A 56,627-nucleotide genomic window follows, 5' to 3' on the forward strand; every position below is an offset into this window, starting at 1 on the left:
TCGTATTTTGCTACAAGATCTCCAGCATCTCCTACGTGACGCCATTCACGCACAACGGGTTCCGTCCTCCGATGAAGCGCCGCGTTTAATCCAGGAGATTGTAAAGAATGGCTCGTTACATTGGTCCAAAATGCAAACTCGCTCGTCGCGAAGGCACCGATCTCTTCCTGAAGAGCGGCGTGCGCGCTATCGAATCGAAGTGCAACATCGAAGCAGCCCCAGGCATCCACGGCCAGCGCCGCGGTCGTCAGTCCGACTACGGCACCCAGCTGCGTGAAAAGCAAAAAGTCCGTCGTATCTACGGCGTTCTCGAGCGTCAGTTCAGCGGTTACTACAAGCAAGCTGCCGGCAAGAAAGGCGCTACTGGTGAGAACCTGCTGCAACTGCTCGAATGCCGTCTGGACAACGTTGTGTACCGTATGGGCTTCGGTTCGACTCGTGCCGAATCGCGTCAGCTGGTATCGCACAAGTCGGTTAGCGTCAACGGCAAAACCGTTAACGTTCCGTCCTTCCAGGTTCGTGCTGGTGACGTCGTTGCTATTCGCGAAAAAGCGAAAAACCAACTGCGTATCGTCCAGGCTCTCGATCTGTGTGCCCAACGTGGCCGCGTAGAATGGGTAGAAGTAGACACTGAGAAGAAATCTGGCGTTTTCAAAAGCGTCCCAGCTCGCAGTGATCTGTCCGCCGACATCAACGAAAGCCTGATTGTCGAGCTCTACTCCAAGTAAGGGCTAGAAAATAGGTGCATCCATGCAGATTTCGGTAAATGAGTTTCTGACACCTCGTCACATCGACGTGCAGGTTGTCAGTCCAACCCGCGCCAAAATCACTCTCGAGCCTCTCGAGCGTGGTTTCGGCCATACCCTGGGCAACGCGCTGCGCCGCATCCTGTTGTCCTCCATGCCCGGCTGTGCAGTAGTCGAGGCCGAGATTGACGGTGTACTCCATGAGTACAGCGCAATCGAAGGTGTACAGGAAGACGTCATTGAAATCCTGTTGAACCTGAAAGGTCTGGCTATCAAGCTGCACGGTCGAGACGAAGTTACGCTGACCTTGTCGAAGAAGGGTTCGGGGGTGGTTACCGCTGCCGATATTCAGCTGGATCATGATGTCGAGATCGTTATCCCCGATCACGTCATCGCTAACCTGGCGTCTAACGGCGCCCTGAACATGAAGCTCGTTGTAGCTCGTGGTCGCGGTTATGAACCAGCAGACTCGCGTCAGAGCGATGAAGACGAAAGCCGCAGCATTGGTCGCTTGCAGCTCGACTCTTCGTTCAGCCCGGTTCGCCGTATCGCATACGTGGTGGAAAACGCCCGTGTCGAACAGCGTACCAACCTGGACAAACTGGTTATCGATCTGGAAACCAACGGTACTCTGGATCCTGAAGAGGCTATCCGTCGTGCTGCAACCATCCTGCAACAGCAGTTGGCTGCGTTCGTCGACCTCAAAGGTGACAGTGAGCCGGTCGTAGTCGAACAGGAAGACGAGATTGATCCGATCCTGCTTCGTCCGGTTGACGATTTGGAACTGACCGTACGTTCGGCCAACTGCCTTAAGGCGGAGAACATTTACTACATCGGCGATCTGATTCAGCGCACCGAAGTAGAACTGTTGAAGACTCCGAACCTGGGCAAGAAATCCTTGACCGAAATCAAGGACGTTCTGGCTTCTCGTGGTCTCTCCCTCGGCATGCGCCTCGACAACTGGCCGCCTGCAAGTCTTAAGAAGGACGACAAGGCGACTGACTGATCGTCGTAATCACCGAACGTTGTGTTTGGTAAGGAATGAACCATGCGTCATCGTAAAATTGGACTTCACCTGAGCCGTACCAGCTCTCACCGCAAGGCCATGTTCCAGAACATGGCGGTGTCGCTGTTCGAGCACGAGCTGATCAAAACTACCCTGCCAAAAGCCAAGGAACTGCGCCGCGTTGCCGAGCCGCTGATCACCCTGGCCAAGGTAGACAGCGTTGCAAACCGCCGTCTTGCTTTCGACCGTACTCGTTCGAAAGAAATGGTTGGTAAGCTGTTCAACGACCTGGGCAAGCGTTATGCAACCCGTGAGGGTGGCTACCTGCGCATCCTGAAGTGCGGTTTCCGCGCTGGCGACAACGCTCCTATGGCGTACGTCGAACTGGTTGACCGTCCTGTCGGTGGCTCTGTAGAAGCCGCTGAATAAGACGTCAAGTCGTTACAAAGAACCGGGCCCAGTGCCCGGTTTTTTTGTTGCCCGCGATTCATGGGAATACAACGCGTTATCAGTTGAAATGAGCGGTTATTGCGCTGATCGCTAGTGATAAAGAGAACTCTCCTCATTTACTCGTGTTTTCGACACCAAATGTCAGAAAATCACTGCTTTTCTTCGTTTTTCTGCCTTTGAAAAGATGACCTTGAGCAGATGTTGGTTCAAACTATCGTCTTTCAAGAAGGAGATTCACGGCGATGCAAGGCCACCCGGACGTCATCGATTACCTCAACACGCTGCTGACCGGCGAACTGGCTGCGCGCGACCAATATTTCATCCACTCGCGGATGTATGAGGATTGGGGTTTCAGCAAGCTCTACGAGCGTATCAACCACGAGATGGAAGAAGAGGCAGGTCACGCTGATGCGTTGATGCGCCGGATTCTGATGCTCGAAGGTACGCCGCGCATGCGCCCGGATGACCTGGATGTAGGCACCACAGTCCCTGAGATGCTCGCCAGTGACCTTCGCCTGGAATACAAGGTCCGTGCCGCACTGTGCAAAGGCATCGCCCTCTGTGAGCAGCACAAGGACTACATCAGCCGTGACATCCTGCGCCTGCAACTGGCAGACACTGAAGAAGATCACACCTACTGGCTTGAAAAGCAGATGGGCCTGATCAAATCCATCGGCCTGGAAAACTACCTGCAATCGCAGCTCTGATTCCGGTTCGATAAAAAAGCCCCTGGCGCGATCTTCGTGCCAGGGGCTTTTTCGTTACTGCTGCCTTCAGGCGATCAGGCGCGATCGCGTTCCAGCAGTGGCTTGAGGTAGTGCCCGGTGTAGGACTGCTTCATCTCGGCCACCTGTTCCGGCGTGCCGGTGGCGATGATCTGGCCGCCTTTAGAGCCGCCTTCAGGGCCCAGGTCCACCAGCCAGTCAGCGGTCTTGATGACATCCAGGTTGTGCTCGATGACCACCACGGTGTTGCCGTGGTCGCGCAATCGGTGCAGCACGTCCAGCAATTGCTGGATGTCCGCGAAGTGCAGGCCGGTCGTAGGCTCGTCGAGGATGTACAGCGTCTTGCCGGTGTCGCGCTTGGACAGCTCGCGAGACAGCTTCACACGCTGCGCTTCACCACCAGACAGCGTGGTCGCCGATTGCCCCAGCTTGATATAGGACAGGCCCACGTCCATCAGGGTCTGGAGCTTGCGCGCCAGTGCCGGTACGGCGTCGAAGAACGCTCGCGCTTCCTCGATGGTCATCTCCAGCACTTCGTGGATGCTCTTGCCCTTGTATTTGATCTCAAGGGTTTCGCGGTTGTAGCGCTTGCTCTTGCACACGTCGCACGGCACGTAGATATCCGGCAGGAAGTGCATCTCGACCTTGATCAGGCCGTCGCCCTGGCAAGCCTCGCAGCGGCCGCCCTTGACGTTGAACGAGAAGCGCCCCGGGCCGTAACCCCGGGAGCGCGACTCGGGCACGCCGGAAAACAGCTCGCGGATCGGCGTGAACAGCCCGGTGTAAGTTGCCGGGTTGGAGCGTGGCGTGCGCCCGATGGGGCTCTGGTCGATGTCCACCACTTTGTCCAGGTGTTGCAGGCCGTCGATGCTGTCGTGGGTGGCGGCCTCCAGCGTCGTGGCGCCATTGAGGGCCGTGGCGCTGAGCGGGAACAGGGTGTTATTGATCAGCGTCGACTTGCCTGAGCCCGATACGCCGGTCACGCAGGTCAGCAAGCCAATCGGAATTTCCAGATCGACATTGCGCAGGTTGTTGCCGCGGGCGCCCTTGAGCTTCAGCGACAGCTTCTTGTTGCGCGGAGTGCGCTTGGCTGGCACCTCGATCTTCACCCGCCCGGACAGGTACTTGCCGGTCAGCGAGTCAGGGTGAGACATCACATCCTGCGGCGTGCCTTCTGCGACGATCGATCCGCCGTGAACGCCGGCACCCGGGCCGATATCGACCACGTAGTCCGCCAGGCGGATGGCGTCTTCATCGTGCTCGACCACGATCACCGTGTTGCCGATGTCCCGCAGGTGGCGCAGGGTGTCGAGCAGCCGGTCGTTATCCCGTTGATGCAGGCCGATGGACGGCTCGTCGAGGATGTACATGACGCCCACCAGCCCCGCGCCGATCTGGCTGGCCAGACGGATACGCTGGGCTTCACCGCCAGAAAGGGTATCTGCGCTGCGATCCAGAGTCAGGTAATCCAGGCCGACGTTGACCAGAAATTGCAGGCGCTCGCGGATTTCCTTGAGGATCTTGTCAGCGATTTCGCCACGACGGCCGGTCAGTTTCAGTCCGCCGAAGTAATCGGTGGCGTCGCCGATAGGCAGGTTGGTCACGGCAGGCAAGGTTTTTTCCCCGACCCAGACATGACGCGCCTCGCGACGCAGGCGAGTGCCGCGGCAATCCGGGCAAGGCTGGGTGCTGAGGAACTTGGCCAGTTCTTCGCGCACGGTCGCCGATTCGGTTTCCCGGTAGCGGCGCTCCAGGTTTGGCACGATCCCTTCGAATGGGTGTGCGCGTTTGACGATATCGCCCCGGTCATTCAGATAGCGGAAGTCGACGTTCTGCGTGCCGCTGCCGTTGAGCAGGATCTTCTGCTGGTCGGCCGGCAGCTCCTTGAACGGCACTTCCAGGCTGAAACCGTAGTGTTTGGCCAGTGAGCCCAGCATCTGGAAGTAATAGACGTTTCGCCTGTCCCAGCCACGTATAGCCCCTTCGGCCAGCGTCAGGTCGCCGTTGACCAGCCGCTTGGTGTCGAAGAACTGCTTCACACCCAGGCCGTCGCAGGTCGGGCAGGCGCCGGCCGGGTTGTTGAAGGAGAACAGCTTGGGTTCCAGTTCGCTGATGGCGTGGCCGCAGATCGGGCAGGCGAAGCGGGCCGAGAAGATGACCTCTTCACCAGGCTCGTCGTCCATCGGCGCAACCAGTGCGATGCCGTCCGCCAGTTTCAGTGCGGTCTCGAAGGATTCTGCCAGGCGTTGCTGCAGGTCGGCGCGAACCTTGAAACGGTCCACGACCACGTCGATGGAATGCTTCTTCTGTTTATCCAGCTTGGGCAGCTCGTCGAGCTCGCACAGCTTGCCGTTCACCCGCGCACGGACGAAGCCCTGGGCGCGCAGCTCATCGAACACCGCCAGGTGCTCGCCCTTGCGCTCGCGCACCACCGGCGCCAGCAGCATCAGCTTGCTGCCTTCAGGCTGGGCCAGCACCAGGTCGACCATCTGGCTGACGGTTTGCGCCTCCAGCGGGATGTCGTGGTCCGGGCAGCGGGGCGTGCCTACCCGCGCATACAACAGGCGCAGGTAGTCGTAGATTTCAGTGATGGTGCCCACGGTGGAACGCGGGTTGTGCGACGTGGACTTCTGTTCGATCGAAATGGCCGGAGAGAGGCCTTCGATGGTGTCCACGTCCGGCTTTTCCATCATCGACAGGAACTGGCGGGCGTACGCAGAGAGCGATTCGACGTAGCGGCGCTGACCTTCGGCGTAAAGCGTATCGAACGCCAGCGACGACTTCCCGGAGCCCGAGAGCCCGGTGATGACGATCAGCTTGTCGCGGGGCAAGGTCAGGTCGATGTTTTTCAGGTTGTGGGTTCGAGCCCCACGAATCAGGATCTTGTCCAAGGCGGCCTCGCACGGCGGGCGTAAAACACTGGAGTATACGGCCAAATACTGGATGGATGCACACTATTGCGCTGGCTTGCGCCGTACGTAAGAAAAAGAATTTTCCTGCGATGCGCGGCAAAGCGTCGTATGTGCTGTACATCGATGGGACTGGTAGAATCGCCGCCGGTTCACATGAGGTTCTTCCATGCACGATTCTCACAGCGAGCGCATGAGTGGCAGCGAAACCCGCGCGGCGGGCGGTCTGGCGCTGGTGTTCGCGTTCCGTATGCTTGGCATGTTCATGGTGCTGCCAGTCCTGGCCACCTATGGCATGGACCTGGCAGGCGCAAGCCCGGCACTCATTGGTCTGGCGATTGGCGCTTATGGCCTGACCCAGGCCGTGCTGCAAATCCCGTTCGGCATCATCTCCGACCGCATCGGCCGTCGCCCGGTGATTTACCTGGGCTTGATCGTCTTTGCACTGGGCAGCGTGCTGGCCGCGCAGTCGACCTCCATCTGGGGCGTCATCGCCGGCCGCATCCTGCAAGGCGCGGGCGCGATTTCCGCAGCCGTGATGGCATTGCTCTCGGACCTGACACGCGAACAGCACCGCACCAAGGCCATGGCCATGATCGGCATGACCATCGGCGTGTCGTTCGCCATCGCCATGGTCGTCGGCCCGATCCTGACCAGCGCTTTCGGTCTCAAGGGGCTGTTCCTGGCGACTGGCGCGATGGCCCTGCTCGGCATCCTGATCGTTGCGTTCGCCGTTCCCAAATCGACAGTCACGTTGCAGCACCGCGAATCCGGGCTTGCCCGACAGGCGCTGGGTGCGACGCTTCGTCATCCGGACCTGCTGCGCCTGGATTTGGGTATCTTTGCGTTGCACGCGATGCTCATGTCCAGTTTCGTCGCGTTGCCGCTGGCACTGGTGGAAAAAGCCGGCCTGCCCAAGGAGCAGCACTGGTGGGTCTACCTCACTGCACTGCTGATTTCCTTCTTCGCGATGATCCCGTTCATCATCTACGGGGAAAAGAAGCGTCAGATGAAGCGTATTCTGCTCGGCGCCGTGATGGTGCTGATGCTCACTGAGCTATTCTTCTGGGAGTTCGGCAACACGCTTCGGGCACTTGTCATCGGCACGGTGGTCTTTTTCACGGCGTTCAACCTGCTGGAAGCATCGCTGCCTTCGCTCATCAGCAAGGTGTCTCCGGCAGGCGGCAAGGGCACGGCCATGGGGATCTATTCCACCAGCCAGTTCCTCGGTTCGGCGGCGGGCGGCATCCTTGGCGGGTGGCTGTTCCAGCATGGCGGGCTCGGTGTTGTGTTCCTCGGCGGCGCCGGTCTGGCCGCCATCTGGCTGGCGTTTGCTGTTACCATGCGTGAACCTCCGTACGTGACCAGCCTTCGCTTGCCATTGTCGCCAGAAGCCCAGCGCGATACAGGCCTTGCCGATCGCGTGTTGGCCGTACGTGGAGTAACAGATGCAGTAGTGGTGGCCGACGAGGCCGCCATCTATATCAAATTTGACAAAGAACTGTTGGATCGGGCGTCTTTCGACGACGTGGTCAATCCAGCGTCGGAAACGGTTGAAGCCTAGGAGAACGTTATGGCCCGTGGGGTTAACAAAGTCATATTGGTCGGCACATGCGGCCAGGATCCCGAAGTTCGCTACTTGCCTAACGGTAACGCCGTGACCAACCTGAGTCTGGCGACCAGCGAACAGTGGACCGACAAGCAAACTGGCCAGAAAGTCGAGAAGACCGAATGGCACCGTGTTTCGATGTTCGGCAAGGTCGCAGAGATCGCCGGCGAGTACCTGCGTAAAGGCTCGCAAGTCTACATCGAAGGCAAGCTGCAGACCCGCGAGTGGGAAAAAGACGGCATCAAGCGCTACACCACTGAAATCGTCGTCGACATGCAAGGCACCATGCAGTTGCTGGGCGGCCGTCCACAGGGCGACGCTCAACAAGGTCAAGGCGGTGGCGGTTACCAGAACTCCGCACCTCGTCCTCAGCAATCGCGTCCGCAGCCAGCTCCTCAGCCACAGCGCGAGTCGCGCCCGGCTCCGCAACAGGCGCCGCAGCCGGCTCCTGATTTCGACAGCTTCGATGACGATATCCCGTTCTGATCCCACCGGATCAACCGCGGTAACGCCATGAAAAAAAGCCCCCGGCAAGCTCAGCTTCCGGGGGCTTTTCATTTCGGCAAGGTACATCGATCAGCCAAACCGCACGCCATCTACCAAGCGTTTCGCCAGCCAGGGCTGTTTGAGTTTTTCCAGCCACCATCCAAGTGCGCGGCCTTCTTCATCGCCGCGCCAGCCCACGTAGAGGATGTTTGGCTCTCGCGGGTCGGCCATCTGTTTTTCCAGCAACTGGCCGCTTTCCAGCAATGAGCTGACCCGATGACGCGGCAGCCAGCCGACGCCAAGGCCCTGAAGCTGGGCTCGGATCTTCGATTGCATGGTGGGAACGGCCAGGGTCTGTTGGCCGCCGGAAACGCCGTAGGTGCGGCCCTCGCTGGTGCGCGAGGAGTCGGCGACGACGATTGCGCGATGTTTCAGGATCGTGGCCCGATCAATACTGCCGGTAACCTTCGCCAAGGGGTGTCTGGGTGAGACGGCGAACACCCAGTCCAATTGGCCCAGTTGCATCCAGCGCAGCGACGCGATCTTGGGCGGCTCGTTGGTGGCACCAATGACCAGGTCGGCCTGGCCATTTTGCAGCACTTCCCACACGCCCTTGAGTACTTCGTGGGTGAAGCGTAACGGCACGCCGGACTCGAGCGCGTCGAACTCCTGGATCACTGGCAGCAGGGTTTCGAACTCCAGCAGCTCGTCGGTGACGATGCGCAGACGGCTTTCCCAACCGTTGGCCACTTGCTGCACGCGCTGGGTGAGCCGCCCCAGTTCGTGCATCAGGCGCGCGGCTTCCTCGACCAGCAGCTCACCGGCAGGCGTCAGTTGCAGGCGATAACGACGGCGGTCGAAGAGCAGGGCGTCAAAGCGTTCTTCCAGTTGCCGGGCGGCATAAGACACGCTGGAGGGTGCCTTGCCCAAGCGAGCGGCAGCCCGGGAAAGGCTGCCGGTTTCGCGGATAGCGTCGAGCAGGGCGAAGTCGTCAGTGGACAACATGTTCCAATCCTTCGAACGAAAGAGCCTTGCGAGAATAGATCAGGCGCAACGTTTTGGCGCTTAGTTCTTGCTGTCGAGGAAGGCCTGGATCTTCGGCACCACGAACTCAGGCTGCTCTTCCATGATCCAGTGACCGGCTTTGGGCACGACCAGGCCCTCTACATGATTGAAGGCTGATGCTGCGTAGGTCTGCATGCTGGCGCCGAAGGACTTCTCACCGCCGATGGCCAGCACTGGCATGTTCAGCTTGCCGACTTTGGCGAAGCGCGCCTGATTGTCGATGGCGTCCTGGGAGAACGCGGCGAATTGATTGAACGCCGAGTGAATGGCGCCGGGGCGAGCGTAAAGCGCGGCGTAGTGGTCGCGGGTCTGTTCGTCGATCTTCGATGGATCGTAGGACATCTCGTTGTAGAAGCGATCCAGATAGATGCGTTCGCGACCGGCCACCAGGCGCTCGACATCCGGCCCGCGGAAGTTGAAGTGCCAGACGCCCTGATTCAGCAGAAACGCCTGCCATTGGCCCAAGCCTGGCAGTGGCGCGTCCATCAGCACCAGGCGGCTGACGCGCTCCGGGTACTGCGAGGTGAAGGCGTAGGCGACCATGTTGCCGATGTCGTGTGCGACCACTTCGGTCGGGCCGACCTTGAGTGAATCCAGCACGCCGACGATGTCTTTGGCCTGATTCTGTTTGTCGTAGCCGTCGTCAGGGTGGGCGGAAAAGCCCATCCCACGCAGGTCCGGCACGATCACCCGATGGTTTTTCGCAAGTTCCACCGCCAGAGGCTGCCACATGTCGCCGGTGTCGGCGAAGCCATGCAGCAACACCACCGCCGGGCCTTTACCGCCGACCCGGACATGCAGGGTCGTGCCGTTGGTGGCGATTTCCTTTTCCGTAAAGCTGGCAGGGAAGGGTTTGACATCGGCCATGGCGGAAACGGAGGACAGGGCCGAAACAATTGAAGCAAGGGCGAGCGATAAGCTGATCTTGAACATGATGACCTCTGGAGGAAGATGATGTTGTGCTCCGGCCGGTCGAGGGACCGGCCAGAACCTGCGCGTTACTGCGCTTCGTTTTGCGGGAACAGCGCGCGACGGGTTTCTTCGTCGAACTCGGCCTTGAGCACCAGTTTCTCTTTCAGGCCCAGGGCACGTTGCGCGGCAGGGCGTGCGCTGATTTCATCGACCAGGCGTTTGACGTTCGGGTAGCCGCTCAGGCCCGCTTCGCCGAGGATGTAACCGGCGTAGTTGGCCCAGCCCCACAGCGCCATGTCGGCGATGCTGTATTGGTCACCGGCCAGGTAGCGCGAAGTGGCGAGCTTGTTGTCGAGCACTTTGTAGTGACGTTCGACTTCCTTGAAGTAGCGATTGCGGGCGTACGGCAGGGCTTCCGGGGCGTGGTGCAGGAAGTGCACGGCTTGGCCCGAGAAGGGTGACAGACCGGTGGCGATGAACAGCAGCCAGGACAGCAGCTCGGCATTGCCTGCAGCGGTGGTCGGCAGGAAGCGTTGGTGTTTCTGCGCCAGGTACAACTGGATGGCGTGGGAATCGAACACGGTCGCGTCGCCATCGACCAGGGCTGGCACCTTGGCGTTCGGGTTGATCTTGAGGAAGGCGGGCAGGTGCTGTTCGCCCTTGAAGGTGTCCACGCCGATCAGCTCGTAAGGCACTTGCAACTCTTCGAGCAGCAGGGCGACTTTCATCGGGTTCGGCGAAGGGTGGAAATAGAATTTCATGGTGTGGCCTCAGATGATTGGCAAGTGGGTCAGTCGCGAAGGTGCGGCTGAATCTGAGGGCCATGTTGCGCGGATGTCGTTCGAATGACTTACGGGTTATTGCGTGAAAACGTTCGTAAAAGTAGAACGTGTAGCAGCCCGGCCGGGCGGCGCTCCGCTTGCCGGCGGGGGCGATTGATCTGACGCCCCCGCCGGCAAGCCGTGCTGCTACGGGATGGGGTGGTTACAGCCCAAGGTCCGACAGCCCCGGATGATCATCCGGGCGGCGGCCCAGCGGCCAGTGGAACTTGCGCTCCGACTCCTTGATCGGCATGTCGTTGATGCAGGCAAAGCGGCGGTGCATCAGGCCGTCTTCGTTGAACTCCCAGTTCTCGTTGCCGTAGGAGCGGAACCAGTTGCCCGAATCGTCGTGCCATTCGTAGGCGTAACGCACGGCGATGCGGTTGTCGGTGAAAGCCCACAGTTCCTTGATCAGCCGGTAATCCAGCTCCTTCTTCCATTTACGGGTGAGGAAATCCTTGGCTTCCTGGCGATTTGTGGCGAATTCGGCGCGGTTACGCCACTGGGTGTCCAGGGTGTAGGCCAGCGAGACTTTCTCGGGATCGCGGCTGTTCCAGCCATCTTCGGCCAGGCGAATCTTTTCGATGGCTGACTCACGGGTAAAAGGGGGAAGTGGCGGACGAGTTTGGGCAGTGGACATGGCAGAGCCTCCAGACGGTCAGTGGATACGGCGTTTAGTGGAGCGTTCTTGAAGCGCAGGCCTTCAGCGTGCGCGAGGCAAGGCCTGTTTCAGCAACAGCTGCGCAACGTCCCTTGCGCTGTCGGCGGCCCGGTAGTCCCCCATGACACGAGCCATGGTGATGGCGCCTTCCATCAGGATCAGCAACTGGGTGGCCAGTGCTGACGGATGTTCGATGTTCAGTTGCTCGCACAACTCCTGTGTGTAATCGAGCAGCTTCTGTTTGTGCAGCCTGGCGATCAGCCGGATCGGGTCGTTCGGATCGCCCACTTCGCCTGCGGTGTTGATAAAGGCACAGCCGTGAAACCCTTCGGATTCGAACCAGCCCTTGAGCACCGTGAACATGTTGAGGATGCGCCCATGGGGCGTTTGCGCTTTGTCGGACTCGGTCCTGAACCACTGCATCCAGCGCACGTCGCGGGCGTTGAGCGCAGCGGCGGCGACTTCGTCCTTGGTGGCGAAGTAACGGTAGATGCTTTTTCTGGCCACGCCCGAGGTCTTCACCAGAAGGTCCATGCCGGTGGCGTGGATGCCGTTCTCGTAGATCAGCCGCTCGGCGGTGGCGAGGATTTTTTCCCGTGTGTCTGTCGTCGGTGTGTTCATGTTTTTAAGGTAGAACGATCGTTCTCCCTGGTCAAGGTGGTTTAAGAAAAATTCCTGCCGACGCGATCAATGGCTGGCGACGCAGATGAAGGTTTTGCCCTCGAAGCGAACTTGCTGGATGAAATTCGATCAGTTCTTTGGGGCGCTGATTTCCCTCAGCCCAAGCCCGCGTTCCTCAACACACAAGGAGTGACCTGCGTTTTGTCGAACTTCAAATCCGTCCTTGTCCTGTGCCTGATGCTTTGCGTCAGCAGTTTTCACGTATCGGCCGCCGACCCTGCACCTGCGGCCAGCACCGCCCAATCCACCGCGCCGGCAGACCCTGCGCCTGCGGCGGAGCCCGCCAAACCGGAGTTGCTGGTCAAGGGCGGATTGCTGGGTGCCATCAGTTCCAGCATCGACAGCGTCCAGGACAAGCTCGACCTGGATGGCAACCTGATCGACTCCTGGCGCCTGCGTGCCGACCGCGCAGCCGATGAAATCGATACGCTGGTCAGCAAGCCGCTGACCCGGTCTCCCTGGAGCATCCTGGGGGACTTCCTCATTCTGTCGGTGGTGTGGATCGGCACCTTCCTGTTGATAAACCGCATCGCCATGTTTGTCGTCGGGCGCCTGTCGCGGCATCGGTTGCTGATAAAACGGGAGCGCACGGTGGGAGTGCTGGGCTACGTGCTGCCGTTTACGCTGCCGGCGCTGGTGTGCCTGCCGCTGACGCTGTACGTCAGTCATTTCATGTCACCTTCGATTGGCCGGGCGCTGGCGCTGTGCTTCGCTTATGCGACCAGCAGCGGTATTTTCTCCACGTCGGTGCTGATGTCGGTGATCGTGCTGTTCAACTCCGGGCACAAACGCCCGGCGGTGAAGATCATTCGGGGTTATGCGCCACACCCACTGTTCATCATCGGATTTCTCGCCGCCCTGAGCGACGCCCTCACCAGCCCGCAGATTTCCCGGCAGTTCGGCGGCAACGTGACCACCAGCATCGCGGCGTTCACCGGGCTCATGGCGTCGGTGATGTTCTGCATTGTCGTCATTCGCATGCGCAGACCGGTGGCGCACCTGATCCGCAATCGGCCTCTGAGCGCGCGCCTGGCCCGACCGGCGCTGCAGCAGACCTTGAAGATTTTCTCGAGCCTGTGGCATTTGCCGATCCTGCTGATGATTCTGGTGTCGGCGGTCAACCTGATCGGTGCCGGCGAAGACAGCCAGGAGGCCCTGCGCTGCGCATTGCTGACCACCGTGCTGCTGATCGGGACGGTGTTTCTCAGCACCCTGTTCCAGCACATGTTCAAACCGGCAGAGGCGCGCACCGAACGGGTCTACAAAGAACGTCTGCTGAGCCTGTTGCACGCGGTACTGCGCATCGCGCTGGCAATCGGGTTCATCGAGATCCTGGGGCGGATCTGGGGCTTCTCGCTGTTCGAGTTCGCCCAACGCAACGCGCTGGGCAAGGTCATCAGCGACTCGTTGAGCAGCATCGGGCTGATCTTTCTCGTCACCTGGCTGCTCTGGGTGGTGATGGACACCGCGATCCAGGAAGCGCTGAAGCCGCCGACCAACAGCCGCTCTTCGCGCCAGCCCAGCACCCGGGTCAAGACCATCCTGCCGCTGTTGCGCAACGCGATCAAAATCATCCTGGTGGTCATCTGCACCATCACCACCATGGCTAACCTGGGGATCAACGTCGCGCCGCTGCTGGCCGGTGCCGGGGTGGTCGGCCTGGCCATCGGTTTCGGTTCGCAACAATTGGTGCAGGACGTGATTACCGGCCTGTTCATCATTATCGAGGACACCATCTCCATCGGCGACTGGGTGGTGCTGGATTCCGGCCATGCGGGCACCGTGGAGAGCCTGACCATTCGCACCCTTCGCCTGCGCGACGGCAAAGGTTTCGTGCATTCGGTGCCGTTCGGGCAGATCAAGGCCGTGACCAACCAGTCCCGCCAGTTCGCCTATGCGTTCTTCTCGTTCCAGTTCACCTACGATTCGGATGTGGATTCGGCGACCTCGCTGATTCGCGAGGCGGGGCAGGCGGTGTCCGATGACTTCCTGCTGGCCAGCAAGCTGCAAGGGCCGCTCGAGGTGTTCGGGCTTGATCGCATGGACATGAACGGCATTGTGATCACCGCGCAATTCCGCACCTCGTCGGGCGGGCAGTATGCGGTGAGCCGCGCATTCAACGACAAACTCAAACGCCTTGTGGATAAGTCCACGGACGTGCGTTTCGCGCAAACTTATCCACAACTGGTGATGAGCCCGCACAACGGCCAGTTCTCGCAGATGGAGGAGGGCGATGAGCAGCAGGCGTTACCGGGCAAGACGTCGGTGGTGAACAAGGACGGTTCCGAAACCCCGGTGTAAGTGAGCCCTTGTAGGAGCGCGCTTGCCCGCGACGGCGGTGTGTCAGGCACAAATTCAGCGTCTGGCACACCGCGGTCGCGGGCAAGCGCGCTCCTACGGGGCGAATGGGATTATCTGAACAAACGGTCCCGTACCTGGAGCATGACCTGCTGCTCCAGTTCGCCCCAATACTGCGGCTTGCCGGCGATGATGGCGGCGATGGGGATGCCGTCGCGGTACACCAGACGATTGCCCACCACGGCGGGCACCTTGGCGCCGGGCAACAAAGTGCCTGCCAGATTCAGTGGATCGACGCCGCTGACGCCGATCAGGCTGCCGTCCAGTGGCCGCTTGCGGACTTCGCGCAGCAGTGGAATCGCTTCGGGCAAGGCAAATTGTTCGCCCGCAAGCCCGGCGATGAAACGCCCGCCGCGAATGTCGCCCCGGGCTTCCAACCGGTGGAAGGTACGCAGCAGCTCGCGCCAGGTGGGCAGCCAGTCTGCTTCACGCTCCAGCAAGCGCCAGAACACCACGCCGTACCGCCGCAGCAAGGTCATGGCGATGTGCTCGAGGGTATCGCTGTCCAGGCGTTGAGTGGATGCCGACGCTGGCGCCCGGCGCAACAGGGCCCAGCGCCCGGCGTCATCCATGCCGCCGATGAACGCCCCACGATTGCGCCGGCTGGTGTGCGCCGCGCGCTTGCTGGCGGGGGTAATGAGTGCGCGCAGCCCGGCGAAACTGTCGGCGTTGACCAGGCCGGCGCCAACCAGCTCCTGCAAGGCGTTTTCCAGTTCGGTGCGCAGCAGGTGCGCTTCGCTGGTCAGCTCATCGAAGAACATCGCGCCCTGGGTCGAAAGCACCTCATGCACCCGCTGGGCGCGCAACGACAGTTCGGTGGGCGCGGGCTGTTCAGTCAGGCCGCTCCACAAGCGCACCTGTGGACGGGGCAGCAACACAATCGGCGTACTGCGCAATGCAGCGCTGGCAACCTTGTTGCGGCTGGTCAGACGCATCCACACCACTTTGCCGGACCGACACAGGTCATCCAGCCAGCTCGGGGAATAATCCTTCAAGCGTGCAGGAAGAATGTCGCTGTCCCAGGCGCCGGCGGCTGCGGAAAATCCTTCCAGTTGATCCACCACTTCCGGCAAGGCGGCCTTGCCCTGGCTGAGGGTCGAAGCGGACAGGTGCTGCCAGTCGAACAGAAAACGGGTGAAGTCCTGCAGCGATACCGGCTCGATCTCCCGGCGCAGGCGTTTGACCGTGTAGCGATGGATGCGCGACAGCAGATGCCGCTCGCACCACTGTTCTTCGCTGGCGCCAGGACTGAAGCGGCCGCGCAGCACGTAGCCCTGGTTTTCCAGTTGGGCCAGTGCCTGGGCGACATCGCCCCGGGCCATGGCCAGCGGCCCGGCGATGGCGGTAATGGGCAGCGGGCCAAAGCCGCTCAGGCGTGCGCGCAGCAGCTCCACCCGGGCATCGTCTTCATTCCAGACCTCATCAAAACCGGCCAGCGCGGCCAGTGGCGGGTGCATTTCGGCGGTCGGGTACAGCGCCTGCAAACAGGTCAGTCGCTCAAGTGGAACCCACAGGGCGCTTTCCGGCGTGATTTGCAGACGCGTCGCACGCCCGGAGCGGGCGAGGCTTTCCAGCCACGTCATCCAGCCCTGGTTTTTCCGAGCCTCGACGCCACTGATGCAGCCCAGGCTCATCAGCGCTTCATGGATTTCGTCGGCATTGTGCGGTTGCGGCCAGGCTTCCTGACCCACTGCGGTGATGGCATCCGCGTCGAGGGCGCCCAGATCGTCGCTGGATTCCGGGTCGCTCCAGCGCCGGTTGAGCACCGCCTGGGTGCGCCGCTCTTCCAGCGGCGCGTCGTCGAGAAAGCTGTAGGGTTTGGCGCTGAGTATTTCCGCAGCCAGTGGCGAAGGGGCCGGCAGGTCGCGGCTGATCAGGCGCACATCGCCGGTTTCCATTCGCCGCAGCAACGCCAGCCAGCCCTCGGCGTCCATCGCTTCGTGCAGGCAATCGTCAAGGGTTTGCTCGACCAATGGGTGATCAGGCACTTCACGTTCCCCGACGAGGTTTTCAAGACAGGCGATCTGGTCGGGAAACACCGTGGCGATCAGGTCTTCACTCTTCATGCGCTGAAGTTGCGGCGCGACTTTGCGGCCTCCTGCATAACGCGGCAGGGCCAGCGCCACACCGGCGTTCCAGCGCCAGCGCACGCCGAACAAAGGCGCATCCAGTACCGCTTGAATCAGCAGGTGCTCGGCCGTGTTGGCGTTCAGATAGCGCCAGACTTCATCCAGGGCAAAACTGTGGCTGGTGGACAGCGACAGCACAATGGCGTCCTCGCTGGCGGCGGCCTGCAATTCGAAATTGAAGGTGCGGCAGAAACGCTTGCGCAGCGCCAGCCCCCAAGCCCGGTTGATGCGGCTGCCGAAGGGCGTGTGAATCACCAGCTGGGTGCCACCGGATTCGTCGAAAAAACGCTCCATCACCAACGTGTCCTGGGACGGCAAGGCGCCAAGGGCCGAATGGGCGCGGGCCAGGTACTCGACCAGTTGCCCGGCGCTGTCGGTGTCCAGGCCCAGGGTGCTCATCAACCAGTCGATGCAGGGCCTGAGGTTGCCCGGATGCTCGCTCAACTGTTGGTCGATCCCGGCCTGCAAGCGGGCGACGGCAAAGGACAGTTCATCGCTGCGCCCGGGCGCCTCTCCCAGCCAGAACGGGATGTTGGGCGGCATGCCCTGGGCATCTTCAACCCGCACCCGGCCTGCCTCGATGCGCAGGATACGGTACGAAGTATTGCCCAGCTGGAAGATATCGCCGGCGATGCTTTCCACCGCGAAATCCTCGTTGACTGTGCCGATGTTCAGCGCCTGGGGTTCGAGGATCACGCTGTAGTCGGCGTTGTCCGGAATGGTCCCGCCGCTGGTGACGGCGGTGAGTTTGCTGCCCCGTCGCCCGCGCAGCGTCTGGCTCACGGCGTCACGGTGCAGATAAGCGCCGCGCACGCCCTGACGCCCGCTGTAGCCCTCGGCCAGCATGGCGAGCAGCGCCTGATAGTGGCCTTCATCGACCTCGGCGTAAGGCGAGGCCTTGCGAAACATCGCCAGCAGGGCCTGCTCTTGCCATTCCTGGCAACTGACCTCGGCGATGATCTGTTGCGCCAGCACGTCCAGTGGCGCCTGGGGAATCAACAGGGTGTCCAGTTCGCCACGGCGTACGCAGTCCAGCAACGCGGCGCATTCGATCAGATCGTCGCGGGAAATGGCGAACAGGCGGCCTTTGGGCGTGCCGCCGACGTGGTGCCCGGAGCGGCCGACCCGCTGCAGAAAGGCTGCGATGGAGCGCGGCGAACTGATCTGGCAGACCAGGTCCACATCACCGATGTCGATGCCCAACTCCAACGAGGCGGTGGCGATCAGCACCTGCAGATCGCCGCGCTTGAGCCGTTGCTCGGCATCGAGGCGCTGCTCCTTGGCGAGGCTGCCGTGATGAGCCGCTACCGCGTCTTTGCCCAGGCGTTCGCTCAAATGCCGGGCCATGCGTTCGGCCAGACGGCGGGTGTTGACGAAGATCAGCGTGGTGCGGTGTTCGCGGGCAAGGTCGGCGAGCTTGTCGTAGACCCGCTCCCAGACATCGTTGGCCATCACCGCCGTCAGCGGCACGGGCGGCACTTCGATGGCCAGGTCGCGAGGCCGGGCATGGCCGATATCGACAATGGCGCATGGCCGGCTGACCGGATCGCTGCCCACCAGAAAGCGTGACACTCGCTCGATGGGCTTTTGCGTCGCCGACAGGCCGATCCGCAGCAACGGCCTGTCACACAACGCCTGCAAACGCTCAAGACTCAATGCCAGATGGCTGCCACGCTTGCTGGCGGCGATGGCGTGGATCTCGTCGACGATCACGGTTTGCGTGCTCGACAACATGCGCCGGCCTGAATCCGAACCGAGCAGCACGTAGAGCGATTCGGGCGTGGTCACCAGAATATGCGGCGCCCGCTTGCGCATCGCCGAACGCTCCTTCTGCGGCGTGTCGCCGGTGCGCACCGCGGTGCTGATACGCAGCCCCGGCAGGCCTTGCTGTTCGAGCTGTTCGGTGATGCCCGCCAGCGGTTGCGCAAGGTTGATCTGGATGTCGTTGGACAGCGCCTTGAGGGGCGAGACGTAGACCACGAAAGTCTGCTCGGGCAGTTCGCCGCCTGCTTCAAGGCCCTGATGGACCAGGTCATCGATCACCGCCAGAAATGCAGTCAAGGTCTTGCCGGAGCCGGTGGGTGCGGCGATAAGCGTGGACTGGCGCTGCTTTATCAACGGCCACGCCTGGGCCTGAGCCGGCGTGACAGCGGCAAATCGGCTGGTGAACCATGCGCTGACCGCCGGGTGGAAGGCTGCGAGCACAGGGTCCAGGGGCTTGAGAAGGTTCATGAATGGGTTTATGCGGGCACCGGGGGACAGATGCAAGTCCCTGTGATCGGTGTCACGCCTTCTGTTGGAGCGCGCTTGCCCGCGACGGCGTTGTATCAGTCAATGTATTGATGGCTGGAGAAACGCAGTCGCGGGCAAGCGCGCTCCTACAGTCCATGAGGCGAAGGTCCGGTTGTTGGGCGAAACTGCTACAACGTGCTATGTTTGCGGCCGTTTTTCACCTATTTTTCTATTTGATTTCCAAGACCGAGCCTGCTGACTCTATGCGAATGCGCCTTATGCTGTTGGGCGGTGGGAATGCCCTCGGGCAGGCGTTGATCCGTCTGGGTGCCGAGGAGGACATTGGCTTCCTCGCGCCGCGTCCACCGCAAGACGGTTGGGATGCGGCAAGCCTGACGCAACTGCTCGATGACACCCGCCCGGATGCCTTGATCAATCTGGCTTACTACTTCGACTGGTTTCAGGCGCAGGATGTGAGCAGCGAGAGGCTGGACAACCAGGAACGCTCCGTCGAGCGTCTTGCCGAATTGTGCCAGCATCACAATATCGTTCTGCTCCAGCCATCCAGCTACCGAGTGTTCGATGGCTCGCGCGCGACCGCCTACAGCGAAAAAGACGAACCCGTGCCTTTGGGCGCCCGTGGCCAGGCGTTGTGGCGGATCGAGCAGAGCGTTCGCGCCACCTGTCCGCAACATGTGCTGCTGCGTTTCGGCTGGCTGCTCGATGACAGCGCCGATGGCGTGCTGGGGCGCTTTCTGGAGCGCGCCGAGCGGCTTGATGAAATCCTGATGGCCGACGACCGCCGGGGCAACCCGACGCCGGTGGACGACGCCGCACGCGTCATCATTTCAGTGCTCAAGCAGCTCGATTGTGCCGCGCCGCTGTGGGGCACCTATCACTACGCCGGTCACGAAGCCACGACGCCGCTGGCGCTGGGCCAGGCGGTGCTCACCGAAGCCCGCCTGTTGCGTGAGCTGAAGGTCGAGGCACCCACAGCCCAGGCCCACGCCGCCAGCCCCGACGTGACCGACGAGCCGCAAAACGCGGTGCTGGCCTGCAAGAAAATCCTTCATACCTTTGGTATCAAACCCCGCGCCTGGCGTGCCGGTTTGCCCAGCCTACTGGATCGCTACTACCGTCATGTCTGATGCACCTGTTCTCATCACCGGTGGCGCCGGGTTCATCGGCTCGCACCTGGTCGACGCCTTGCTGGCCAAGGGATACGCGGTGCGAGTGCTCGACGACCTGTCCACCGGCAAGCGCAGCAACCTGCCGCTGGACAACCCGCGAGTCGAGCTGATCGAGGGCGACGTCGCCGATGCCGCGCTGGTGGCTCGCGCGGCTGTGGGCTGCCAGGCAGTGGCGCATCTGGCCGCAGTGGCCTCGGTGCAGGCCTCGGTGGATGACCCGGTCAAGACGCACCAGAGCAATTTCATCGGCACGCTGAATGTCTGCGAGGCCATGCGCCAGGCGGGCATCAAGCGCGTGGTGTTTGCCTCCAGTGCGGCGGTGTATGGCAACAATGGCGAAGGCCAGGCCATCACCGAGGACACCCCCAAGGCGCCGCTGACGCCTTACGCATCGGACAAGCTGGCCAGTGAGTACTACTTCGACTTCTACCGTCGTCAGCACGGGCTGGAACCGGTGGTGTTTCGCTTCTTCAACATCTTCGGCCCGCGTCAGGATCCTTCCTCGCCCTACTCGGGCGTGATCAGCATCTTCGCTGAACGCGCCGAGAAGGGGCTGCCGATTTCGGTGTTTGGCGATGGCGAACAGACCCGGGATTTCTTCTACGTTGAAGACCTGGTGGACCTGGTGGTGCAGGGGTTCGAGAAGGATTCGGTGGAAGAGGGCGCGGTCAACGTCGGGCTCAACGCCACCACGTCGCTGAACCAGTTGCTGGCGGCCTTTGGCGAGGTGGTGGGCGATCTGCCTGCGGTGACCTACCTGCCGGCGCGCTCGGGGGACATCAAGCATTCCCGGGCGGATAACCAGAGGTTGCTGGAGCGGTTCACGGTTGCCACGCCTACGCCTTTGAAAGTCGGCTTGGCGCGACTGCTGGGGCGCTGAATCTGGTTTTATCCTTGTAGGAGCGCGCTTGCCCGCGACAGTGGTGTGTCAGTTCGAGTTGAATCGTCTGACACTACGCCATCGCGGGCAAGCGCGCTCCTACAATGTTTGTGTGGCGTCAAAACTTGTAACCCAACCCCACCATGTACACCCACGGATCAATGTCCACGTCCACCTTGGTCTTGCCCACGCTCAAGGCGGACGGGCCGTCCACTGTGGCCTTGGTGTCGATGTCGATGTACCAGATCGAGGCGTTGAGCATGACGCGGTCGGTGAGCATGTAGTCCATGCCGATCTGCCCGGCCAGGCCCACCGAGTCCTTGAGTTTCAGGTTGCTGAAACCCTGCTGCTTGCGCTCGCCGGTGAGGTCGTTGTTGAAGAATTTGGTGTAGTTCAGGCCGATGCCGGCGTAGGGCTGAAACTTCGACGAACTGTCCATCGGGTAGTACTGCAGCGACAGGGTCGGCGGCAGTTGCTTGACGTCCGCCAGCTTGCCGTCCAGGCCCGGGCCCAGGCCTTTGACACCGATGGTGTGGCTGAAAGGGGTCGCGGCGAGCAGCTCCAGACCCACGTGGTCGCTGAGCATGTAGGCGAAGGTCAGGCCCAGTTGTGTCGAGTTGTCAGCAGTGGCTTTGGTGCCGGCGACCTTGGTGCCGTCCAGTTTCACGTTGCCGCTGTCTTCGTTGGGAACGACACGCGCGGCACCGGCGCGCACGATGATGTCGCCGGTCTGGTGCGCCTCGGCGACAGGGGCAAGTAGAGCGAGCGCAACGAGCGGCGCGCCGAGGAGAGACTTGTTCATGGGGGCTCCGTAAAGGCATTAAAAAGGGATGCCTTATGTTACGAAGCGTCTGGAACAGGGGTTTTGACCTGGCTCAACGAAAGCGCGATTAGCCTTATCGCGAGCAAGCTCACTCCTACAACTGACCGCGCTCCCCTGTAGGAGTGAGCTTGCTCGCGATGACGGTAACCCAAACGAAGAGCATCTGGACCTACTGATCAGGCAGTTCGTACACCAGAATTTTGTCCGCTTCCATCTGATACCCGGCCTCGGCCAGTTCGCTGCTGGACGCTTTGACCTGCATCGGCCCTTCGATCCAGTACGGCTGGTACAGCTCGTCCACCTTCACCCCCAGCTCACTGGTGACGTGCACGATCTGGTTCGGTGGCGGTGGCGGGACGTGAATGCAGGCGCCGAAGTACGGCACCAGCAGAAACTCGATCACGCGGCCTTCTTCACTGACTTCCAGCGGCACGATGTACCCCGGCAGCCGCACCATCTGGCCGTCCAGCGCCTTGACAACCGGCGCGTGGGGCGCCAATTGGTGTGCGGCGGGCGCGGATTCCACTGACAGGGTGTCGGCCATTTTCGACAGGTCGTGGATCGGCGCGGTGATGAGCTTCACCGGCGGCGCGTCGGGCGGGATCATCTCCTGCCAGGTCAGCACCCGCACGTCCTGCGCCCACGCCGAGGTCGCGACCAGCATCGACACAACCGCGCACATCAGCCTCCAGCACCTGCGCATCAACATTTCCTCACAGACGAATCGACAAACCGTCGGACAACGACTGGCGATAGGCGCGCCACGCAGGCATGGTGCCCATCAACAGCGCCGCGCAGAGAATGCCGCCCAACAGCGTCCATTCATAGGTGCTCGGCAGCGACAGCGGCAAGTACAGACCATAGTTGGCCTGCACGTAACCCTGCGCCGCCGCGATGCCGATGTACAGCAGCGCCAGCCCGCTCACCGAGCCTGCCAGGGCCAGGGCGAAGGCTTCCAGAACCAGCAGGCTTGCGACATGCCAGGGCCTGGCGCCCACTGAGCGCAGAATCGCCATCTCGCGCCGGCGCTCGTTGAGGCTGGTCAGGATGGCCGTGAGCATGCCGATCAGGCCGGTCAGCACCACGAACAGTGAAATCACGAACAGGGCTTTTTCCGCCGTGCCCATCAGGCTCCACAACTCTTGCAGCGCCACCCCGGGCAGGATCGCCAGCATCGGTTCGCCGCGGAATTCGTTGATCTCACGCTGCAAGGCGAAGGTCGAAATCTTGCTGTTCAAGCCGAGCATGAAAGCGGTGATGGCCGTGGGCGTCAGGTCCATGTTGCGCGCCTGATCGGCGCTGATACGCCCGGCGCCCTGGGCGGGAACGCCGTTGTGCCAGTCGATGTGAATCGCTTCCATGCCGCCCAGGCTGATGTGCAGCGTGCGGTCCACCGGGGTGCCGGTGCGCTTGAGAATCCCGACCACGGTGAAGGGCTTGTCGTCATGCTTGACCAGGCTTACCGTCGCCACGCCGTGGGCCAGCACCAGCTTGTCGCCGAGCTTGTAGTGCAGGGCCTCGGCGACTTCGGCACCGAGTACTACTTCGAACGGATCAGTGGCGAACGGGCGCCCATCGGCCAGCTCCAGATGCTGCTGGCGGCCATATTGGTAATGCTCGAAATAGGCTTCGGTGGTGCCCATGACGCGATAGCCGCGATGGCTGTCGCCCAGGGAAATCGGGATCGCCCACTTCACCTGCTTGCTGCCCGCAAAGTGTTCGAAGCTGTCCCAACGAATGTTGTTGGTGGCGTTGCCGATGCGGAACACCGAATACAGCAGCAGGTTCACGGAGCCGGAACGGGCGCCGACGATCAGGTCCGTGCCGCTGATGGTGCTGGCGAAGCTGGCACGGGCTTCGGTGCGCACCCGTTCCACTGCCAGCAGCAGGCAGACCGACAGGGCAATGGCGAACGCGGTGAGAAAGGCGGTGAAGCGGCGGTTGGCGAGGCTGGCCAGCGCCAGGCGAAGAAGATACATCTCAAACCTCTGGGGCGACGGCGGCGCGATTGAGTTCGGCCAGCGACAGGTTGCGGTCGAACAGCGGCGCCAGGCTCTGATCGTGGCTGACGAACAACAGGCTGGCACCGGCCTCGCGGCATTCGGCGAACAAGAGCTGAATGAAGGCCTCGCGGGCATCGGCGTCGAGCGCCGAGGTGGGCTCGTCGGCGATCACCAGTTCAGGCTGGCCGATCAGCGCACGGGCTGCAGCGACACGCTGCTGTTGGCCGATGGACAGGGAATCGGCACGACGCCCCAGCAACGCCGGATCTTTCAGACCCAGGTGAGCGAGCAGGGTGGCGGCGGCCTGATCGACGCTGCCGTGGCGCTGGGTCGCCCGCTGCGCACGCAGCTTTGAGAAGTGGCAGGGCAGCTCGACGTTTTCCCGCACCGACAGAAACGGCAGCAAATTGAATTGCTGGAAAATGTAACCGGTGTGATCGACGCGAAAGCGGTCGCGAGCGCCCGCAGACAACTGCGCCAGTTCCTGGCCGAGCAGACGGATGCTGCCACGATCAGGTTTCTGCACACCGCCCAACAGGCCCAGCAAGGTGGTCTTGCCACTGCCGCTGGGGCCCTTGAGGAACAGGGTTTCGCCGGGCTCCAGGCGAAACGCCGGAATATCCAGCAACGGCTCGTGGCCTGGCCAGGCAAAACCGAGGTCGGACAGTTCGATAAGCGCCTGCGTCATGTTCAGAACTTGACCACTGGATTGCTCGGACGCACCTCGGCACCCATCTGGCGTTTTGGCGTGACCAGTTGAACCTGGATGGTCTGGGTCGCCGGGAAGCTGGTGAACAGCTGGGTGAGGTCCAGCTTGTTCAACACCGCAGGCACGCTGCAGTTGAACTGGTAGTGACCGTGGATTTCGCTGTGCTCGTGCTCATGTTCGTCGGCATCGCCGTCGTCGTCCTTGTCACCGAACAGCGGGCTTTCCAGCTTCGCCTTGACCACGGTGCAACCTGCGGCTTCCGGAATGCTGAACAGGCCATGGGGCTTGAGCAGGGTTTCCCGGGCCAGCGCCAGTTTCATCTTGTCGGCGTCGGTGGTTGCTGCGTGCTCGAAGCCGACGATGTTCATGGCCGGGGTGTCCAGTTCCAGCTCCAGCGTGCGGCCATCGAGCGCCAGGTCCAGACGCGCAACGCCATGCACATGCGCGCCGAGGCTGCCATGCTCATGATCGTGGTCATGTTCGTCAGCGGCGTGGGCGAAGGTCAGCGGCAGCAACGCGAAGGGCAGGGCGAGTAACAGACGACGCATGGAGGGCTCCGGAGAAGTGTTAGAAAATTGTTATGTAATCTTATAACAATATTTGTTGGCGTTTCTTAACTTTTTCGATAGGCACTTGTAGGAGCGCGCTTGCCCGCGACGGCGTTCTTTCATCCACATCTGTGTTGCTGACCCACCGCAATCGCGGGCAAGCGCGCTCCTACGGGTAATGGCGTCTGCCGCGGATCCTGTGGGACCATGCCACACGGCCAATCAGAGGACACACAAAATGTTGCGAATCCGTGGAACCGTTGGCGAAGTGCCGGTGGATCTGACAGTGGAAATGGACGACAGCGACTGGGCCAGACTGGGCGCGCAGTTCGGCGTCCAGGCGCAGGACAAACCTGCGGCGGATCCTGTCGCCAAGCCACCGGCCAGCCGCAACGACGCTGCGTGGGATATCGCCCAGGAGCTGCTGCGCAAGGCCGGGCACTTGAGCGGGCCGGATCTGCTGGGGCAGCTTGAGGGGTTGGCGGGCAGCACGGCGGCGGGCAAACGCCTGATGGTGCGCATGCGCCACAGCGCCAACGTCCGGGTCGAGAGCCATGGCGATGCGCCGGAGTATTACTGGGTTGAAACCTGAATCAATCCCTTGAATTTTGAAGCGACTCCCCGTAGCAGCACGGCTTGCCGGCGGGAGCGGTGTGTCAGTCAAAGCATCATGCCCTGACACACCGCTCCCGCCGGCAAGCCGTGCTGCTACGGGACCGTGGATGGCTTAATACAGCGCAGCAAACAGCTTGCGGCGGTAGGTGGTGACCAGTGGGTGGTCGTTGCCCAGCAGATCGAACACCTGCAGCAGCGTCTTGTGCGGCTGGCCTTCGTTGTAGTTGCGGTTACGGATGAACAGCTTCAACAGGCCGTCCAGCGCAGCTTCGTACTGCTGGCGCGAAAGCTGGTGAATCGCCAACTGGTACACGGCTTCATCGTCCTGCGGGTTTTGCGCAAGGCGGGTCTTGAGGTCCGCAGCGTCCGGCAGGACTTTCGCTTCACCCAGGAAGGTCAGTTGCGCCTTGGCGCCGGCCAGCGCCGCCTTGTGCTCGTCGCCCTTGACCGCATCCAGCACCGTGCGCGCTTCAGCCAGTTCGCCACGCTCGGCCAGGCAGCGCGCGTACAGAATCAGCGCGGCAGCGTTGGTGTTGTCTTCGGTGAGGATGGTCTGCAGCACCGCTTCCGCTTCCGCGAAATGGCTCTCGGCGAACATCGCCTGGGCGGTCTGCAAGGGATCGCCCGCAGCCGGTGGCGGCATCTGCACATGGGGTTCGAGCAGTTTGCGGATTTCCGATTCAGGCTGCGCACCGGCAAAGCCGTCAACCGGCTGGCCGTCCTTGAACAGCACCACGGTCGGCAGGCTGCGAATGCCGAAGCGGCCGACGATGTCCTGCTCGGCATCGCAGTCGACCTTGGCCAGCAGCAGCTCGCCCTGGTAGCTCTCGGCGATCTGTTGCAGCAGCGGCATCAGCACCTTGCACGGCGCGCACCACTCGGCCCAGAAATCCACCAGCACGGGTTTGTGAAAGGAGTTTTCGATAACCAACTGATCGAAAGTGGCGGTGGTCGCATCGAAGATGTACGGCGTTTCCTGGCTCATCGCAAGTCTCGAAAAAAAGGCTCAATGGCGGCAACTATAAAGGGCGGCAGAGCATTCCACCAAACCTGTAGGAGCGCGCTTGCCCGCGACGGCGGTGTGTCAGGCGTTGCGAGGGTGTCTGACACGCCGCCATCGCGGGCAAGCGCGCTCCTACGGGGGGTATCAGCGGGTGGCGTGGTACAGGCTGACCTTGCGAAACTCCCACGGCTCGGCCAGATCCGGCAGGGTCAGGGCGTCGAGAATGCCCAGGCGGCTATAGGCCGGGTGCTGGAAATCCTTGACCCGCGAATCTGCCACCAGCGCCTGCTGGCCACGCGTCAGAAACTGATCGAGCAGCGGCAGGTTGGCGCGGTCGTAGAGCACGTCGGCCACCAGGATCAGGTCGAAACGGTCCGCCTCGGCGAAGAAGTCCGCCGAATAACCCAGCGTCACGCCATTGAGTTCGGCGTTGGCCCTGCACGCCTCGATCGCCACCGGATCGAGATCACAGGCCACCACCTCCAGGGCTCCGGCTTTCATCGCGGCAATCCCGGCGACCCCTGAGCCCGCGCCGAAATCCAGCACGCGCTTGCCCTCGACCCAATGGCGGTGCTCGGCCAGAAACCGTGCCAAGGCAAGACCGCTGGCCCAGCAGAAGCTCCAGTAAGGCGGGTCTTCGAGGATGCGTCGGGTTTCTTCAGGGTTGAAGGCGCGGTCCATGTTGTCCGCGTCGATCAGCCATAACTTGAGATCAGTGCCCGGCAGTGTCTCGGCCACCAGCCGGGCATCGCCCAGCAGTTGGCTCAGTTGCGCCTGAAGGTGCGACGGCGGGGTCATGGCATCTTGAAGAATTGCAGTTGGCCCAGCGATTGGGTCTCAGGCCTGGCGATCAGTACCGACGGCAGATGCAGGATCAACTGGCCGGACTGGCTGGCGCGCCCGCGCAGCTCGACCCGCGCACCCACGGGGAAGGCTTCGGGGTTGAAGCGCAACTGGAACGGCAGCGACTGATTGTTGCCGGTCAGCTTGGTGCTGCTCAGCAGTTTTTGCGGGCGATTGCGATCGTCGATGACCATCAGCGCCAGTTCCACCTCGGCGCCCGCCGGCACGCCCAGCAACTGGCCGCTCAGTTCGCGCTGATACGGCAGCAGCGGGCCCGGGCCTTCAGGCAGCTTGATCGCATTGGGGGCAGGCTTGGCCGGTTCCGCAGGTTTGGGCGCCTCGGCGGTGCTACAGGCAGCGAGCAGGCCGGCCAGGCAAATTGCAGCGAGCGTACGTAGCGTCATGAACAGCTCCAGCTAAAACGATAAACGAACGGGATATGCGGGCTATGACGCAGTATCGCCGAGGGTGGCGGCTTTTGCCCCACACGGATGGGCGTCTGTATACCTCAAAGAACCGCACTTGTCTTGCCGGCGGGATGCGCTACCATGGCCCTCCCTTTTTTTGTTGCCTGCCACCATGCACTGTCCCTTCTGCGGTGCCAACGACACCAAAGTCATCGATTCCCGTCTGGTCGCCGAAGGTGATCAGGTCCGCCGTCGCCGCGAGTGCGTGGCCTGTGGCGAACGTTTCACCACCTTTGAAACCGCCGAGCTGGTGCTGCCAAGGCTGATCAAGCAGGACGGCAGCCGCCAACCCTTCGACGAAGAGAAGCTGCGTGCCGGCATGCAGCGTGCGCTGGAGAAGCGCCCGGTCAGCGTCGAGCGGCTTGAAGCGGCCCTGGCCCACATCAAGAGCAAATTACGTGCGACCGGCGAGCGCGAGGTCAAATCGTTGATCGTCGGGGAGCTGGTGATGAGCGAGCTGCAAAAGCTCGACGAAGTGGCCTACATCCGCTTTGCTTCGGTGTATCGGCGGTTCCAGGACCTCAACGAATTCCGCGAAGAAATCGACCGACTGGCCCGCGAGCCGGTTAAAGAGTGAGCATGTCCAACGCAGAGCAAAGCGTGCTCGACGCCTCCTACATGGCGCGAGCGCTGGAACTGGCGCGCAAGGGTGTGTATTCCACCCATCCAAACCCCCGGGTGGGTTGCGTGATCGTGCGTGATGGCGAAGTCGTCGGCGAAGGCTGGCACGTGCGCGCAGGCGAGCCCCACGCTGAAGTCCACGCGCTGCGTCAGGCGGGCGACAGGGCCCGTGGCGCCACCGCCTACGTCACCCTCGAACCCTGCAGCCATCATGGGCGTACGCCGCCCTGCGCCGATGCGTTGGTCAACGCGGGCGTGGCGCGGGTCGTCGCCGCCATGCAGGACCCCAACCCCGATGTCGCCGGACGCGGCCTGTTACGCCTGATGAGCGCCGGTATCGCCGTGCAGAGTGGCGTGCTCGAAGGCGAGGCGCGGGCGCTGAACAAAGGCTTTCTCAAGCGCATGGAACACGGCCTGCCGTACGTGCGCGTGAAGCTGGCGATGAGCCTGGACGGGCGCACCGCCATGGCCAGCGGCGAGAGCCAGTGGATCACCGGCCCCGAAGCGCGCTCTGCGGTGCAGCGTCTGCGGGCTCAGGCCAGCGTGGTGCTGACCGGCGCCGATACCGTGCTGGCCGACAACGCGCGGCTGACCGTGCGCCCTGACGAATTGGGCCTGAACGCCGAACTGACGGCACTGGCTGTGACGCGCCCGCCGCTGCGGGTGTTGATCGACGGCCGTTTGCGCGTGCCCCTCGATGCACCGTTCTTCAAGGCGGGCAATGCGCTGGTCGCAACCTGCGCTGCGGCATCGGCCCGGGAACGCTACAGCGACGAAGGCCATGAATTACTGGCGCTGCCCAGCAGCGGCGGGCATGTGGACCTGCGCAAGCTGCTGGTGGAACTGGCGAACCGGGGCGTCAACGACGTACTGGTCGAAGCCGGGCCCAAGCTTGCGGGCGCTTTTACCCGCCTGGGGTTGGTGGATGAATTCCAGATTTTCGTCGCCGGCAAGTTCATGGGCTCTTCTGCGCGTCCGTTGCTGGACCTGCCGCTGGCGCAAATGAGCGAGTCGCTGGAGCTGAAAATCGTCGAAATGCGCGCCGTTGGAAGTGACTGGCGAGTCATCGCAATACCTGCATCGAGCCCAAGCGTATAATTCCGGCTTTCGCTTAAAGCGCAGGCCCCGTTCTCCTGGAGGACCCATGTTTACCGGCATCATCGAATCCATCGGCAGCATCCGCGCCATCACTCCCAAAGGCGGCGATGTCCGCGTTTATGTAGAGGCCGGCAAACTCGACCTCTCCGACGTCAAGCTCGGCGACAGCATCGCAGTCAACGGCGTGTGCCTGACCGCCGTGGAACTGCCGGGCGACGGTTTCTGGGCTGATGTCAGCCGCGAAACCCTCGACGTGACTGCGTTCGTCGATCTGAAGACCGGCAGCCGCGTGAACCTTGAAAAGGCCCTGACCCCGACCACCCGTCTGGGCGGCCACCTGGTCAGCGGCCACGTCGACGGCGTCGGCGAGGTGCTGTCCCGCGAGGAAAACGCCCGTGCGATCCAGTTCCGCATGCGCGCCCCGCGTGAGCTGGCCAAGTACATCTCGCACAAGGGTTCGATCACCGTCGACGGCACCAGCCTGACCGTGAACGCGGTCAATGGCGCCGAGTTCGAACTGACCATCGTCCCGCACACGCTGGCCGAAACCATCATGGGCGACTACCGCCCGGGCCGTAAGATCAACCTTGAGGTGGATCTGCTGGCGCGTTACCTGGAGCGCCTGCTGCTCGGTGACAAGGCCGCCGACCCGACGCCAGCCCAGGGCGGCAACATCACTGAAAGCTTTCTGGCCGCCAACGGCTACCTCAAATCCTGAATGAAGGGGGTGCCGCGTGGCGCTCAATAGCATCGAAGAACTGGTTGAAGACATTCGCCAAGGCAAGATGGTCATCCTGATGGATGACGAAGATCGCGAAAACGAAGGCGATCTGATCATGGCCTCCGAGTGCGTCAAGCCCGAGCACATCAACTTCATGGCGCGTTACGCCCGTGGCCTGATCTGCATGCCCATGACCCGTGAGCGCTGCGAAGCCCTGAAGCTGCCGCTGATGGCGCCGCGCAACGGTTCGGGCTTCGGCACCAAGTTCACCGTTTCCATCGAGGCCGCCGAAGGCGTGACCACCGGCATTTCCGCTGCCGACCGCGCCCGCACCGTGCAGGCTGCCGCCGCCAAGGACGCCAGGGCCGAAGACATCGTCAGCCCCGGCCACATCTTCCCGCTGATGGCCCAGGCCGGCGGTACGCTGTCCCGCGCTGGCCACACCGAAGCTGCGTGCGACCTGGCGCGCATGGCCGGTTTCGAGCCGACCGGCGTGATCTGCGAAGTGATGAACGACGACGGCACCATGTCCCGTCGCGCCGAACTGGAAGTCTTCGCCGCCGAACACAACATCAAGATCGGCACCATCGCCGACCTGATTCACTACCGCATGATTCACGAACGTACCGTTCAGCGGATTGCCGAGCAGCCGCTGGACACCGAACAGGGCCAGTTCAACCTGGTGACCTACCGTGATTCGGTCGAAGGCGACGTTCACCTGGCCCTGACCCTGGGCAAGGTCTGTGCGGAAGAACCGACCCTGGTTCGCGTCCACAACATGGACCCGCTGCGTGACCTGCTGATGGTCAAACAGCCCGGCCGCTGGAGCCTGCGCGCTGCAATGGCGGCGGTTGCCGAGGCGGGCAGCGGCGTGGTGCTGCTGCTCGGGCACCCGCTCGACGGCGACGCGGTGCTGGCCCATGTGCGGGAAACCGCAGGTGCCTCGCCGGTCAAGACACCGACCACCTACAGCACTGTCGGTGCGGGTTCGCAGATCCTTCGCGACCTGGGCGTTCGCAAAATGCGCCTGATGAGTTCGCCAATGAAGTTCAACGCGATATCCGGTTTCGATCTGGAAGTTGTAGAATACGTGCCCTCCGAATAAAGACCGGCAGGTCACCGGCCGTGAAAACCTCAGGATTTCACGGCTTTTGTCCCTGCGGTCGCCGATTCGTGGCCTAAAATCCCTGAAAGCGCGCGCCTGATGCGCGCTTGCTCTTTAATTATGAGACTCAGCCGAATGACCCTGAAGACCATCGAAGGTACCTTCATCGCCCCACAAGGTCGCTACGCCCTGGTGGTTGGCCGCTTCAACAGCTTCGTCGTCGAAAGCCTGGTGAGCGGTGCCGTTGATGCCCTGGTTCGCCATGGCGTGAGCGAAAGCGACATCACCATCATCCGTGCCCCGGGCGCGTTCGAAATCCCGCTGGTGGTGCAGAAAGTCGCCCAGCGCAGCGAATTCTCCGCGATCATCGCCTTGGGCGCCGTGATCCGTGGCGGCACTCCGCACTTCGAATACGTGGCTGGCGAATGCACCAAGGGCCTGGCCCAGGTGTCCATGGAGTTCGGCGTACCGGTCGCCTTTGGCGTGCTGACCGTCGATTCCATCGAACAAGCCATCGAACGTTCCGGCACCAAGGCCGGTAACAAAGGCGCTGAAGCTGCCCTGTCCGCCATCGAGATGGTCAGCCTGTTGGCGCAGTTGGAGGCCAAGTGATTAACGACGAAAGCGATCGCTTCAACCCACGCGATCCGCGCCCTGCGGACGCCGGCAAGCCATCGAAAAGTGAAAAGCGCCGTGCTGCACGTCAGTTGGCGACCCAGGCCCTGTATCAACTGCACATGGCCAAGCAATCGCTGAACGAAATCGAAGCGCAGTTTCGCGTCGATAACGATTTCACCGACGTCGATGGCGCGTATTTCCGTGAAATTCTTCACGGTGTACCGACCAGGAAAGACCAGATCGACACCGCGCTGGCGCCGTGCCTGGACCTGACCATCGACGAGTTGGACCCGGTTGAACTGGCCGTTCTGCGCCTGTCCACCTGGGAACTGATGGAACGCATCGACGTGCCGTACCGCGTGGTCATCAACGAAGGCATCGAGCTTGCGAAAGTCTACGGTTCCACCGACGGCCACAAGTTCGTCAACGGCGTGCTCGACAAGCTGGCTCCGCGTCTGCGCGAAGTCGAAGTCAAGGCCAACAAGCGCTGAGGCGTCTGGATCTCTCCAGAACCTTGAGTGTTTGATGCCATGGGCGAGTTCGAGCTGATCCGCAACTACTTCGCCGCTGCGCCCTGCGCGCAGCCGGGCGAAGGTGTTGCATTGGGGATTGGCGACGACTGCGCCCTGTTGTCGGTGCCGCCGGGCGAACAGCTGGCGGTGTCCACCGACACGCTGGTGGCCGGGGTGCATTTCCCCGACGCCTGCGATCCTTTCCTGCTGGGCCAGCGTGCCCTGGGCGTCTCTGCCAGCGATCTGGCGGCCATGGGCGCCAAACCCCTCGCATTCACCCTTGCCCTGACCCTGCCAGACGTTTCTGCTGCCTGGCTTTCAGCGTTCGCCCGTGGTTTGAACGAGATGGCCCAGGCTTGCTCGATGCGGCTGATCGGCGGCGACACCACGCGCGGGCCTCTGAGCCTGACCGTGACGGTGTTCGGCTCGGTGCCCAAAGGCCTGGCGCTGACCCGCGGTGGCGCGCGGCCGGGGGACCTGCTGTGCGTCGGCGGGCCCTTGGGCGATGGCGCCGGGGCACTGCCGCTGGTGTTGAACCAGCGCACGACACAGGCGTCTACCGCAGAGGCGCTGCTGGCGCGCTACTGGTCCCCCCAGCCGCAGCTTGAACTGGGCATGGCGCTGCGTGGCAAGGCCAGTGCGGCGCTGGACATCTCCGACGGACTGCTCGCCGATTGCGGGCATATCGCATTGGCATCGGGCGTACGCTTGCTGGTAGAGCGGGACAAAGTGCCGATGTCTGACGCGCTGCTGGCATTTTTCGGCGCAGACCAGGCGCTGAATGCTGCGCTCAGTGGCGGCGATGACTACAGACTCGCGTTCACGCTCCCGGCATCATGCCTGCCTGACCTGCTCGCCGCTGGCTGGCCGGTCCACGTGATCGGCCGGGTGGTCGAAGGGCAGGGCGTCACACTGATCGACGAGCATGGGCAGGACGTCACTCCGTTGACTCGGGGTTATCAACATTTTCGGGAGACACGGTGACAGATCATCCTAACCAGGTCCCGGCGGAAAACGTTCCGCCGTCGGTATGGACCAACCCCTGGCATTTCCTGGCCTTCGGCTTCGGCTCCGGCACCTTGCCCAAGGCGCCCGGCACCTGGGGCTCGATGGTCGCAGTGCCATTCATTCCGCTGTGGCAGATGCTGCCGGACTGGGGCTACTGGCTGATGCTGGGCATCACCATGCTGTTCGGCTTCTGGCTGTGCGGCAAAGTGGCGGACGATCTGCGGGTGCACGATCACGAAGGCATCGTCTGGGACGAGATGGTCGGCATGTGGATCACCCTGTGGCTGGTGCCCGAAGGCTGGGTCTGGCTGCTGGTGGGCTTTCTGGTGTTCCGGTTTTTCGACATTCTCAAACCATGGCCCATCCATTGGGTCGACAAGCATGTTCACGGCGGCGTCGGCATCATGCTCGACGATGTACTGGCCGGCGTTTTTGCGTGGTTGGCGATGCAGGGTCTAGTCTGGGTGTGGGGCGTCATATAGGAAACGGCTCATGGGGCGCATGGGTGTGAAGTGGCTGGCTGGCCTTTCGGCGTTGGTGGCGGGTTGCTGGATGGTTGCCGGGCTGGTATCGGCCCAGGCTTCGTCCGACAAGCCCAAGGACATCGTGCTGGTCAGCGAGCAGTGGAATGCCTACACCGAGGCGGACGGCACCGGGCTGGGCTGGGACCTGATGCGCGAGGTGTTCGAGCCAGCCGGGATCAAGGTCGCCTCGCGCATCGAACCCTACACCCGCGCCGTTGGCCTGGTGCAGCGGGGCGAGGCGGATGCCTGGGTCGGTGCCTACGAGAATGAAGTCGAAGGCACGCTGTATCCGAAGTGGCACTACGACACTGACGAAATCTACGCCCTGGGCCTGGCGTCCAATCCGGCGCCGACCCTGGCTTCGCTGGGCAGTTATCGCCTGGCCTGGGTGCGGGGCTATGAATTCCAGCACTACCTGCCCAATGTCCAGCACTTCAACGAAGTGGCCCGGCGGGACCATATCCTTTCGATGCTCGATCACGGCCGCGCCGACCTGTACATCGACGCCAGGCCCGAGGTGGACTTCATCCTCGGGCAGACGAAGGAGCCGCAGCGTTTTCGCACGACATACCTTACGGCCATTCCGCTGTTCCTGAGCTTTGCAGACAACGAGCGGGGCCGTGCGCTGCGTGACATCTTCGATGAACGGATGGCCAGGCTGGTGCAATCCGGCAAGCTGCGGCCGATCTTTGCGAAGTGGAAACAGCCTTATCCATTCGATGCCGACGAAGTCCGCGTCAAGGCGAAGGTCAAGCAATGATCGAACATGTTGATCTGAATGGCCGACAATTCAGCCTAAGCGCCTGTCGAAGCCTGCTGTTACAATGCGGCCTTGCTAATTTCCAGTCCTCATACTGATCAGGAGCACACGGTGCCCGTCGTATTTGTCGCGGCTTCCAAGCTGCCTACCCCTTTTGCCACTTTCAAAATGAACGGCTTCCTCGAAGAGGAAACCGGTCGCGAACACGTCGTTCTCAGCCTGGGTGATGTATCGGATGGCGCTCCAGTCCTGGGGCGCGTGCATTCCGAATGCCTGACAGGCGATGCCTTGTTCAGCCAGCGTTGCGACTGCGGCTCGCAACTTGAAGCCGCTTTGCGCGCCATTGCCGCCGAAGGTCGCGGCGTTCTGTTGTATCTGCGCCAGGAAGGGCGTGGTATCGGTCTGATGAACAAGATCCGTGCCTATGAATTGCAGGACGGCGGTGCCGACACCGTCGAAGCGAACGAACGCCTGGGCTTCGCCGCTGATCAGCGCGACTACGCCATCTGCCTGCCGATGCTTGAGCATCTGGGCGTGAAATCCCTGCGCTTGATGACCAACAACCCGCGCAAGGTCAAAGCCTTGACCGACATGGGCATCAACGTTGCCGAGCGCGTGCCGCTGCACACCGGCCACAACCCGCACAACAAGCTGTACCTGGCCACCAAGGCCGGCAAGCTCGGCCACATGATGGGCAACGAGCATCAGAGCGAGGTCGATCCCGCGTGACAAGGGGCAATGTGCGCCGTCGTCTGGCGCTGGCGTGGTGGCGGCAACTGGCGCTGACGCTGGCGCCGTTGCTGGTGGTGTGCCTGTTCCTGAGCAGCGATGAAGGGCCGGTCAGCCCGTCGGTGCTCGCCATGCCGCTGTTCATCGCAGGCGTGGCCTCGATGTTCCTCAGCATCAAGCCGTTTGGTGTCTACAAGCGCGCCTTGATCAGTACCCAGAAAGCCCTCGACACCCCGGACGAGCCAGCCGCCTGGCTGCGGCTGGCGGCGGATCGACGCATGGCGTTCCTGTTTGCCGGGTTGCCTGCGTGGATCGCCGCGCTGGCGGTGTTCGCGGACCTTGAGGCCGTTCCCCTGGCCCTCCTGGCGCTGTCCAGCGTCATTCTGCTTTCCCTGTACCGCATTCCTCGCCAGTTGGCCTGATGCGCCGCGTTCTCGGCTGTCTGCTGCTGGTGACTGCCTGGCAGGTCAACGCCGCCGAGCGCGTGGTCAGCCTCGCGCCTTCTCTGACGGAAATCGTGATCGAACTGGGCGCTGCCGATCGGTTGGTCGGCGTGCTCGATGGTGGCGAACGCCCCGCCCAGGTTGCGGGTGTGCCTTCGGTGGGGCGTTACGGCCAGTTGAACATGGAACAGTTGCTCGCCCTGCGCCCCGATTTGTTGCTGCTGTGGCCGGGCAGCGTCAGTGCGGCCCAGCGCGACCAGTTGCAGCGCCTGAACATCCCCACCTTTACCGCCGAGCCGCATACGCTGGATCAACTGGCCGAGCAGATCGGGCAGATCGGCGAGCGCCTTGGCAGGGCCGAGCAGGGGCGGCAGGTGGCAGGAGATTTTCGTCAACGGCTTGCTGATCTGAGAACACGCTATCGACGGCAGACGCCGACCAGTGTGTTTTATCAGGTGTGGGACCAACCGCTGTACACCGTGGGCGGCGGGCAGATCATCAGTGATGCGCTGAAGGTGTGCGGGGCGCGCAACCTGTTTTCCGACCTCGCCCAGCCCGCGCCGCAGGTCAGTCTGGAAGCGGTGCTGCAGCGTAATCCCGAAGTGGTGGTGGCCGGCTCGGCGTCCCAGCTTGATATCTGGAAAGCCTGGCCGTCGCTCAAAGCCCGGTTGCTGGTGGTACCGGATAAAGGCATCGAGCGGCCAAGCGGGCAGATGCTGGGGGCGGTGGCGAAGTTGTGTGAAACCCTCTCTCCCGAGCGCTGAGCGAACGATTGTAGGAGCGCGCTTGCCCGCGATTGCGGTGGGTCAGACACATCAGATGGCACAGGGATACCGCCGTCGCGGGCAAGCGCGCTCCTACAGGGGGTGAGCCTACGACTCCGGCGTCCAGGTCACCCCAAACATCCACGTCCGCCCCTCTTCGCGGTACCCGTAGTTGCTGCCATCGAAACTGTACAGCGCGCGGCTGTAACGCTGGTCCAAGGCGTTATCCAGCTTGAACTCCAGCCTCAGCTCGTCGCTGGCCTTCCAACTGCTGCGCAGGCCAAACAGCCCATAGCCCGCGATGTGCTGGGTGTTGGCCTCGTCGTTGTAGCTGTCGCTCACCGCCTGCCAGCTGGCGCCGACGCCGAGGCGGTCGAACTGGCGGTCCAGGTCCAGGTTCACGGTCCGGCGTGCACGGCGATTCAGCGTGTGGCCGGTGTCGCGGTCGCGCGGGTCGATGATCGAGGCGCCGAGTTTGCCGGTCCAGCCGAACAGTTGCTGTTCCAGCGATGCTTCAAAACCGTTGATTCGCGCGGAGCCGATGTTCTGCGGGCTGAAATCGGCATCCAGTGCAATGGCGTCTTCAAGATCGGTTCGGTACAGCGACGCCTCCAGTTTGCTGGTTTCGCTCAAACGGCTGCGCCATTGCACCTCGTAGCTTTTCGAGTGCTCGGGCTTGAGATTCGGGTTGCTGAAGCCTGGGTAATACAGATCGTTGAATGTCGGCGCACGGAAGCCTTCACTGTAGGAAAGCAGCACGTCGTTGGCGTCGTCGAGGGGGACGGTCAGCGTGCCGCTCCAGGTGTTCTGGCTGCCGAACTGCTGGTTCTGATCGTGGCGCAGGCCCAGTTCCGTCGAGAAGCCATCACCCTTGTAGCGATGCTGAACGAAGGCTGCGCGGTTCCAGCGGCTGTCTTCGTCGAAGGTTGTGCTGCTGTTGACCCGATCTTCGTACCCGTCCGCGCCGAGCATCAGGCTGTTGCGGTCGTCCAGCGTCAGGTCGTTCTGCCAATTCACCGAGTCACGGTAGGTGTTGAACACGTAGCGGTCGTCACTGAGCTTGTCGGCGGTCTTTTCGCGGTTCTCGCTGTGGCCCAGTTCCAGGCGGGTTTTCCAGCGCTCGTTGATTCGCGCGTCCAGGTAGGTGCCCAGGCTGCTCAGCTCGAAGTCGCTGTATTGCTGCTGGCCGACGGTGTTGAACGTGACCGGGTCGAACAGGCCAAACGGGTTGTCGAGTTCGGTCTTGCCCTTGTTGTCGAGCGCGTTGAAGCCGATTTCCACGTCATCGCTCAACCAGTGGCTCAGGTTCAGGCTGTACGACTTGTTTCGATAGGCGTCGTGATCGGCGTCGCTGGCGAAGGACGGACCGGTGCGGTCGATGCCATCGGTTTGTTCCAGGCTGGTGCTCAGGTTGAAATGGGTCCGGGCGTCGCCCCCCGACAGGCCAAGGCTGTTCTGTGTGGTGCCGCGATTGCCGAAACCGGTGTGCAGCCGGGCTTGCAGGCCCTGCTCGGCGCCTCGGCGGGTGAAGATCTGGATCACCCCGCCGATGGCGTCCGCACCGTAAACGACTGAGCGCGAACCGCGCAGCACTTCGACGCGCTCCACCTGATCGACGTTGAGGTATTGCAGGGCGCTGTCGGCCGAGGTGGCGTTGGCGATCCGCTGGCCGTCGACCAGCACCAGGCTCTGGGCGGCCTTGGTCCCGCGGATATAGATTCCCGGCAGGCTGCCGCGTCCGCCGCTTGGCGCCACCTGCACGCCAGGCACGCGGTTGAGCAGGTCGGTGACGCTGGTCGGTTGCAGGCGTTCGATGTCTGCTCGGGTGAAAACAGTGTTGGCGGCGGTGCTGGCATCCCGTTGCTCGACCTGGCGGTTGGCGCTGATCAGGACGTCAGGCAGCTTCAGGGCGTTTTCGCGGTCGGGCAGGTCGGCGAAGGCTTGGGTGGATGGCAGCAGGGATAGAGCGAGGGCAACGCGGGAGAAGGTCATAGGGTCAGCAAGACTGTAGGAGCGCGCTTGCCCGCGACGGCAATATGTCTGTGGCATTCATGTCAACTGACGGAATGCAATCGCGGGCAAGCGCGCTCCTACAAGGGTACAACTTCAGATTCGGGCCAGACGCGCGTTGATCGACGCTTCAATCCCGTCCGCATCCAGCCCGCACTCGGCGAGCATCTGCGCAGGTTTGGCGTGTTCGACGTAGACATCCGGCAAGCCCAGGTGCAGCACGGACTTGAGAATGTTCTCCCGCGCCAGGAACTCGCTGACCGCCGCGCCCGCGCCACCCATGATGGCGTTTTCTTCGATGGTCACCAGCAGGTCGTGGCCGGCGGCCATTTCGCGGACCAGTGCTTCGTCCAGTGGCTTGACGAAACGCATGTCGACCACAGTAGCGTCGATCTTCTCGGCCACCTTCAGCGCATCGGCCAATTGCACGCCGAACACCAGCATCGCAACCTTGCTGCCCTGGCGACGAACGATGCCCTTGCCGATTTCCAGCGGCTCAAGGCTGCTGTCGATCACAGCGTTCGGGCCGGTGCCGCGCGGGTAACGCACAGCAGCAGGGCCGTTGAACAGGTGACCGGTGCTGAGCATCTTGCGCAGTTCGTTCTCGTCGCTCGGCGTCATCACCAGCATGCCGGGGATGCAACGCAGGTACGACAGGTCGAAGCTGCCGGCGTGAGTCGGGCCGTCTTCGCCCACCAGGCCTGCGCGGTCGATGGCGAACAGCACGTCGAGGTTCTGCACCGCGACGTCATGGATCAATTGGTCGTAGCCGCGCTGCAGGAAGGTCGAGTAGATCGCGACCACCGGCTTGCTACCTTCGCAGGCCATGCCGGCCGCCAGCGTGACCGCGTGCTGCTCGGCAATGGCGACGTCGAAGTAACGGTCCGGGAAGCGTTCGCTGAACGCGACCAGATCCGAGCCCTCTTTCATCGCCGGGGTGATACCCACCAACCGTTCGTCGGCTTGTGCCATGTCGCACAGCCACTGGCCGAACACGCCGGAATATTTCGGGCCGCTGGCCTTTTTCGGCGCGGCGGCGGGCGCGTTGAGCGGGTCGAGCTTGGTGATGGCGTGGTAGCCGATCGGATCGACCTCCGCCGGCGCGAAGCCCTTGCCCTTCTTGGTCACCACGTGCAGGAACTGCGGGCCTTTGAGGTCACGCATGTTGCGCAGGGTGGCGATCAGGGTTGGCAGGTCGTGGCCGTCGATGGGGCCGATGTAGTTCCAGCCCAGCTCTTCGAACAGGGTACCGGGGACCAGCATGCCCTTGGCGTATTCTTCGGTACGACGGGCGATTTCCCACGCGCCCGGCAGACGCGACAGCACTTTCTTGCTGCCTTCGCGCATGCTGGCGTAGGTGCGGCTGGAAAGAATCTTCGCCAGATAATTCGACAGCCCGCCGACGTTGCGCGAGATCGACATGTCGTTGTCGTTGAGGATCACCAGCATGTCGGCATTGACTTCAGGGGCGTGGTTCAACGCCTCGAACGCCATGCCGGCAGTCAGCGCGCCGTCACCGATCACGGCGATGGCCTTGCGGTCCTTGCCCTGCAGGCGATTGGCGATGGCCATGCCCAGGGCGGCGCTGATCGAGGTGCTGGAGTGGCCGACGCCAAAGGTGTCGTACTCGCTCTCGCTGCGGCGCGGAAACGCTGCCACGCCGCCTTTCTGGCGCAGGGTCGCCATCTGCTCGCGGCGGCCCGTGAGGATCTTGTGCGGATACGCCTGATGGCCGACGTCCCAGACCAGCCGGTCGTCGGGGGTATCGAAGACGTAGTGCAGGGCCACGGTCAGCTCGATGACGCCAAGGCCGGCACCGAAATGTCCGCCGGTCTGGCCAACGGTATAGAGCAGCTCCAGGCGCAGTTCGTCAGCCAGGGCTTCGAGCTCGGCTTCACCTAACCGGCGCAGGCCGTCCGGCGTCGCTGCCTTGTCGAGCAGTGGCGTGGACGGGCGCTCGCGGGGAATCTCTTTGAACGTCGTGGGCATCAGGCGAATCGTTATAAGTAAAAGACGCGGCAGTTTACCTGATGCATCGCAAGCTGCCCACGCGAGACAGCAATACGATGTTCAGGCTGGTCAGGTTTGACCTTGTAGGAGCGCGCTTGCCCGCGATTGCGTTGAGTCAGGCGGCAAATGCGTAACAGGCCCAACGCCATCGCGGGCAAGCGCGCTCCTACAGATAGAGTCCGGGGGCGCAGCTCAGTTGCGACGTTCGACGATATAACGGGCCAAGGCGCGCAGGGGCTCGGCGGCCGCGTCGAACGGTCGCAGGGCGGCCAGGGCCTGATCGCGCAGTTCGAATGCGTAATGCCTGGCTTCTTCCAGACCCAGGAGGGCCGGGTAGGTCGGCTTGTCGCGGGCAATATCGGCGCCCTGGCGCTTGCCCAGGGTCGCGGTATCGCTCTCGACGTCGAGGATGTCGTCCTGCACCTGGAACGCAAGGCCGATGGCCCGGGCGTAGATCTGCAACGAATCGAGCTGGACCTGGCTGGCGTTACCGCTGGCCAGGGCGCCGAGCCTGACGCTGGCCTCGATCAGCGCGCCGGTCTTGTGCCGGTGCATGAATTCCAGGGCTTTCTGGTCGAGCTTGAGCCCCACCGAACCCAGATCGATCGCCTGACCACCGACCATCCCGGCAGGGCCTGCGGCGTGGGCGAGGGTGGCGACCATCTTCAGGCGAGTCTCGGCGTCCTGCGGGGTCAGCCTGGCGTCGCTCAGCACGCTGAACGCCAGGGTTTGCAGGCCATCACCGGCGAGAATCGCGCAGGCTTCGTCGAACGCCTTGTGGGTGGTCGGCAGGCCGCGACGCAGGTCGTCGTCGTCCATGGCCGGCAGATCGTCGTGAACCAGCGAGTAGGCGTGGATCAACTCGACCGCACAGGCCGCGCCGTTGGCCTGTTCGGCGTTGCCACCCAGGGCTTCGCAGGCCGCGTAGACCAGCAGCGGGCGCACGCGCTTGCCGCCATTGGTGACGCTGTAGCGCATGGCTTCGTAAAGCCTGGTCAATTCAGGGGCAGGAGCGGTGAACAGGGTATCCAGCGCCGCATTGACGCGGGCCTGACTGAGGGCCTGGTACTCGGCAATCATTCTGGCTGTTCCGCGTCGAAGGGTTCCTCGGCCAGTTCGCCATCGCGTTCGAGCAGGACCTGAACCTTCTGCTCGGCCTGGGCTAGGGCGCTCTGACACTCGCGGGTCAGGCGGATGCCTTGTTCGAAGGCGGTCAACGAGTCTTCCAGCGACAGCTCGCCGTTCTCCAGACGCTCGACCAGCGTTTGCAAATCCGTGAGGGACTGTTCGAAATCCAGTGCAGCTTTCTTGCGGGCCATGGCGGCTATCCCGGTAGACGTTAAACCGGCGCGACACTAGCAGAGCGTGGGGCTCGGGGCAAATGAGAGGTGCCGGATGGGAGGTGCAGCGCAGGCCTGCGCCGAACCGCCACGCCCTGTAGGAGCGCGCTTGCCCGCGATAGCGGTGGGTCAGCCGCTATTGATGCAATGTGTGCCGACGCTGTCGCGGGCAAGCGCGCTCCTACAGGTTTTGCGTTGATCCCGGAATTGGGATTACCAGTCGTAGGTCACGGTGGCGATGACGTTGCGGCGCGGGCTGTAGTAGCAGGCGGTCGGGTTGGTGCAGGCGGTCACGTAGTCCTTGTCGAACAGGTTCGCGGCGTTGACCGACACGCGAGTGCCTTGCAGGTCATGGGCGAGCTTGCCCAGGTCGTAATGGATCGCTGCGTCAGCCACGGTCACGTTGCCGGTCTTGATGCGGTTGAGCGAAGCACTCGGCGAGCTGCCACTGCTGCCCCAGACCGCCCCGGTGTATCGCGCACCCATGCCCACGCCGAAGCCATCCAGAGGGCCTTCGCGGAAGGTGTAGTCCAGCCAGGTCGAGGCCTGATGACGCGGCGTAAACGGCAGTTCATTACCTTTATCGGTGTACGCCGAGGTGATGTAGCCGGACTTGGTCACTTCGCTGTCGGTGTAGGTGTACGAAGCCAGCACATCCAGATTCGGCGTCAGCGCGGCCTTGCCTTCCAGTTCGAAGCCTCGCGTCTCGGCCTCGCCGATCTGCACAGTGTTGCGCGTGTCAGCCGGGTCAACCGTGGTCAGGTTCTGCTGGGTCAGCTTGTACACCGAGGCTGTGATGTAGCTTTCCTGGCCCGGCGGCTGGTACTTCACGCCTGCTTCATACTGCTCGCCCTCGGTGGGCTTGAAGATCGGCGTGGTCGAGCTGACGCTGGTGTTGAGCGTCGGGTCGAACGACTGGGAGTAGCTGAAGTACGGCATCACGCCGTTGTCGAACAAATAACCCAGCCCCGCGCGCCAGGTGCCTTTCTCGTCATCCTGCTTGATGTCGCGGTTGGTCGGGTTGGCGCGGTCCGGGCGGAACGCGCTGTCGGCCTTGGCCCAGTCGTAACGCCCGCCGAGGGTCAGGATCCAGTGGTCCAGCTTGATCTGGTCCTGGAAATAGACGCCGGTCTGCTTCTGTACCTGATACATATCGCGACCCACGTACTGGTTGCTGACGCTGCCGCCGTAGGTCGGGTTGTACGGGTTGATCGAGGTGAAGCTGCCGTTGACCACGTCGTTGTTCAGCGCGCTGCGGCGAAAATCCACGCCCATCAGCAGGGTATGGTCCAAGGCGCCGGTGGTGAAGTTGGCCTGGGCCTGGTTGTCGACGTTGAAAATCTGGATGTTGCGCTTGATGTCCGACGCCAGCCGCGCCAGCACCGGGCTGGTGGCACTCACATAACCGTTGTTGAACGCCGAGCGGTTCTGCACGTTGACCTTGCTCCAGCGCAGGTTCTGACGAACGGTCCAGGTGTCGTTGAAGTGATGCTCAAACAGGTAGCCGAGTTGGAAGCTTTCGCGGCGCATCTGATCGTAGTCCGGGTCACCCAGCAGAGTGTCGCTGCCGATGTGGCCCCAGGGCGAGCCGTTCAGCGAGCCTTTCTGCGGGTAGTACTGCTCGGTGGTGCCGCCCCAGTCGCGTTGATATTGCGCGAGCAGGGTCAGCGAAGTGTCGTCGTTGGGGCGCCAGGTCAGGGCCGGGGCGATGAAGTTGCGGTTGTTGTCGACATGATCGACCTGGGTGCCGCTGTCCTTTACCAGACCCGTCAGGCGATAGCTCCACACGCCCTGATCGTCCAGCGGGCCGCCGAAATCGAAGGCGCCTTGCTTCATGTCGTGGCTGCCGCCCTGGATCTGCACTTCATGCAGGGGCGTTGCGGTGGGCAGTTTGCTGGTCAGGTTGATCAGCCCGCCCGGACGGCTCTGGCCGTAGAGCATGGAGCTTGGGCCGCGCAGCACCTCGATGCTTTGCAGGCCGTAGGGCTCGGACATGCCGCCCTGGCCGCTTTCGCCGTAGGGCAGCATCAGGCCGTCCTGAAACACATAGGGCGAGAAACCGCGCACGCGAAACTGCTCGCGGGAGTTGTTGGCGCCGGTGTATTCGCCGTAGATGCCCGGCGTGTAGCGCACGGCCTGGCTGACGTCCTGCACGGCCTGATCGTTCATCTGCTTGCGGCTGACGACCGAAATCGATTGTGGGACTTCGCCCAGCGGGGTGTCGGTCTTGGTCGCGCCCACGCTGCGTGTGACGACGTAGCTGTGGTCGCCGTTTTCGCTGTCGCTGTTCGAGATGCCGTCGATGGTGGTGGCGCCGAGGTTGACCGCGCCCGCAGGCAGGCGCTTGAGCGTCAGAGTGCCGCCGCTGGTGGTTTCAAGACCCAGCCCCGAGCCGGACAGTGCCTGGCTGATCGCCTGTTCGGTGCTCATGTCGCCGTGCACGGCGGGCGCCTGATGGCCGGCCACCAGCGACGGGTCGTAGACGATCTCGCGACCGCTCTGTTGGGCGATGCGTCCCAGGGTCGAACTCAGGCTGGCGGCGGGCAGATCGAAGCTTGCGGCTAGGAGCATCTGGCTGCTCAAGGCCAACGGGCCCAGCAGCAGGGCGGCGCGCAGCGGGTTCAGACGAAAGGCGTTACGTGTACGGCGGGACATGACTCGGGCTCCATTGGCAGTCGCATGAATGAGCGGTTCATGGGGTATGTCCAACGAGACCGAAAAAGCGATATAGGCAATATGAAAAAATTTTGGTTTCGGTGAATTCTCCGTAGCAGCACGGCTTGCCGGCGGGGCGGTGGGTCAGTCACAACTGAGTCGCCTGACACGCCGCCCCCGCCGGCAAGCCGTGCTGCTACGAAAGGAAAGTGGACATTCAGCTAGGCCAATTCGACGCTGACCCACCAGTCGCCAAACCGGTTGATGCGCAGCGGCATGGTTTGCTCCAGCGCACTGAGGGCTCGATTGCTGTGGTCAAGCGAGAACCCGCCGGACACTCGCAAGCGCGCCGCCTGTGGGCTGACCCGAAGCACGCCCGTGCGATACGGGCGAAACGCGTCGAGCACCTCACCCAGAGACCAGTCGATCACGTTCAGCCAGCCATCCTGCCAACTGGCTTCACCACTGCGGTTGGCGCTGAGCAGTTCGATGCGGTCATTGAATTGCGCACCGTGCCCGGCCTGCAGTTGTGTCGTCGCGCCGCCGCGGCTGAAAACCGTCACGCTGGATTGATTCACCCAGACGCGGCTTGAGGTTTCACCACAGGCGACCATGAACCGCGCGCCGCTGGCCTGTACGCAGCCAAATTCGGTGAGCACCTGAAGGGGGCGGTCTTCCCGGGTTGCATCGACGATGATCTTGCCTGCACGCAGGCGTAGCTGGCGCTGGCCTGGATTGAAGTCGACGTCCACCGCGCTCTGCGCATCCAGCACGATACGGCTGCCATCGATCAATGTACGGCTCAGGCGCTCTCCGGTGCCGGTGCGCAGATCCGCACCGAACTCCGCCAGCGGCATGCCCGGTTGGCTGAGCAGGCGACCGCCCAAACCAATACCCGCAATGGCCAGTGCACCGCGCAACAGATGACGGCGGCTGGGGCGTGGCGCTTGAAGTGTGCGGCGGGCGAGGTTATCCACAGGGGACAGCGTACGCTGCACATGGCCCTGCACCTTTTGCCACGCTTGCGCGTTGGCCGGGTCGGCATGCAACCAGCGCTCGAAGGCGCGGCGCTCGTCGGGCAGCGCGGATTCGTCGCGCAGGCAGGCGGTCCATTCGATGGCTTGTTCGAGGGCGGAGCGGGGCGGGTTCATTGCTCGAACAGCTCGCTGCAGCACAGGCGCAGGCCCTTGGCGACGTACTGGCGCACGCGGATGGTCGATACGCCGATCATCTGCGCGATGTCGGCGTATTTCATGCCGTCGAGCTGGCTGCACAGAAACGCCGTTCGGGCCCGGGGCGACAGACCGTCGAGCAGGGCGTCGATGGCCATCAGGCTTTCCATGGTCAGCGCGCGTTCTTCGGGGGAGGGCTCGACGGCTTCGGGTTGCGCGGCGAGGGCATCGAGGTAGGCGCGCTCCAGATCGCGTCGGCGCCAGGTGTCGTACATCAGGCGTTTGGCGATGGTGGTCAGCAGCGCACGGGGCTCGCGAATCGACTGCGGCGCGGGCATCGCCACCACTTGCACGAAGGTTTCGGCGGCCATGTCGGCGGCATCATGACGACAGCCCAGCCGCGCCCGCAGGCGGTCCAGCAGCCAGCCGTGATGATCGCCGAACAACTGCTGGAGGATGTGCTGGCGCAGGGCGGCGTTGCCGGGGGCGGGCGAAGCGAGGAGATCGGCGGACGGCATAACGAAAATAATCGCAACAGGTAATGAGAGCGATTATCAGTTGTTCGGGGTGCCAGCACAATGCCCAAGGCAAGCACGATCGCTGTAGGAGCGCGCTTGCCCGCGATTGCGGTGGGTCAGCCGGCATTGATGCAATGTGTGCCGACGCCGTCGCGGGCAAGCGCGCTCCTACAGGTTTTGCGTTGGTCCCGGGATTGAGGACCGGCGCAGTTCGCGTAGCAGCACGGCTTGCCGGCGGGGGCGATTTTGAGGGCGCCCCCGCCGGCAAGCCGTGCTGCTACGGGCCAATCACAGATGTGTGAATACCGTCTCAGCCGGCAAACGCGACTTGGGCAGCTTGGCGTTGAAGTCTGTCTCGCTGCGGTAGCCCAGCGCGACGATCACCAGGCTGGTGAAGCCTTGCTCGCGCAGGCCCAGTTCCGCGTCCAGTTTCTTGAAGTCGAAGCCTTCCATCGGCGTTGCGTCCAGGCCTAGCGAAGCGGCGCCCAACAGCAGGGTGCCCAGCGCCAGGTAGGTCTGCTTTTCCATCCAGTGCTGAACGTCCTTGGTGTCGTGCTTGTGCATGTTCACGTAACCGCGGCGGCTGTTGTCCTGCCCGGCCTTGGCGTCGGTGTTGGGGAAGCGACCGTCCTGCTCTTCCTGGGCGAGCACGGTTTGAAGGTGCTCTTCGGTCATCTCGGTGCGGGTGCACAGCACGATCACGTGGGAGGCATTGAGGATCTTGCTTTCGTTGTAGGCAAAACCGCCTTCCGCGCCCTTGGCCACGCGCGCCTTGCCTTGCTCGTCGGAGGCGACGATGAAGTGCCACGGCTGCGAGTTCACCGACGAAGGGCTGTGGCGCAACTGGTCGAGCAGGGTGTCGATGCTTTCCTGCGGGATCTTGCGGCTGTTGTCGTAGGCTTTGGTGGTGTAGCGGGATTTGGCGAGTGCGGTGAGTTGCACGGGGAATCTCCTGGGTAAAAAGTAACAAGAAAACAATTGGGCGCAGCCGTGAGCCGGCACCGAAAACGGCGCCGATCTTCACATGCAGCAGGTCAGTTGAACAGGCGGATCAGAAGCCTTCGAGCACGATCTTGCCGCGCGCCTTGCCGCTCTCGATCACTGCATGGGCACGGCGCAGGTTTTGTGCGTTGATGGTGCCGAAGTGCTCGCCGAGGGTGGTTTTCAGCACGCCCTGATCGATCAGCGCCGAGACGCGGTTGAGCAGTTCGTGCTGGGCGATCATGTCTGGGGTTTCGTACAGCGAGCGGGTGAACATCAGCTCCCAGTGCAGCGACAGCGCCTTGCGTTTCATCGGCACCACGTCGAGGGTTTTCGGATCGTCGATCAGCGCCAGCTTGCCCTGCGGGCGCAGGGCGTCGATCAGTTGCGCAAAGTAGCTGTCGGTGTGGGTGAGGCTGGCGACATGGCTGACCTGGCCGACGCCGATCTTTTCCAGTTGCGCCACCAGCGGCTGGCTGTGGTCGATGACGTGGTGCGCGCCGAGGCCTTTGACCCATTCGGCGGTTTCAGGGCGCGAGGCGGTGCCAATGACGGTCAGCTTGGTCAATTGACGGGCCAACTGGACGAGGATCGAGCCCACGCCGCCGCCTGCACCGATGATCAACAGGCTGTCACCTTCGCCCGCACCTTCCTTCACGCCCAGGCGATCGAAGAGCAATTCCCATGCGGTGATCGAGGTCAGGGGCAGCGCCGCCGCGTGGGCGTTGTCGATGGATTCTGGCTTGTGGCCGACGATGCGCTCGTCCACCAGATGGAATTCGCTGTAGTTGCCGGGGCGGGCGATGGAGCCGGCGTAGAACACCTCGTCACCGGCCTTGAACAGGGTGACGTCGCTGCCGGTCTCGCGCACCACGCCGACGGCGTCCCAGCCCACCACTTTCGGTTCGGTGGCGGCCGAGCCGGCGCGAATCTTGGTGTCCACCGGGTTCACCGAAATGGCCCGTACTTCCACCAGCAGGTCGCGTGGACCCGGGGCGGGTTTGGGCAGGTCCATGTCGATCAGAGCCTGTGGGTCTTCGATGGGCAGGCCGTGCTGGGTAAAGGCGATGGCTTTCATGGCGTTCTCTCGTTGAAGGCTGCGATGGATGTTCAGAAGATGGAGCCATTGTGTTCTTCTCAGCTGACAAGAAAAACAGGCAAAATTCGTCAAGACTTTCACCCTTGGAGTGAAAATGATCCGCATCGACGATCTTGCCCTTTTTGTACGTACCGCCGCGCTCGGCAGCTTTTCCAACGCCGCCCGCGAGGTGGACCTGCTGCCCGGGCAGGTGGCCGCAGCGATCAAGCGCCTTGAGCGCGAGCTGGATATCCGCCTGTTCGCCCGCTCGACCCGCAGCCTGCGCCTGACCGCCGAGGGCGAGCAATACCTGCCCACCGCCCGCAGCGTGCTGGACACCCTGAAGGAAGGCCGGGAAAAACTGCGTCGCGAAAGTGCCGAGTTGCAGGGCACGTTGCAGGTGGCGATGCCGTCTGACCTGGGGCGCAATGTGCTGCTGGGCTGGATGACCGAATTTCGCCGGCTGCACCCCGCGCTCAACCTGCGCCTGTTCGTGTCCGATCAGGTGGTCAACCTGTTCCGGGATCCGGTGGACGTGGCGATCCGCAGCGGCGTGATAGAAGACGCCAATTACATCGCCCTGCCGCTGGCGCCCTGGAATCGCCGGGTGCTGGTGGCCTCGCCGGATTACCTGGCGCGCAAGGGCCGGCCAATGGAGTCGGAAGATCTGCTGCGCCATGACTGCCTGCAGTACATCCTCAATGGCCGTGTTTATGACAAATGGCCGGTGGGTGGGCGGGTGTTCACCGTGTCCGGGCCGTTGATGACCGACGACGCCGATCTGGTCAGGCGCTGGGCGGTGAGCGGTGAGGGGATTGCCTATAAGTCCTGGGTGGATGTGCGCGAAGACGTGCTGGCGGGGCGGCTGGAGTTGCTGCTGTCGGATTACGCAGGCGAGCCTGCCCCGGTCAATCTGGTTTATCCCCACCGCAAGCAGTTCTCGCCTGCGGTGCAGCAGTTGCATTCGATGCTCAAGAGCTGCTTTGCCGAGCTGGAGCAGGGGTTGCCCGAGTTGTTGTGAACGCACTGTAGGAGCGCGCTTGCCCGCGATTGCGGTGGGTCAGCCGGTATTGATGTAATGTGTGCCGACGCCGTCGCGGGCAAGCGCGCTCCTACAGGGTTTGCGTGTTGCCGGAATCCCGATCCGGCGCGAGAAATCGACGTTAATGGGAATGCCGTGGCTCGCCGCTTCGGGCGATCACCCGCAAGTGCAGGGTCGCGGGCTCCAGGCAGCCGCCTGTGGATAACTGGCCCACCAACTGGCGGTACAGCTCTTGCCACGGGGTTTGCGAGGCCGGCATTTTCGGTTCGAACTGCGCCCGGCGTTCGGCCATTTCCTCGTCGCTGACCAGCACGTTCACGCTGCGGTTGTTGAGGTCTACCCGCAGCCGGTCGTTGGTTTTCAACAGCGCCAGGCCACCGCCCACTGCCGCCTCGGGTGACATGTTGAGGATCGACGGGCTGGCCGACGTGCCGCTCTGGCGCCCGTCGCCCAGGCAGGGCAGCGAGTCGATGCCGCGCTTGATGAGTTCGGCCGGAGGCGCCATGTTCACGACTTCCGCGCTGCCCGGATAACCGACGGTGCCTGCGCCACGGATCACCAGGATGCAGCGCTCGTCGATGTCCAGCGACGGGTCGTTGATCCGTGCGTGGTAATCCTCCGGCCCTTCGAACACGATCGCCCGCGCTTCGAAGCTGTTTTCCGCGCCGGGCTCGGACAGGTAGGTCTTGCGAAACGCCTCGCCGACCACCGACATCTTCATGATCGCGCTGTCGAAGAAATTGCCGCTGAGCACGATGAAACCGGCGCGGTGTTTGAGCGGGTCTTCGTAAGGGCGAATCACGTCGGCGTCGTGGGCGACGGCATTGCGCACGATCTCGCCCACGGTCTTGCCCGACACCGAGTGGCAGTCTTCATGCAGCTTGCCGGCCTTTTGCAGCTCATGCATCACCGCCGGAACGCCGCCGGCGCGGTGGAAACCTTCGCCCAGGTATTTGCCCGCAGGCATGCAGTTGACCAGCAGCGGGACGTCCTCGCCGATGCGTTGCCAGTCGTCCAGGCTCAGCTCGACGCCCATGTGCCGGGCGATGGCGATCAGGTGCGGTGGGCAGTTGCTCGACGCGCCGAGGGCCGATGCGACGGCAATCGCGTTCTCGAAGGCTTCGCGGGTCATGATCTGCGAGGGACGCACGTCTTCGCGCACCAGGTCGCAGATGCGCTTGCCGGTCAGGTAGGCCATCTGGCCGCGCTCGCGGTACGCCGCCGGAATGCTCGCGCAGCCGGGCAGCGACATGCCCAAGGCTTCGGCCAGGGCGTTCATCGAAAGCGCCGTGCCCATGGTGTTGCAATGCCCCACCGACGGCGACGCGGCGGTGGTCATTTCCATGAAGCCTTCGTAGTTGATTTCTCCCGCCGAGAGCAGATTGCGCGCGTGCCAGAGCACGGTGCCTGAGCCGATCAGCTCGCCCTTGTGGCGGCCGTCGAGCATCGGCCCGCCAGACAACACGATGGCCGGCAGGTCGGTGGTGGCGGCGGCCATCAGGCAGGCCGGGGTGGTCTTGTCGCAGCCGGTGGTCAGTACCACGCCGTCCAGCGGGTAGCCGTGGAGAATTTCCACAAGGCCCAGGTAGGCGAGGTTGCGGTCCAGTGCTGCGGTGGGGCGGCGGGTCTGCTCGGCCATCGGGTGCACGGGGAATTCCATGGGGATCCCGCCCGCGTCACGAATCCCGGCCTTCACTCGCTGCGCCAGTTCCAGATGATGACGGTTGCACGGGGCCAGATCGCTGCCGGTCTGGGCGATGCCGATGATGGGCCGGCCCGATTGCAGCTCTTCACGGGTCAGCCCGTAGTTCATGTAGCGCTCGACGTAGAGCGCGGTCATGTCGGCGTGGGTGGGATCGTCGAACCATTGCTGGCTGCGCAGGGGGCGTTTCGGTGACTCGGACATGGTTCGGTTTCTCTTGTAATTGGAGTATCTGAAGACGCTGATCCCTGTAGCAGCACGGCTTGCCGGCGGGGCGGTGTGTCAGTCATCGGTATGTCGCCTGACACACCGCTCCCGCCGGCAAGCCGTGCTGCTACGGAACCGCGTCTGGGCGACGCATTGTGGGCGTCATTCGCGCGGCAGCAAGCCTCGCGCCGCCAGGTTGTGAAACAGCGCTCCCACACCGAAGGTCCATGGAGTCGCGCGGCTGCTGTGGGTCACCTCGTTGTGCAGGCTGCCCAGGTGCTGGCTGCTGATGCTGACTGCGTCTCCGAGCTTGTGGGTAAAGCCGCCGCCGACGTGATCGCGGTCTTCGGTCGGGGCGAACAGGGTGCCCAGGTACAGCAGGAAGCCATCGGGGTATTGGTGATTCTCGTTGAGGGTCTGGGCGACCAGGTCTTCGGGATCACGGCTGATCTGCGACATGGAGCTTGAACCCTCCATCACGTAGCCGTCACTGCCTTTCACTTGCAGGTCGACCACGCAGTTGCGCACATCGTCCAGCGAGAACGTCTCGTCGAACAGTCGAATGAACGGGCCGATGGCGCACGAGGCGTTGTTGTCCTTGGCCTTGCTCAGCAGCAGCGCGCTGCGACCTTCGAAGTCGCGGAGGTTGACGTCGTTGCCCAGGGTCGCGCCCTGGATCTGCCCGCGGCTGTTGACCGCCAGCACCACTTCGGGCTCCGGGTTGTTCCATTGCGATTTGGGGTGAATGCCGATCCGGCTGCCACTGGTGACCGCCGCCAGCACTGGCGCCTTGGTGAAGATTTCCGCGTCAGGCCCGATGCCGACCTCCAGGTATTGCGACCACATGTTCTGCTCAATCAGCAGCGCCTTGAGCCTGCTCGCCTGTTCGGAGCCCGGCTTGATACTGCGCAGGTTGTCGCCGATGGCGCTGTGCACGATGGCTCGCACGCTTTCAGCCTTGGCCGGATCACCTGCGGCCTGCTCCTCGATCACCCGTTCGATCATGCTGGCGGCGAAGGTCACACCTGCGGCCTTGATGACTTGCAAGTCCGCAGGTGCCAGCAGAAAGGCGCGGCCAAGGTCAGGCTCGGCGGTGGAGTTGGCCAGCAACTCTTCAACACTGGCGATCAGCGTGCCCTGGGTTTCACGCACGACCTTGAGCGGCGATGGGGATTCCAGCAGTTCACTCAGGGTGGCGAAGCGCTCGGACAGGTCGAACACCCCGTCGCTGCGCAGGACCACCGGTGAAGGCCCGCCGACCTTGCCGGGCACCCAGGCGCGACCGATCAATGTGCCGTGCAGGCCGTCCACCGGCAGGGTGTTCTGGGGAGTGAGTTCAATGGGCATGGCAATCCTCGAAGGTTCTTGTGCTTTTGCTACCGACCCTAATAAGCGGCGGCGATAAACTCCAATGACATCTGGTCAATTATCGATAACACTGGGTTATCACGATGGAGGCTGCCGCCATGTCCGATATTTCCTTCTCCACGGTCTGTAACTGGCTCAAGTTCAAGCATCTGGTACTGATCGACACTCTGGCGCGTACCCGAAACATGCACGCCGCTGCCCTGCACATGAACCTGAGCCAGCCTGCGGTCAGCAAGATGCTGCGCGAGATCGAGCGCCTGCTGGGCTTCGACCTGTTCGAGCGCCTGCCGCGCAACATGCCGCCGACAGCCTTGGGCGAGCATGTGGTGCGCTATGCGCAGATCGCCCTCAACGACGCCAACAAGTTCGTCGACCAGATCAGCAGCCTGCGCGAGGGCGGGCACGGCTTTCTCAAGGTTGGCGCGATCTTCGCCGCCACGGCTGTGGTGTTGCCCGATGCGCTGGTGCAACTCAAGAAGCGCTGGCCGTTGTTGTCCATCGAGATTGTCGAACAGACCAGCGATCACCTCATGGAAATGCTCGACGACAAGAAGCTGGACCTGGCCGTCGCGCGCTACACCCACGAAAACCAGCAGCAGGTGTATGACTTCCAGATGCTGGCGCCCGAGCCCTTCTGCATGGTGGTCAACAGCCGCCACCCGCTGACGGCGCTGGAGCAAACCCCGCTGGAGGAACTGGGCAACTGGCCGTGGATTCTCTATCCGGTGGGCACGCCGATTCGCGCCCGCATGGAGCAGGCCTTCGCCAAGGCCGGGATCCCCCTTCCGCGCAACACCATCGACACCATCTCGATGCAGACCTTCCTGCAGGTGCTGCAATCCGGCCCGACCATCGCCATGCTGCCGGTGCCCATGGCCCAGGCTCATCTGGACGCAGGCTTGTTGAAAGTGCTCAACACGCCACTGAAACTGGCACCGCAGGAGTACGGAATTCTTACGCGCAAGGGTGAGCCGTTGCTCGGCGCAGCGTCGGAACTGGCCAATATTCTGCTGGCGAACACGCAACATGCCCGACAGTGATTCGATAACCGTTCGTTATCGATCAATGGGAACATGTCATTATTCTTCATCTATCCGTTGTCAGTAACATCCGCTGGTGTTTCGACCCCATAACAACAATACAGGCGCCATCAGGTGCCTGGAGGTCCCACCATGGCAACCGCATCTGATCGCCTGCCCGAATCGTCGGGCACCGGGCAAGCCGGCTTCGAAGATCGTACCTACCGTAAAGTCATCCTGCGCATCCTTCCCGTCCTGCTGCTGTGCTACATGGCGGCGTATCTGGACCGGGTCAACATCGGCTTCGCCAAGCTGGACATGCTCAATGACCTGCAATTCAGCAACACGGTCTACGCACTGGGCGCGAGCATTTTCTTCTGGGGCTATTTCATCTTCGAGGTGCCGAGCAACCTGTTGCTGCATCGCTTCGGCGCGCGGTTCTGGATTGCCCGGATCATGTTCAGTTGGGCCATCGTTTCCATGGCCGTCGCCTTCACCGTGCCCTTGGCGAAGTTTTTCCACATCGAGTCGGAAACCATGTTCTACGTGCTGCGCTTCCTGCTCGGCATCTGTGAGGCTGGGTTCTTCCCGGGCGTCATCCTTTACCTCAACTACTGGTTCCCGACGCGCCGCCAGAGCCGTGTGATGTCCGGTTTCCTGATGGCGATGCCGATCAGTCTGACACTCGGCGGCGTGATTTCCGGCTGGCTGATGACCAAGATGCAGGGCGTGCAAGGCATGGCGGGCTGGCAGTGGTTGCTGATTATCGAAGGCTTGCCGTCGGTGGTAATGGCGATCGTGGTGCTGGCGTTCATGGCCAACAACATCGACTCGGCCAAATGGCTGTCCCCTGAAGAAAAGGCCATGCTCAAGGCCAACCTCCAGCAGGACAACAAAGGCAAGGCGTCGAACCTGCGCGAGGTGTTCTTCAATGGTCGCGTGTGGCTGCTGGTGCTGATTCTGCTGACGTTCAACACCGGTTTCTACGGCCTGGCGTTCTGGATGCCTTCGATCATCAAGAGCGCGGGCATCAGCAACCCGCTGGACATTGGCCTGCTGACCGCCATTCCCTATGGCATCGCGGTGATCGCCATGACCCTCAACGCGCGCCATTCCAACAAGACCGGCGAGCGCCGCCTGCACGCCGCGATTCCCGCGATCATCGGCGGCATCGGCCTGATTCTCAGTGCGTATTTCGCCAACAACGTGGTGCTGTCGATCATCTTCCTCAGCGTCTCGGCTTCCGGCGTGCTGAGTCTGATGCCGATCTACTGGACCCTGCCGGGCACGGTCTTGTCGGGCGTCGCGGCGGCTGCGGGGATTGGCATGATCAACGCCATCGGCAACCTGTCAGGCTTCACCGGTTCGATGATTACCGCCGTCGCGGAAAACCTGACCGGCAACATCAACAACGGGACCTACGTGCTGGGCGCCTGCCTGTTCATCAGCGCTGGGCTGATCCTGTCGATTCCGCGTTCGATGTTGCAGCGCGAAGATTCGCCGGCACCTGTGCCGAGCGGGACGCTGTCCAACGCCTGAATGCTGATCAGCCTGCCATCGTCATACGCGATGGCAGGCTCGCCAATGCCTGATGTACGCCTTCTTCCTGCACTCCTAACATCGGTCGCACATGACCCGCGCCAGTGGCGCAATGCAGGAGAGCCCATGAAAAACTTCCGGATCGGCCAGATCGTCCCCAGCTCTAACACCACCATGGAAACCGAGATTCCGGCGATGCTGACCTCGCGCTATTCGCTGTTTCCCGAAGAGCGTTTCACCTTCCATTCCTCGCGCATGCGCATGATGCACGTCAGCCCCGAAGAGCTGAAAAAAATGGACATCGACAGCGACCGCTGCGCTCTGGAGCTGAGCGATGCGCGGGTGGATGTCATGGCTTATGCGTGCCTGGTGGCGATCATGTGCCAAGGCGCCGGTTACCACAAAGTCTCGCAGGAGCGGCTGGGCAAGACAGTCGCCAGCAACAAGTCCAGCGCACAGGTGTTGAGCTCGGCCGGTGCGCTGATCGACAGCCTGAACATGCTGAACTACAAGAAGGTGTCGATCATTACCCCGTACATGAAACCGCTGACGCAACAGGTCATCGACTACATCGAGGCGGCGGGGATCGAGGTAGTCGATTCGATCAGCCTGGAAGTTTCCGACAACCTTGAAGTCGGTCGTCTGGACCCGATGAACCTGGTGGCCCACGCCGACAAGTTGAATATCGGACAAGCCGATGGCGTGGTGCTCTCGTGCTGCGTGCAGATGCCCTCGCTGCCTGCGATTCAAGTCGTACAGGATCGGCTGGACAAGCCGGTGCTTTCCGCCTCGGTCGCTACTGTCTACCAGATGCTCAAGACCCTGGGTTTGAAGGCTCAGGTGCCGAACGCCGGTCATCTGTTGTCCGGGGCGTTCTGAGTCGGTGACTGACGAGGTACTATGGCGGCCACTCAGGCCTGCATGCCCGGTACCTCACATGAAGCTCGATCCTGTTTCGCTGCGCCTTTTCGTCAGTGTCGTCGAAGAAGGCACTATCGCGGCCGCCGCCAAGCGCGAACACATCGCGGCGGCGGCGGTGAGCAAGCGGCTCAGCGAGCTGGAAGAGTTGCTCGACTCGCGCCTGCTCAATCGCACCAACAAGGGCATCACGCCGACCGATGCCGGCCTGTCGTTGTTGTTCATGGCCCGCAGCGCGCTGAATAACCTCAACGAGATTGTCGTGCAGATGCGCGATTACTCCCACGGGCGTCG

At 62.6% G+C, this 56,627-nt stretch carries 52 protein-coding genes and 1 pseudogene (1 of these 53 running past the window's edge); 27 read left to right on the plus strand and 26 right to left on the minus strand.

Annotation, left to right across the window (positions count from 1 at the left end):
- Positions 1-107: 107 nt before the first annotated feature.
- The 4 genes from rpsD (at position 108) to bfr (ending at position 2,909) form a co-directional block, all read left to right on the plus strand.
- The gene (rpsD, locus tag ACIPO9_RS21155; protein ID WP_274134916.1) at positions 108-728 is read left to right on the plus strand and encodes a 30S ribosomal protein S4; all 621 of its coding nucleotides are present in this window, start codon (positions 108-110) and stop codon (positions 726-728) included.
- 22 nt (positions 729-750) lie between these two features.
- Positions 751-1,752, plus strand: coding sequence for a DNA-directed RNA polymerase subunit alpha (locus ACIPO9_RS21160; protein WP_400783302.1), 1,002 nt, complete (start codon positions 751-753; stop codon positions 1,750-1,752).
- 42 nt (positions 1,753-1,794) lie between these two features.
- Positions 1,795-2,181 (plus strand): 50S ribosomal protein L17, encoded by a 387-nt coding sequence (gene rplQ, locus ACIPO9_RS21165; protein ID WP_400783304.1) that lies wholly within the window; start codon positions 1,795-1,797, stop codon positions 2,179-2,181.
- A 263-nt stretch (positions 2,182-2,444) separates the two neighbouring features.
- On the plus strand, positions 2,445-2,909 hold the full coding sequence (bfr, locus tag ACIPO9_RS21170) for a bacterioferritin (RefSeq protein WP_274134915.1): 465 nt from the start codon (positions 2,445-2,447) through the stop codon (positions 2,907-2,909).
- 74 nt (positions 2,910-2,983) lie between these two features.
- Here the strand turns inward: bfr and uvrA are convergent, their stop codons facing one another.
- On the minus strand, positions 2,984-5,818 hold the full coding sequence (gene uvrA, locus ACIPO9_RS21175; protein ID WP_400783307.1) for an excinuclease ABC subunit UvrA: 2,835 nt from the start codon (positions 5,816-5,818) through the stop codon (positions 2,984-2,986).
- Positions 5,819-6,005: 187 nt separating this feature from the next.
- Here uvrA and ACIPO9_RS21180 point away from each other — a divergent pair, with 187 nt between their 5' ends.
- Both ACIPO9_RS21180 and ACIPO9_RS21185 read left to right on the plus strand, forming a co-directional pair.
- On the plus strand, positions 6,006-7,400 hold the full coding sequence (locus tag ACIPO9_RS21180) for an MFS transporter (RefSeq protein WP_274134912.1): 1,395 nt from the start codon (positions 6,006-6,008) through the stop codon (positions 7,398-7,400).
- 9 nt (positions 7,401-7,409) lie between these two features.
- Positions 7,410-7,931, plus strand: coding sequence for a single-stranded DNA-binding protein (locus tag ACIPO9_RS21185; protein WP_274134910.1), 522 nt, complete (start codon positions 7,410-7,412; stop codon positions 7,929-7,931).
- Between the two features lie 90 nt (positions 7,932-8,021).
- Here ACIPO9_RS21185 and ACIPO9_RS21190 read toward each other — a convergent pair whose 3' ends face one another.
- The 5 genes from ACIPO9_RS21190 to ACIPO9_RS21210 form a co-directional block, all read right to left on the minus strand.
- Positions 8,022-8,936, minus strand: a complete 915-nt coding sequence (locus ACIPO9_RS21190; protein WP_274134908.1) for a LysR family transcriptional regulator — start codon at positions 8,934-8,936, stop codon at positions 8,022-8,024.
- Positions 8,937-8,996: 60 nt separating this feature from the next.
- A complete protein-coding gene (locus ACIPO9_RS21195) occupies positions 8,997-9,929 on the minus strand; it encodes an alpha/beta fold hydrolase (RefSeq protein WP_400783309.1) in 933 nt (310 codons plus the stop codon).
- A gap of 65 nt (positions 9,930-9,994) precedes the next feature.
- Positions 9,995-10,669, minus strand: a complete 675-nt coding sequence (locus ACIPO9_RS21200; RefSeq protein ID WP_274134905.1) for a glutathione S-transferase family protein — start codon at positions 10,667-10,669, stop codon at positions 9,995-9,997.
- A gap of 223 nt (positions 10,670-10,892) precedes the next feature.
- Positions 10,893-11,369 (minus strand): nuclear transport factor 2 family protein, encoded by a 477-nt coding sequence (locus tag ACIPO9_RS21205; RefSeq protein ID WP_274134903.1) that lies wholly within the window; start codon positions 11,367-11,369, stop codon positions 10,893-10,895.
- A 63-nt stretch (positions 11,370-11,432) separates the two neighbouring features.
- Positions 11,433-12,011 (minus strand): TetR/AcrR family transcriptional regulator, encoded by a 579-nt coding sequence (locus tag ACIPO9_RS21210; protein WP_400783311.1) that lies wholly within the window; start codon positions 12,009-12,011, stop codon positions 11,433-11,435.
- Between the two features lie 237 nt (positions 12,012-12,248).
- On the opposite strand from ACIPO9_RS21210, the gene ACIPO9_RS21215 reads away from it, so the two are divergent.
- Complete coding sequence (locus tag ACIPO9_RS21215) at positions 12,249-14,372, plus strand: mechanosensitive ion channel family protein (RefSeq protein WP_400783497.1); 2,124 nt, start codon at positions 12,249-12,251, stop codon at positions 14,370-14,372.
- 110 nt (positions 14,373-14,482) lie between these two features.
- On the opposite strand, the gene ACIPO9_RS21220 is transcribed toward ACIPO9_RS21215, so the two are convergent.
- Positions 14,483-18,790 (minus strand): DEAD/DEAH box helicase, encoded by a 4,308-nt coding sequence (locus ACIPO9_RS21220; RefSeq protein WP_400783314.1) that lies wholly within the window; start codon positions 18,788-18,790, stop codon positions 14,483-14,485.
- Between the two features lie 263 nt (positions 18,791-19,053).
- On the opposite strand from ACIPO9_RS21220, the gene ACIPO9_RS21225 reads away from it, so the two are divergent.
- Together ACIPO9_RS21225 and ACIPO9_RS21230 are read left to right on the plus strand one after the other, a co-directional pair.
- Positions 19,054-19,938 (plus strand): sugar nucleotide-binding protein, encoded by an 885-nt coding sequence (locus tag ACIPO9_RS21225; RefSeq protein WP_274134899.1) that lies wholly within the window; start codon positions 19,054-19,056, stop codon positions 19,936-19,938.
- Positions 19,931-20,860 (plus strand): NAD-dependent epimerase/dehydratase family protein, encoded by a 930-nt coding sequence (locus ACIPO9_RS21230; protein ID WP_400783316.1) that lies wholly within the window; start codon positions 19,931-19,933, stop codon positions 20,858-20,860. The genes ACIPO9_RS21225 and ACIPO9_RS21230 overlap by 8 nt, the downstream gene beginning before the upstream one ends.
- 118 nt (positions 20,861-20,978) lie before the next feature.
- On the opposite strand, the gene ACIPO9_RS21235 is transcribed toward ACIPO9_RS21230, so the two are convergent.
- The 5 genes and pseudogenes from ACIPO9_RS21235 to ACIPO9_RS21255 form a co-directional block, all read right to left on the minus strand.
- Positions 20,979-21,662: an OmpW family protein gene (locus tag ACIPO9_RS21235; RefSeq protein ID WP_400783319.1), complete on the minus strand. Its 684-nt coding sequence runs from the start codon at positions 21,660-21,662 to the stop codon at positions 20,979-20,981.
- Positions 21,663-21,852: 190 nt separating this feature from the next.
- Positions 21,853-22,365, minus strand: a complete 513-nt coding sequence (locus ACIPO9_RS21240) for a DUF3299 domain-containing protein (protein WP_400783500.1) — start codon at positions 22,363-22,365, stop codon at positions 21,853-21,855.
- A 31-nt stretch (positions 22,366-22,396) separates the two neighbouring features.
- Positions 22,397-23,662 (minus strand): ABC transporter permease, encoded by a 1,266-nt coding sequence (locus ACIPO9_RS21245; protein WP_400783321.1) that lies wholly within the window; start codon positions 23,660-23,662, stop codon positions 22,397-22,399.
- 2 nt (positions 23,663-23,664) lie between these two features.
- A pseudogene (locus ACIPO9_RS21250) lies at positions 23,665-24,374 on the minus strand (ABC transporter ATP-binding protein); the annotation flags it as partial.
- 2 nt (positions 24,375-24,376) lie between these two features.
- Positions 24,377-24,943 (minus strand): DUF2796 domain-containing protein, encoded by a 567-nt coding sequence (locus ACIPO9_RS21255; RefSeq protein ID WP_400608982.1) that lies wholly within the window; start codon positions 24,941-24,943, stop codon positions 24,377-24,379.
- Positions 24,944-25,181: 238 nt separating this feature from the next.
- Between ACIPO9_RS21255 and ACIPO9_RS21260 the strand changes: the two genes are divergently transcribed.
- Positions 25,182-25,535 carry a hypothetical protein gene (locus ACIPO9_RS21260; protein ID WP_400783324.1) on the plus strand — a complete coding sequence of 118 codons (354 nt, stop codon included), beginning with the start codon at positions 25,182-25,184 and terminating at the stop codon, positions 25,533-25,535.
- Positions 25,536-25,670: 135 nt separating this feature from the next.
- Here the strand turns inward: ACIPO9_RS21260 and trxA are convergent, their stop codons facing one another.
- The 3 genes from trxA to ACIPO9_RS21275 form a co-directional block, all read right to left on the minus strand.
- Entirely contained in the window at positions 25,671-26,543 is an 873-nt protein-coding gene (gene trxA, locus ACIPO9_RS21265) for a thioredoxin (protein ID WP_274134888.1), read from the minus strand.
- Positions 26,544-26,705: 162 nt separating this feature from the next.
- Positions 26,706-27,359, minus strand: coding sequence for a methyltransferase (locus ACIPO9_RS21270; protein ID WP_274135981.1), 654 nt, complete (start codon positions 27,357-27,359; stop codon positions 26,706-26,708).
- A complete protein-coding gene (locus tag ACIPO9_RS21275) occupies positions 27,356-27,808 on the minus strand; it encodes a YbaY family lipoprotein (protein WP_274135982.1) in 453 nt (150 codons plus the stop codon). Before ACIPO9_RS21275 ends, ACIPO9_RS21270 begins: the two co-directional genes overlap by 4 nt.
- 175 nt (positions 27,809-27,983) lie before the next feature.
- Between ACIPO9_RS21275 and nrdR the strand changes: the two genes are divergently transcribed.
- From nrdR to ACIPO9_RS21335, 12 genes are all read left to right on the plus strand, one after another.
- Positions 27,984-28,448, plus strand: a complete 465-nt coding sequence (gene nrdR / locus ACIPO9_RS21280) for a transcriptional regulator NrdR (protein ID WP_274135983.1) — start codon at positions 27,984-27,986, stop codon at positions 28,446-28,448.
- Positions 28,449-28,450: 2 nt separating this feature from the next.
- On the plus strand, positions 28,451-29,590 hold the full coding sequence (ribD, locus tag ACIPO9_RS21285; RefSeq protein ID WP_400783327.1) for a bifunctional diaminohydroxyphosphoribosylaminopyrimidine deaminase/5-amino-6-(5-phosphoribosylamino)uracil reductase RibD: 1,140 nt from the start codon (positions 28,451-28,453) through the stop codon (positions 29,588-29,590).
- Between the two features lie 46 nt (positions 29,591-29,636).
- Positions 29,637-30,308: a riboflavin synthase gene (locus tag ACIPO9_RS21290; protein WP_400783329.1), complete on the plus strand. Its 672-nt coding sequence runs from the start codon at positions 29,637-29,639 to the stop codon at positions 30,306-30,308.
- Positions 30,309-30,324: 16 nt separating this feature from the next.
- Entirely contained in the window at positions 30,325-31,416 is a 1,092-nt protein-coding gene (gene ribBA / locus ACIPO9_RS21295; protein WP_400783332.1) for a bifunctional 3,4-dihydroxy-2-butanone-4-phosphate synthase/GTP cyclohydrolase II, read from the plus strand.
- A gap of 135 nt (positions 31,417-31,551) precedes the next feature.
- A complete protein-coding gene (gene ribE, locus ACIPO9_RS21300) occupies positions 31,552-32,028 on the plus strand; it encodes a 6,7-dimethyl-8-ribityllumazine synthase (RefSeq protein WP_074756916.1) in 477 nt (158 codons plus the stop codon).
- Positions 32,025-32,525 (plus strand): transcription antitermination factor NusB, encoded by a 501-nt coding sequence (gene nusB / locus ACIPO9_RS21305; RefSeq protein ID WP_274135992.1) that lies wholly within the window; start codon positions 32,025-32,027, stop codon positions 32,523-32,525. Before ribE ends, nusB begins: the two co-directional genes overlap by 4 nt.
- Before the next feature lie 39 nt (positions 32,526-32,564).
- Positions 32,565-33,530 carry a thiamine-phosphate kinase gene (gene thiL / locus ACIPO9_RS21310; RefSeq protein WP_400783503.1) on the plus strand — a complete coding sequence of 322 codons (966 nt, stop codon included), beginning with the start codon at positions 32,565-32,567 and terminating at the stop codon, positions 33,528-33,530.
- A complete protein-coding gene (locus ACIPO9_RS21315; protein WP_108239527.1) occupies positions 33,527-34,036 on the plus strand; it encodes a phosphatidylglycerophosphatase A in 510 nt (169 codons plus the stop codon). Before thiL ends, ACIPO9_RS21315 begins: the two co-directional genes overlap by 4 nt.
- Positions 34,037-34,055: 19 nt before the next feature.
- Positions 34,056-34,838, plus strand: a complete 783-nt coding sequence (locus tag ACIPO9_RS21320) for a substrate-binding periplasmic protein (RefSeq protein ID WP_400783506.1) — start codon at positions 34,056-34,058, stop codon at positions 34,836-34,838.
- 111 nt (positions 34,839-34,949) lie between these two features.
- Positions 34,950-35,567: a GTP cyclohydrolase II gene (gene ribA, locus ACIPO9_RS21325; RefSeq protein ID WP_274135997.1), complete on the plus strand. Its 618-nt coding sequence runs from the start codon at positions 34,950-34,952 to the stop codon at positions 35,565-35,567.
- Positions 35,564-35,989: an MFS transporter gene (locus ACIPO9_RS21330; RefSeq protein ID WP_400783335.1), complete on the plus strand. Its 426-nt coding sequence runs from the start codon at positions 35,564-35,566 to the stop codon at positions 35,987-35,989. Before ribA ends, ACIPO9_RS21330 begins: the two co-directional genes overlap by 4 nt.
- Positions 35,989-36,774, plus strand: a complete 786-nt coding sequence (locus ACIPO9_RS21335) for a cobalamin-binding protein (RefSeq protein ID WP_400783338.1) — start codon at positions 35,989-35,991, stop codon at positions 36,772-36,774. Before ACIPO9_RS21330 ends, ACIPO9_RS21335 begins: the two co-directional genes overlap by 1 nt.
- A 108-nt stretch (positions 36,775-36,882) precedes the next feature.
- Here the strand turns inward: ACIPO9_RS21335 and ACIPO9_RS21340 are convergent, their stop codons facing one another.
- The 9 genes from ACIPO9_RS21340 to ACIPO9_RS21380 form a co-directional block, all read right to left on the minus strand.
- Entirely contained in the window at positions 36,883-38,766 is a 1,884-nt protein-coding gene (locus tag ACIPO9_RS21340; RefSeq protein ID WP_400783340.1) for a TonB-dependent receptor domain-containing protein, read from the minus strand.
- Positions 38,767-38,880: 114 nt separating this feature from the next.
- Positions 38,881-40,773: a 1-deoxy-D-xylulose-5-phosphate synthase gene (dxs, locus tag ACIPO9_RS21345; protein ID WP_400609005.1), complete on the minus strand. Its 1,893-nt coding sequence runs from the start codon at positions 40,771-40,773 to the stop codon at positions 38,881-38,883.
- A 213-nt stretch (positions 40,774-40,986) separates the two neighbouring features.
- A complete protein-coding gene (gene ispA, locus ACIPO9_RS21350) occupies positions 40,987-41,874 on the minus strand; it encodes a (2E,6E)-farnesyl diphosphate synthase (protein ID WP_274136007.1) in 888 nt (295 codons plus the stop codon).
- Positions 41,871-42,113, minus strand: a complete 243-nt coding sequence (locus tag ACIPO9_RS21355; protein WP_062384761.1) for an exodeoxyribonuclease VII small subunit — start codon at positions 42,111-42,113, stop codon at positions 41,871-41,873. The genes ispA and ACIPO9_RS21355 overlap by 4 nt, the downstream gene beginning before the upstream one ends.
- 234 nt (positions 42,114-42,347) lie before the next feature.
- The gene (locus ACIPO9_RS21360; RefSeq protein WP_400783343.1) at positions 42,348-44,789 is read right to left on the minus strand and encodes a TonB-dependent siderophore receptor; all 2,442 of its coding nucleotides are present in this window, start codon (positions 44,787-44,789) and stop codon (positions 42,348-42,350) included.
- Between the two features lie 221 nt (positions 44,790-45,010).
- On the minus strand, positions 45,011-45,940 hold the full coding sequence (locus ACIPO9_RS21365) for a FecR domain-containing protein (protein WP_400783346.1): 930 nt from the start codon (positions 45,938-45,940) through the stop codon (positions 45,011-45,013).
- Positions 45,937-46,479: a sigma-70 family RNA polymerase sigma factor gene (locus tag ACIPO9_RS21370; RefSeq protein WP_400783348.1), complete on the minus strand. Its 543-nt coding sequence runs from the start codon at positions 46,477-46,479 to the stop codon at positions 45,937-45,939. Before ACIPO9_RS21370 ends, ACIPO9_RS21365 begins: the two co-directional genes overlap by 4 nt.
- A 288-nt stretch (positions 46,480-46,767) precedes the next feature.
- Positions 46,768-47,421 (minus strand): oxygen-insensitive NAD(P)H nitroreductase, encoded by a 654-nt coding sequence (gene nfsB / locus ACIPO9_RS21375; RefSeq protein ID WP_400783350.1) that lies wholly within the window; start codon positions 47,419-47,421, stop codon positions 46,768-46,770.
- Positions 47,422-47,530: 109 nt separating this feature from the next.
- The gene (locus ACIPO9_RS21380) at positions 47,531-48,538 is read right to left on the minus strand and encodes a zinc-binding alcohol dehydrogenase family protein (protein ID WP_400609015.1); all 1,008 of its coding nucleotides are present in this window, start codon (positions 48,536-48,538) and stop codon (positions 47,531-47,533) included.
- Positions 48,539-48,653: 115 nt separating this feature from the next.
- Here ACIPO9_RS21380 and ACIPO9_RS21385 point away from each other — a divergent pair, with 115 nt between their 5' ends.
- Positions 48,654-49,559, plus strand: coding sequence for a LysR substrate-binding domain-containing protein (locus tag ACIPO9_RS21385; protein ID WP_400783353.1), 906 nt, complete (start codon positions 48,654-48,656; stop codon positions 49,557-49,559).
- A 142-nt stretch (positions 49,560-49,701) separates the two neighbouring features.
- Here ACIPO9_RS21385 and ACIPO9_RS21390 read toward each other — a convergent pair whose 3' ends face one another.
- Together ACIPO9_RS21390 and ACIPO9_RS21395 are read right to left on the minus strand one after the other, a co-directional pair.
- On the minus strand, positions 49,702-51,486 hold the full coding sequence (locus tag ACIPO9_RS21390; RefSeq protein ID WP_400609019.1) for an IlvD/Edd family dehydratase: 1,785 nt from the start codon (positions 51,484-51,486) through the stop codon (positions 49,702-49,704).
- Between the two features lie 165 nt (positions 51,487-51,651).
- Positions 51,652-52,836: a fumarylacetoacetate hydrolase family protein gene (locus tag ACIPO9_RS21395; protein WP_400783355.1), complete on the minus strand. Its 1,185-nt coding sequence runs from the start codon at positions 52,834-52,836 to the stop codon at positions 51,652-51,654.
- A gap of 119 nt (positions 52,837-52,955) precedes the next feature.
- Here ACIPO9_RS21395 and ACIPO9_RS21400 point away from each other — a divergent pair, with 119 nt between their 5' ends.
- From ACIPO9_RS21400 to ACIPO9_RS21415, 4 genes are all read left to right on the plus strand, one after another.
- Complete coding sequence (locus ACIPO9_RS21400) at positions 52,956-53,897, plus strand: LysR family transcriptional regulator (protein WP_274136023.1); 942 nt, start codon at positions 52,956-52,958, stop codon at positions 53,895-53,897.
- 132 nt (positions 53,898-54,029) lie between these two features.
- Positions 54,030-55,415 (plus strand): MFS transporter, encoded by a 1,386-nt coding sequence (locus ACIPO9_RS21405; RefSeq protein ID WP_400609025.1) that lies wholly within the window; start codon positions 54,030-54,032, stop codon positions 55,413-55,415.
- A gap of 126 nt (positions 55,416-55,541) precedes the next feature.
- The gene (locus ACIPO9_RS21410; RefSeq protein ID WP_400783358.1) at positions 55,542-56,294 is read left to right on the plus strand and encodes an Asp/Glu racemase; all 753 of its coding nucleotides are present in this window, start codon (positions 55,542-55,544) and stop codon (positions 56,292-56,294) included.
- Between the two features lie 58 nt (positions 56,295-56,352).
- Positions 56,353-56,627, plus strand: the beginning of a protein-coding gene (locus ACIPO9_RS21415; RefSeq protein WP_400783361.1) for a LysR family transcriptional regulator. 607 nt of this gene lie beyond the right edge of the window; only the first 275 of its 882 coding nucleotides appear in the window; it begins with the start codon at positions 56,353-56,355; its stop codon lies off the right edge, out of view.

The sequence above is a fragment of the Pseudomonas sp. NPDC090203 genome (assembly GCF_044746765.1).
Taxonomy (GTDB): Bacteria; Pseudomonadota; Gammaproteobacteria; order Pseudomonadales; family Pseudomonadaceae; genus Aquipseudomonas; species Aquipseudomonas putida_AD.

Coding starts and splice junctions, on each gene's coding strand:
- ACIPO9_RS21370 (WP_400783348.1), bottom strand. CDS start 46,479: ATGCCGTCCGCCGATCTCCTCGCTTCGCCCGCCCCCGGCAACGCCGCC.
- ACIPO9_RS21410 (WP_400783358.1), top strand. CDS start 55,542: ATGAAAAACTTCCGGATCGGCCAGATCGTCCCCAGCTCTAACACCACC.
- ACIPO9_RS21400 (WP_274136023.1), top strand. CDS start 52,956: ATGTCCGATATTTCCTTCTCCACGGTCTGTAACTGGCTCAAGTTCAAG.
- ACIPO9_RS21240 (WP_400783500.1), bottom strand. CDS start 22,365: ATGTGCGCGGTTGTGTCGATGCTGGTCGCGACCTCGGCGTGGGCGCAG.
- ACIPO9_RS21275 (WP_274135982.1), bottom strand. CDS start 27,808: ATGACGCTACGTACGCTCGCTGCAATTTGCCTGGCCGGCCTGCTCGCT.
- ACIPO9_RS21180 (WP_274134912.1), top strand. CDS start 6,006: ATGCACGATTCTCACAGCGAGCGCATGAGTGGCAGCGAAACCCGCGCG.
- ACIPO9_RS21210 (WP_400783311.1), bottom strand. CDS start 12,011: ATGAACACACCGACGACAGACACACGGGAAAAAATCCTCGCCACCGCC.
- ispA (WP_274136007.1), bottom strand. CDS start 41,874: ATGATTGCCGAGTACCAGGCCCTCAGTCAGGCCCGCGTCAATGCGGCG.
- ACIPO9_RS21245 (WP_400783321.1), bottom strand. CDS start 23,662: ATGTATCTTCTTCGCCTGGCGCTGGCCAGCCTCGCCAACCGCCGCTTC.
- ribE (WP_074756916.1), top strand. CDS start 31,552: ATGACCCTGAAGACCATCGAAGGTACCTTCATCGCCCCACAAGGTCGC.
- ACIPO9_RS21320 (WP_400783506.1), top strand. CDS start 34,056: ATGGGTGTGAAGTGGCTGGCTGGCCTTTCGGCGTTGGTGGCGGGTTGC.
- ACIPO9_RS21270 (WP_274135981.1), bottom strand. CDS start 27,359: ATGACCCCGCCGTCGCACCTTCAGGCGCAACTGAGCCAACTGCTGGGC.
- ACIPO9_RS21195 (WP_400783309.1), bottom strand. CDS start 9,929: ATGTTCAAGATCAGCTTATCGCTCGCCCTTGCTTCAATTGTTTCGGCC.
- ACIPO9_RS21260 (WP_400783324.1), top strand. CDS start 25,182: ATGTTGCGAATCCGTGGAACCGTTGGCGAAGTGCCGGTGGATCTGACA.
- ACIPO9_RS21160 (WP_400783302.1), top strand. CDS start 751: ATGCAGATTTCGGTAAATGAGTTTCTGACACCTCGTCACATCGACGTG.
- ACIPO9_RS21200 (WP_274134905.1), bottom strand. CDS start 10,669: ATGAAATTCTATTTCCACCCTTCGCCGAACCCGATGAAAGTCGCCCTG.
- ACIPO9_RS21335 (WP_400783338.1), top strand. CDS start 35,989: ATGCGCCGCGTTCTCGGCTGTCTGCTGCTGGTGACTGCCTGGCAGGTC.
- ACIPO9_RS21190 (WP_274134908.1), bottom strand. CDS start 8,936: ATGTTGTCCACTGACGACTTCGCCCTGCTCGACGCTATCCGCGAAACC.
- ACIPO9_RS21385 (WP_400783353.1), top strand. CDS start 48,654: ATGATCCGCATCGACGATCTTGCCCTTTTTGTACGTACCGCCGCGCTC.
- ACIPO9_RS21255 (WP_400608982.1), bottom strand. CDS start 24,943: ATGCGTCGTCTGTTACTCGCCCTGCCCTTCGCGTTGCTGCCGCTGACC.
- nrdR (WP_274135983.1), top strand. CDS start 27,984: ATGCACTGTCCCTTCTGCGGTGCCAACGACACCAAAGTCATCGATTCC.
- ACIPO9_RS21290 (WP_400783329.1), top strand. CDS start 29,637: ATGTTTACCGGCATCATCGAATCCATCGGCAGCATCCGCGCCATCACT.
- trxA (WP_274134888.1), bottom strand. CDS start 26,543: ATGAGCCAGGAAACGCCGTACATCTTCGATGCGACCACCGCCACTTTC.
- ACIPO9_RS21405 (WP_400609025.1), top strand. CDS start 54,030: ATGGCAACCGCATCTGATCGCCTGCCCGAATCGTCGGGCACCGGGCAA.
- rplQ (WP_400783304.1), top strand. CDS start 1,795: ATGCGTCATCGTAAAATTGGACTTCACCTGAGCCGTACCAGCTCTCAC.
- ACIPO9_RS21355 (WP_062384761.1), bottom strand. CDS start 42,113: ATGGCCCGCAAGAAAGCTGCACTGGATTTCGAACAGTCCCTCACGGAT.
- ACIPO9_RS21365 (WP_400783346.1), bottom strand. CDS start 45,940: ATGAACCCGCCCCGCTCCGCCCTCGAACAAGCCATCGAATGGACCGCC.
- thiL (WP_400783503.1), top strand. CDS start 32,565: ATGGGCGAGTTCGAGCTGATCCGCAACTACTTCGCCGCTGCGCCCTGC.
- ACIPO9_RS21235 (WP_400783319.1), bottom strand. CDS start 21,662: ATGAACAAGTCTCTCCTCGGCGCGCCGCTCGTTGCGCTCGCTCTACTT.
- ACIPO9_RS21205 (WP_274134903.1), bottom strand. CDS start 11,369: ATGTCCACTGCCCAAACTCGTCCGCCACTTCCCCCTTTTACCCGTGAG.
- ACIPO9_RS21340 (WP_400783340.1), bottom strand. CDS start 38,766: ATGACCTTCTCCCGCGTTGCCCTCGCTCTATCCCTGCTGCCATCCACC.
- ACIPO9_RS21395 (WP_400783355.1), bottom strand. CDS start 52,836: ATGCCCATTGAACTCACTCCCCAGAACACCCTGCCGGTGGACGGCCTG.
- rpsD (WP_274134916.1), top strand. CDS start 108: ATGGCTCGTTACATTGGTCCAAAATGCAAACTCGCTCGTCGCGAAGGC.
- ACIPO9_RS21185 (WP_274134910.1), top strand. CDS start 7,410: ATGGCCCGTGGGGTTAACAAAGTCATATTGGTCGGCACATGCGGCCAG.
- bfr (WP_274134915.1), top strand. CDS start 2,445: ATGCAAGGCCACCCGGACGTCATCGATTACCTCAACACGCTGCTGACC.
- ACIPO9_RS21360 (WP_400783343.1), bottom strand. CDS start 44,789: ATGTCCCGCCGTACACGTAACGCCTTTCGTCTGAACCCGCTGCGCGCC.
- dxs (WP_400609005.1), bottom strand. CDS start 40,773: ATGCCCACGACGTTCAAAGAGATTCCCCGCGAGCGCCCGTCCACGCCA.
- ACIPO9_RS21220 (WP_400783314.1), bottom strand. CDS start 18,790: ATGAACCTTCTCAAGCCCCTGGACCCTGTGCTCGCAGCCTTCCACCCG.
- ACIPO9_RS21225 (WP_274134899.1), top strand. CDS start 19,054: ATGCGAATGCGCCTTATGCTGTTGGGCGGTGGGAATGCCCTCGGGCAG.
- ACIPO9_RS21380 (WP_400609015.1), bottom strand. CDS start 48,538: ATGAAAGCCATCGCCTTTACCCAGCACGGCCTGCCCATCGAAGACCCA.
- ribD (WP_400783327.1), top strand. CDS start 28,451: ATGTCCAACGCAGAGCAAAGCGTGCTCGACGCCTCCTACATGGCGCGA.
- ACIPO9_RS21230 (WP_400783316.1), top strand. CDS start 19,931: ATGTCTGATGCACCTGTTCTCATCACCGGTGGCGCCGGGTTCATCGGC.
- ACIPO9_RS21390 (WP_400609019.1), bottom strand. CDS start 51,486: ATGTCCGAGTCACCGAAACGCCCCCTGCGCAGCCAGCAATGGTTCGAC.
- ACIPO9_RS21215 (WP_400783497.1), top strand. CDS start 12,249: ATGCTTTGCGTCAGCAGTTTTCACGTATCGGCCGCCGACCCTGCACCT.